The organism is Actinoplanes sp. NPDC051537 (assembly GCF_055586105.1).
Window position 1 is genome coordinate 567,360 of sequence record NZ_JBVJIU010000003.1, and the last position, 46,192, is coordinate 613,551.

General features: G+C 71.2%; 37 protein-coding genes. 26 read left to right on the plus strand and 11 right to left on the minus strand.

What is annotated here, in order from left to right:
- The 3 genes from ACZ6TB_RS09525 to ACZ6TB_RS09535 all read left to right on the plus strand — a co-directional run.
- Positions 1–181, plus strand: a 181-nt coding sequence (locus ACZ6TB_RS09525; protein ID WP_465552447.1) for a hypothetical protein, incomplete at its 5' end; no start/stop codon positions are given.
- A gap of 308 nt (positions 182–489) precedes the next feature.
- Positions 490–1,287, plus strand: a complete 798-nt coding sequence (locus ACZ6TB_RS09530) for an SAM-dependent methyltransferase (protein ID WP_465552449.1) — start codon at positions 490–492, stop codon at positions 1,285–1,287.
- 13 nt (positions 1,288–1,300) lie between these two features.
- Entirely contained in the window at positions 1,301–2,332 is a 1,032-nt protein-coding gene (locus ACZ6TB_RS09535) for an alpha/beta hydrolase (protein WP_465552451.1), read from the plus strand.
- Between the two features lie 7 nt (positions 2,333–2,339).
- On the opposite strand, the gene ACZ6TB_RS09540 is transcribed toward ACZ6TB_RS09535, so the two are convergent.
- Positions 2,340–4,427, minus strand: a complete 2,088-nt coding sequence (locus ACZ6TB_RS09540; protein WP_465552453.1) for a glycoside hydrolase family 99 protein — start codon at positions 4,425–4,427, stop codon at positions 2,340–2,342.
- An 86-nt stretch (positions 4,428–4,513) separates the two neighbouring features.
- Positions 4,514–5,467: an AraC family transcriptional regulator gene (locus ACZ6TB_RS09545; protein WP_465552455.1), complete on the minus strand. Its 954-nt coding sequence runs from the start codon at positions 5,465–5,467 to the stop codon at positions 4,514–4,516.
- Positions 5,468–5,506: 39 nt separating this feature from the next.
- On the opposite strand from ACZ6TB_RS09545, the gene ACZ6TB_RS09550 reads away from it, so the two are divergent.
- The 8 genes from ACZ6TB_RS09550 (at position 5,507) to ACZ6TB_RS09585 (ending at position 17,987) form a co-directional block, all read left to right on the plus strand.
- Positions 5,507–5,989, plus strand: coding sequence for a VOC family protein (locus ACZ6TB_RS09550; protein WP_465552457.1), 483 nt, complete (start codon positions 5,507–5,509; stop codon positions 5,987–5,989).
- 18 nt (positions 5,990–6,007) lie between these two features.
- Positions 6,008–7,042, plus strand: a complete 1,035-nt coding sequence (locus tag ACZ6TB_RS09555; RefSeq protein WP_465552459.1) for a Gfo/Idh/MocA family protein — start codon at positions 6,008–6,010, stop codon at positions 7,040–7,042.
- A 55-nt stretch (positions 7,043–7,097) separates the two neighbouring features.
- The gene (locus tag ACZ6TB_RS09560; RefSeq protein ID WP_465552461.1) at positions 7,098–11,933 is read left to right on the plus strand and encodes an HD domain-containing protein; all 4,836 of its coding nucleotides are present in this window, start codon (positions 7,098–7,100) and stop codon (positions 11,931–11,933) included.
- Positions 11,926–12,249 (plus strand): hypothetical protein, encoded by a 324-nt coding sequence (locus tag ACZ6TB_RS09565; protein ID WP_465552463.1) that lies wholly within the window; start codon positions 11,926–11,928, stop codon positions 12,247–12,249. The genes ACZ6TB_RS09560 and ACZ6TB_RS09565 overlap by 8 nt, the downstream gene beginning before the upstream one ends.
- Before the next feature lie 30 nt (positions 12,250–12,279).
- Complete coding sequence (locus tag ACZ6TB_RS09570) at positions 12,280–13,698, plus strand: pyridoxal phosphate-dependent decarboxylase family protein (protein WP_465552465.1); 1,419 nt, start codon at positions 12,280–12,282, stop codon at positions 13,696–13,698.
- Positions 13,699–13,772: 74 nt separating this feature from the next.
- A complete protein-coding gene (locus ACZ6TB_RS09575) occupies positions 13,773–15,941 on the plus strand; it encodes a GH92 family glycosyl hydrolase (protein WP_465552553.1) in 2,169 nt (722 codons plus the stop codon).
- A gap of 23 nt (positions 15,942–15,964) precedes the next feature.
- Positions 15,965–17,230, plus strand: coding sequence for a glycosyltransferase (locus ACZ6TB_RS09580; protein ID WP_465552467.1), 1,266 nt, complete (start codon positions 15,965–15,967; stop codon positions 17,228–17,230).
- Between the two features lie 31 nt (positions 17,231–17,261).
- Complete coding sequence (locus tag ACZ6TB_RS09585; RefSeq protein WP_465552469.1) at positions 17,262–17,987, plus strand: class I SAM-dependent methyltransferase; 726 nt, start codon at positions 17,262–17,264, stop codon at positions 17,985–17,987.
- 257 nt (positions 17,988–18,244) lie between these two features.
- On the opposite strand, the gene ACZ6TB_RS09590 is transcribed toward ACZ6TB_RS09585, so the two are convergent.
- Complete coding sequence (locus tag ACZ6TB_RS09590; RefSeq protein WP_465552471.1) at positions 18,245–21,109, minus strand: glycoside hydrolase family 3 protein; 2,865 nt, start codon at positions 21,107–21,109, stop codon at positions 18,245–18,247.
- A 525-nt stretch (positions 21,110–21,634) separates the two neighbouring features.
- Positions 21,635–22,219 (minus strand): mycothiol transferase, encoded by a 585-nt coding sequence (locus ACZ6TB_RS09595; RefSeq protein ID WP_465552473.1) that lies wholly within the window; start codon positions 22,217–22,219, stop codon positions 21,635–21,637.
- Positions 22,220–22,357: 138 nt separating this feature from the next.
- Here ACZ6TB_RS09595 and ACZ6TB_RS09600 point away from each other — a divergent pair, with 138 nt between their 5' ends.
- Both ACZ6TB_RS09600 and ACZ6TB_RS09605 read left to right on the plus strand, forming a co-directional pair.
- On the plus strand, positions 22,358–22,969 hold the full coding sequence (locus ACZ6TB_RS09600; protein WP_465552475.1) for a DedA family protein: 612 nt from the start codon (positions 22,358–22,360) through the stop codon (positions 22,967–22,969).
- Positions 22,966–23,604, plus strand: coding sequence for a VOC family protein (locus ACZ6TB_RS09605; RefSeq protein ID WP_465552477.1), 639 nt, complete (start codon positions 22,966–22,968; stop codon positions 23,602–23,604). Before ACZ6TB_RS09600 ends, ACZ6TB_RS09605 begins: the two co-directional genes overlap by 4 nt.
- Here the strand turns inward: ACZ6TB_RS09605 and nhaA are convergent.
- On the minus strand, positions 23,601–25,490 hold the full coding sequence (nhaA, locus tag ACZ6TB_RS09610) for a Na+/H+ antiporter NhaA (RefSeq protein WP_465552479.1): 1,890 nt from the start codon (positions 25,488–25,490) through the stop codon (positions 23,601–23,603). The genes ACZ6TB_RS09605 and nhaA overlap by 4 nt on opposite strands.
- Before the next feature lie 239 nt (positions 25,491–25,729).
- Here nhaA and ACZ6TB_RS09615 point away from each other — a divergent pair, with 239 nt between their 5' ends.
- Positions 25,730–26,176 (plus strand): hypothetical protein, encoded by a 447-nt coding sequence (locus ACZ6TB_RS09615; protein WP_465552481.1) that lies wholly within the window; start codon positions 25,730–25,732, stop codon positions 26,174–26,176.
- On the opposite strand, the gene ACZ6TB_RS09620 is transcribed toward ACZ6TB_RS09615, so the two are convergent.
- The 3 genes from ACZ6TB_RS09620 to ACZ6TB_RS09630 are packed head-to-tail and all read right to left on the minus strand — an operon-like array spanning position 26,173 to position 29,732.
- Complete coding sequence (locus ACZ6TB_RS09620) at positions 26,173–27,078, minus strand: SMP-30/gluconolactonase/LRE family protein (protein ID WP_465552483.1); 906 nt, start codon at positions 27,076–27,078, stop codon at positions 26,173–26,175. The two genes, ACZ6TB_RS09615 and ACZ6TB_RS09620, sit on opposite strands and share 4 nt — an antisense overlap.
- A gap of 54 nt (positions 27,079–27,132) precedes the next feature.
- Positions 27,133–28,758, minus strand: a complete 1,626-nt coding sequence (locus ACZ6TB_RS09625; RefSeq protein WP_465552485.1) for an ABC transporter permease — start codon at positions 28,756–28,758, stop codon at positions 27,133–27,135.
- Positions 28,755–29,732 carry an ABC transporter ATP-binding protein gene (locus ACZ6TB_RS09630; RefSeq protein ID WP_465552487.1) on the minus strand — a complete coding sequence of 326 codons (978 nt, stop codon included), beginning with the start codon at positions 29,730–29,732 and terminating at the stop codon, positions 28,755–28,757. The genes ACZ6TB_RS09625 and ACZ6TB_RS09630 overlap by 4 nt, the downstream gene beginning before the upstream one ends.
- Before the next feature lie 159 nt (positions 29,733–29,891).
- On the opposite strand from ACZ6TB_RS09630, the gene ACZ6TB_RS09635 reads away from it, so the two are divergent.
- The 4 genes from ACZ6TB_RS09635 (at position 29,892) to ACZ6TB_RS09650 (ending at position 33,919) form a co-directional block, all read left to right on the plus strand.
- Positions 29,892–30,344 (plus strand): hypothetical protein, encoded by a 453-nt coding sequence (locus ACZ6TB_RS09635; RefSeq protein ID WP_465552489.1) that lies wholly within the window; start codon positions 29,892–29,894, stop codon positions 30,342–30,344.
- Complete coding sequence (locus ACZ6TB_RS09640; RefSeq protein ID WP_465552491.1) at positions 30,341–30,787, plus strand: hypothetical protein; 447 nt, start codon at positions 30,341–30,343, stop codon at positions 30,785–30,787. The genes ACZ6TB_RS09635 and ACZ6TB_RS09640 overlap by 4 nt, the downstream gene beginning before the upstream one ends.
- Positions 30,788–31,075: 288 nt before the next feature.
- A complete protein-coding gene (locus ACZ6TB_RS09645; protein ID WP_465552492.1) occupies positions 31,076–31,759 on the plus strand; it encodes a DUF998 domain-containing protein in 684 nt (227 codons plus the stop codon).
- A gap of 972 nt (positions 31,760–32,731) precedes the next feature.
- Positions 32,732–33,919, plus strand: coding sequence for a serpin family protein (locus ACZ6TB_RS09650; protein WP_465552494.1), 1,188 nt, complete (start codon positions 32,732–32,734; stop codon positions 33,917–33,919).
- A 7-nt stretch (positions 33,920–33,926) separates the two neighbouring features.
- Here the strand turns inward: ACZ6TB_RS09650 and ACZ6TB_RS09655 are convergent, their stop codons facing one another.
- Entirely contained in the window at positions 33,927–35,717 is a 1,791-nt protein-coding gene (locus ACZ6TB_RS09655; protein WP_465552496.1) for a carbohydrate-binding module family 20 domain-containing protein, read from the minus strand.
- On the minus strand, positions 35,698–38,055 hold the full coding sequence (locus ACZ6TB_RS09660; protein WP_465552498.1) for an alpha-amylase family glycosyl hydrolase: 2,358 nt from the start codon (positions 38,053–38,055) through the stop codon (positions 35,698–35,700). The genes ACZ6TB_RS09655 and ACZ6TB_RS09660 overlap by 20 nt, the downstream gene beginning before the upstream one ends.
- Before the next feature lie 264 nt (positions 38,056–38,319).
- On the opposite strand from ACZ6TB_RS09660, the gene ACZ6TB_RS09665 reads away from it, so the two are divergent.
- From ACZ6TB_RS09665 to ACZ6TB_RS09675, 3 genes are read left to right on the plus strand one after another with little or no spacing between them, the layout of a single operon-like run.
- Positions 38,320–38,706, plus strand: coding sequence for a DUF2089 family protein (locus ACZ6TB_RS09665; RefSeq protein WP_465552500.1), 387 nt, complete (start codon positions 38,320–38,322; stop codon positions 38,704–38,706).
- Complete coding sequence (locus ACZ6TB_RS09670) at positions 38,706–38,963, plus strand: hypothetical protein (RefSeq protein WP_465552502.1); 258 nt, start codon at positions 38,706–38,708, stop codon at positions 38,961–38,963. Before ACZ6TB_RS09665 ends, ACZ6TB_RS09670 begins: the two co-directional genes overlap by 1 nt.
- Before the next feature lie 17 nt (positions 38,964–38,980).
- Complete coding sequence (locus tag ACZ6TB_RS09675) at positions 38,981–39,409, plus strand: SHOCT-like domain-containing protein (RefSeq protein ID WP_465552503.1); 429 nt, start codon at positions 38,981–38,983, stop codon at positions 39,407–39,409.
- Positions 39,410–39,413: 4 nt separating this feature from the next.
- Here the strand turns inward: ACZ6TB_RS09675 and ACZ6TB_RS09680 are convergent, their stop codons facing one another.
- Positions 39,414–40,427: a hypothetical protein gene (locus ACZ6TB_RS09680; protein WP_465552505.1), complete on the minus strand. Its 1,014-nt coding sequence runs from the start codon at positions 40,425–40,427 to the stop codon at positions 39,414–39,416.
- 132 nt (positions 40,428–40,559) lie between these two features.
- Between ACZ6TB_RS09680 and ACZ6TB_RS09685 the strand changes: the two genes are divergently transcribed.
- From ACZ6TB_RS09685 to ACZ6TB_RS09705, 5 genes are all read left to right on the plus strand, one after another.
- Positions 40,560–41,459: a glycoside hydrolase family 16 protein gene (locus tag ACZ6TB_RS09685; protein ID WP_465552507.1), complete on the plus strand. Its 900-nt coding sequence runs from the start codon at positions 40,560–40,562 to the stop codon at positions 41,457–41,459.
- Positions 41,460–41,556: 97 nt separating this feature from the next.
- Positions 41,557–42,069, plus strand: coding sequence for a hypothetical protein (locus ACZ6TB_RS09690; protein WP_465552509.1), 513 nt, complete (start codon positions 41,557–41,559; stop codon positions 42,067–42,069).
- A gap of 48 nt (positions 42,070–42,117) precedes the next feature.
- Positions 42,118–43,149 (plus strand): lysylphosphatidylglycerol synthase transmembrane domain-containing protein, encoded by a 1,032-nt coding sequence (locus tag ACZ6TB_RS09695; RefSeq protein ID WP_465552511.1) that lies wholly within the window; start codon positions 42,118–42,120, stop codon positions 43,147–43,149.
- A gap of 167 nt (positions 43,150–43,316) precedes the next feature.
- The gene (locus ACZ6TB_RS09700) at positions 43,317–43,628 is read left to right on the plus strand and encodes a trypco2 family protein (protein ID WP_465552513.1); all 312 of its coding nucleotides are present in this window, start codon (positions 43,317–43,319) and stop codon (positions 43,626–43,628) included.
- 2 nt (positions 43,629–43,630) lie between these two features.
- The coding region (locus ACZ6TB_RS09705; RefSeq protein WP_465552515.1) for a trypsin-like peptidase domain-containing protein at positions 43,631–46,192 on the plus strand (2,562 nt) is incomplete at its 3' end.

The window sequence follows — 46,192 nt, forward strand, 5'->3', positions numbered from 1 at the left end:
GCGCCCACCGGCGCCGCGCCCACCGGCGCCGCGCCCACCGGCGCCGCGCTCGCCCGCGCCCACCCGCGCCGCGCTCGCCCGCGCCGCGCTCGCCCGCGCCGCGCTCGCCCGCGCCGCGCTCGCCCGCGCCGCGCTCGCAGCGCCGGCCCCGGTACGCCCGCCGCCGCCACGGCGGCGATGACGGGGCCGACCGGAACCAGAGCCACGTCGGTGAGGCGGGACGGCGGCGTGTTCCCAAACTAGCCTCCGGACGTCCCCGCGCGCTGCCTACCAAAGTCGATGAACGCGCCTACCTAGGTCGGCGGAACGCCCGCGCCGGTGCCGGCACGGGATGCGGGACCCCGCGAGAACGCGCGGTGTCCAGACTGGCCTCGCCGTGGCGATCGTCGCGGAGGCCGCACTCCGCGTGGGTCTGGCGGTGGGCGGGCGCGGCCGGGGGAGAAGCGGCGGGGTGACGCAATCTTGAGGGGGACCGCTAGGGTGTGCGGCGTGTCCCCCTCCGAGTTGAACACGGACGTTCCTCATTCCGCCCGCATCTATGACTACCTGCTGGGCGGCAAGGACAACTTCGCGGCCGATCGTGACGCTGCGGCCTTCATCACGGTCGACTGGCCGCACCTGGCGATCTCGATGCGGGCCAACCGCAACTACATGGCGCGCCAGGCTCGGTTCATCGCCGAGGAGCTCGGCATCCGGCAGTTCCTCGACATCGGCGCCGGGCTGCCGACCTCGCCCAACCTGCACGAGGTCGTGCAGCGCGTGGCGCCCGAGTCCCGGGTGATGTATGTCGACAACGACCCGATCGTGCTCGTGCACGCCCGCGCGCTGCTGACCAGCTCGGCCGAGGGGCACACCACCTACCTCGACGCCGACCTGCACAACCCGGACGCGATCGTCGCCTCGCCCGAGTTCCAGCAGGCGTTCGACCTGACCCGGCCGGTCGCGCTGAGCCTCATCGCGATCCTCCAGTTCATCGTCGACGACGCCGAGGCGCACCGGATCATCGACACGCTGATGGCCGCCCTGCCGTCCGGCAGCGTCCTCGCCCTCTCCACGGTCACCGCCGACAGCGCGCCGGACGAGGTCAACAAGGGCGTCGCCGCCTACGTGGCCCGCGGCATCAACGAGAAGGCCCGCGACCGGGCCGAGGTCGAGGAGCTGTTCCGCGGCCTCGACCTGATCGACCCGGGAGTGCGGCTGGTCAACCACTGGCGGCCCGACGACGCGGCCCGCGCGGTCCCGGACGAGCATGTGCACATGTATGGCGGCGTGGCCAAAAAACCGTGATTGACTCCAAGGCATGCTGCCTTGGAGTCACGAGCTCACCGGAGAGCTGCACCAGGAGACGATCGAATCGGAGCTGCTGCGCGGAAACCCGCTCGGCGACCCGCACGTCCGCCCGCTGTGGGTCTACACCCCGCCCGGCTACGACCGGAGTCAGGAGCGCTACCCCTCGATCTACGTGATCCAGGGGTACAGCGGGCACGTCGGCATGTGGGCCAACCGGACCCCGTTCCGCCAGCCGTTCATTGAGACCGCCGACGCCGTGTTCGCGAGCGGCGAGGCCCCCGGCTGCGTGCTGGTCTACGTCGACGCGTGGACGGCCTACGGCGGCTCCCAGTTCGTCGACTCGGCCGGCACGGGCGCGTATCACTCGTACCTCTGCGATGAGGTCGTCCCCTGGGTCGACGCGCGCTTCCGCACCATCGCCGCCCCGGAGTCGCGGGCCATCTCCGGCAAGTCGTCCGGCGGCTTCGGCGCGATGATCACCCCGATGTTGCGGCCGGACCTGTTCGGCGCGCTCGCCACGCACGCCGGCGACGCCCTCTACGAGTACTGCTACCTCAACGAGTTCGCCAAGGCCACCCGGGCCCTGCGCGACTACGACCACGACATCGGCAAGTGGTGGAGCGAGTTCCGCGGCCGCACGTCGTTCACCAAGGAGCACGACATGGCGCTCCTGCTGATCCTGGGCTGTACGGCCGCGTTCAGCCCGGCCGAGGACGGCACCCCGCAGCTGCCGTTCGACTCGCGCAGCGGCCAGATCATCCCCGAGCTGTGGGACAGGTGGCTGGCCTGGGATCCGATCCGGATGATCGACAAGTACGCGGACGCGATGCGCTCGCAACGGGCCATCTGGATCGACGCCGGCACCAAGGACGAGTGGTTCCTCGACCTGGGCGCCGAAGCGTTCCGGGCCGGCCTCGAGCGGATCGGCGTGTCCGGCGACCGCATCCACTTCGAGCTCTTCCCGGCCGGCCACGGCGGCATCGACTACCGCTATCCGCAGGCGGTCTCGTGGCTGGCGCACCGGTTGGCACGCCAGCCGTGAGGGCCACCTAGCTCGAGTAGATCTCGAAGGCCGAGAGCTGGCCGGCGGGCCAGCCGGAGTTCCCGGTGACGGTGACGCGGAGATAACGGGCCTGGGCCGGCGTCCAGGTCACGGTCACCGCGTTGCCGGCGCCGGGGTCGAACGTACGCGCGGAAGCCGCCGCCAGCGTCGAGAAGGCGGACCCGTTCGTGCTCCCCGAGATCGCCAGCGTCTGCGACCGCGCGCCCCACGCGGGCGGCAGTTTCAGCACGGCCCGCCCGACACTCGCCGCGGCGCCCAGATCGACCTGCAGCCACTGGGGGAAGGCGTTGTTCGCGCTCTCCCAGTAGCTGCCGGCATCACCGTCGACCGCATTCGCCGGGGCATAATTCTGGATATATCCGCTGGAAGACGCATTTTTCCCGCGGGCCAGATCGCCGGACGGGGGCGGGGGCGGGGGAGTCGTCCCGTCCGCAAAGGCCTGCAACTGGGCGATCTGCGCCGCCGGCCACGCGGTATTCCCGGCGACACTTAGCCTGATATTTCGGACATTGGCCCCGGGCAGCGCGATCGTGACCTGATTGCCGGACGAGGGATCGAAGACGTAACCGGCCGAGCCGGCGAGCGTGGCTCCGGTCGTACCGTCGAGGATGGTGATGGTCTGGGTTCGCCGTTCCCAGCCCGGCGGCAGCCGCAGGACCAGCGACTTCACGGCGAACGCGGCGCCCAGGTCGACCTGGAACCACTGCGGGAACCCGGCGCTCGACTCCCAGTAACTGCTCGCGTTCCCGTCGACCGCGTTCGACGCCGGGAAACCCCCGTTCGCGCTGCTCGCGCTCGCCGCCTTGCCGGCGGCCAGATCCCCGGTGGCCGGCGGCGGCTGGGTGCCGAGTTGCGGCGGAGTCGGCCGTACGGACGTCAGCGCGATCTGCCCCTTGAGCATCTTCCCGGCGTCCGTCGTGATCCGCAGGTAGTAGTCGGCGTCGCAGCGGGTGCCGTCCTCGTCGAGCGCCCGGATGCCGGTGCCCGCCGGAACCGAGGCCTGCGTCTCGGCCGTCTTCGCGATCTGGTTGCCCTCGTTGAACTCGTCGAACATCGACACGTACAGGCCCTGGGCGCCGAGCCGCACCATGTTGTAGACGCTGCGCCAGTAGAAGTCGCCGTGCCGCCGGGCCCCGGCCGAGAGATCGCCGGGCAGCACGCACGGCTGGTAGTCGATGCCGCGGGCGTTGCAGTCGGCCTGGTCGGCGGTGTTGACGTTGGTGTAGAACCAGTCCAGCCCGTCGAGGTCCCCGGTGCGGCCGACCATCCACGGCGAGATCATGTTGAGCGCGTGGTAGACGTCGAGGTACCCGGCGCGGCTGTCGTTCTTGCCCTCCCGCCAGTACGTGGGCACGCCGCCGATCACGTAGCAGCCCTGCCCCTTGAACCAGTTGATGACGTCGAGGCAGGCGGCCGGCGTGAAGTTGTGGTTGTCGTCGTTGAAGCCGAAGCCCCAGATGCAGACGACCGGCTTGCCGTTCTGCCGGGCGTAGGAGGACGACGCCGTGTGCGCGGCCATCTTCGACGACCAATCGGTCTTGATCTCGTTCTGCATCGACGACCAGCCGCTGACGTCGTACATGATGTAGAACTTCCGGCCGGTCGCCTCGGCGGCGGTGCGCACCTTCTGCGCCATCGCGTCCCGGGTCGGGCCCTCGTCGCCCATCGGGTTGAAGCGCTGCAGGGCGGCGGTGTCGATCCCGTACGTGCGCATCCAGCCGAAGTGGGTGTCGACGGTCTGCTGGTCGTAGGAGGAGAACAACGTCGCGACCGCGCCGCTGCCGAGGTTGGGGTACGCCGTGGGGTAGGCGTGCGTGTAGTCGCGCATGTCCGGCCAGGACACGATCGTGGTGTTGCCCGGGGACGGGGGCTGGAACCGGTCGCGGCTCCAGTGCCACCAGCCGCCGATCGGGGCGCCGTCGCCGGCGCAGGCGAACCAGCCCTGGTAGCCGACGCTGACCTTGCCGACGACGTCGCCGGGGGCGGAGGCGGCGCCGGCGCGCCCGGCGGTCAGCAGCGTGGCGGCGGGAGTGAGGGCGGCCGCCGACAGCAGCGCCCGTCTGGTGAGAGGCATGGGGGACTCCACTCGATCCGGGGGAGACGGGGAACGGATCGACGGTCATCGTGACAGCCCGCGTCACATGATTGCAATAGTTGGACTTATTGCTGAAATAACCGGTGTGATCGTCGGTAGGCCCCGGGCGCGACCCCGGCCTCCCGCCGGAACGCCGCCGCGAAGGCCACATCGGAGCGGTAACCGACCCGGGCCGCGACCGCCGCGACCGTCGCCCGCTCGTCGCGCAGCAGGGTTTTGGCCCGCTGCATGCGCAGCGCCAGCAGGTAGCGCATGGCCGGCTCGCCGACGTGACGGGTGAACCGGGCGGCGAAGGCGGCCCGCGACAGCCCGGCCGTCGCGGCGAGGCCGCCCAGGGTCCAGTCCCGGCCGAGGTCGGCGTGCAGGGCGGCGAGGGCGGCCGCCACGTACGGGTCGCGCAGGCCGGTCAGCCAGCCCGGCTCGGCGAAGACCCGGCCGTGGTGGCGCAGCGCCCGGATGATCAGGGCGTCGGAAAGGCGGGCCATGACCAGGTCGCTGCCGGGGCCGCCGTCGAAGGCCTCGGCCGCCAGCGCCTGGAGCAGCGACGCGAGCCAGGGCGGCGGCTGCCCGTCCACGCCGGGCAGGTGCAGGACGCGGGGCAGGCCGCGCAGGGCGGGGTGGTCGGGCTCGCCGATCACGAAGGCGCCGCACACGATCACGGCGTCGGCCGCCGGGCCGCCGGCATGCAGGCGGGTGCCGGGCGTACGCATGGCCAGCTCGAAACCCGAGGTCGGTGACCCGCCTCGCGCGCCCGGCGAGCGCAGCACGTGCGCGTCGCCCCGCGGGAAGATCACCAGATCGCCCGCCGCGAGCGGAAGCACGGTGCCGTCGTCGAGGGCGAGCTCGCAGGCGCCGCGCGCGACGTGGTGCACGCCGCGCAGGCCCGGCCGGTCGAAGCCGACCCGGAACGGCGCGCCGAGCTCGAGCCAGCGGTAGCCGGCGCTCTCCAGGCGCAACTCCCGCAGGATCGCGCTGAGCAGATCCGGCGAGACGGACGGTGTGGTTCGCGGGACGCCCACGCATGGATTGTCGCCACCATCGTTCCTAGCGTCGACCCCATGGAAACCACGGGTATTGACGGGCTCGACCGGATCGCGCAGGTCAAGCTGCCGGTGACCGACCTCGCGAAAAGTGTCTCCTGGTATTGCCGCCTGCTCGGCCTGCGGCTGTGGACCGAGATCGTCGAGGACGGCGTGCTGCGCGGCGCCGGCCTGATCGACCCGGGCGGCCGCTTCAACATCGCGCTGCGCGACCGCAGCGTGTGCGCGGGCCGCCCGGCGCTGGACGGCTTCGACGTCCTCGCCTTCCTGCCCGCCTCCCGGGCGGTGCTCGACGAGGTGATCGCGCGCTGCGACCGGCTCGGCTTCGCGCACGGCGCCATCGAGGACACCCCGGCCGGCCCCCGGCTGGACGTCCCCGACCCGGACGGCACGGTCCTGCGCTTCTATCACTTCACCGCGCCGATCGGCGAGTTCGCCGGCATCGAGATCCGCGACGGCGAGTACGTCGGCGTCTATCGCGAGCCGCGGTTGCGCGTCTGACGGCACCTATACTGAGGCGTGACGTCGTTCGCGCTGGTCGGGTTCGGGTTTCGGGCGGCCGCGTTCTGGCGCGTCGCCCAGGGCCTGCCCGATGTGGAGTGCGTCGGGGCCGTCGTCCGGTCGCCTCGCGAGCTGCCCGTTCCGGCGTTCGGTTCGCTCGACGAGGTGCGGGCCGACTTCGTGGTGACGGCGGTGCCGCGGGACGCCAACCCGGCGGCGATCACGGCGGCGGTGCAAACGGGGCTGCCCGTGCTGGCCGAGACGCCACCCGCACCGGATCTCGCGGGGCTGCGCGCGCTGTGGGCCACGGCCGGCGACCGGGTGCAGGTCGCCGAGCAATACCTGCTCATGCCGTCGCACGCGGCGAGGCTCGCGGCCGTTCGCGGCGGCCTCATCGGCACGCCCACGCAGGTGCAGGTCTCCTCGACGCAGCAGTACCACGCCGTCTCGCTCATCCGGGGCTTTCTCGGCGCCGGGTTCGGACCGGCGACGGTTCGGGCGAGCCGGACCACCGCCCCGCTCCTGAATCCCCTGGACCGCGGCGGCTGGACCGGTGACCCGGTGCCGCGGCCGGCCACGACGACCATCGCCACGATCGACTTCGGGGACGGGAGGAGCGGCCTCTACGACTTCACCGGCAACCAGACGCGGAATTTGCTGCGCTTCCGGCGGATCCTGGTCCGCGGCACCCACGGCGAGCTGCGCGATGACGAGATCGTGCACCCGGCCGGTCCGGAGGCGATCGCGGTCTCGGCGATCCGGCGGCGGCAGAGCGGGCACGACCTCGACCTCAACGGCTTCGACACCGAGACGATCACGCTGGGCGGCGACGTCCTCTACCGCAACCCGTTCCCGGGCCGGCGCTGGAACGACGACGAGATCGCCACGGCGGCGATCCTCAGCGGGATGGCGGCCTGGGTCCGCGGCGACGGGCCGCCGCCCTACCCGCTGGCCGAGGCGGCGCAGGACCAGCTGATCGCCCTGGCCATCGAGCGGGCGGCCGACGAGGACCGCCCAGTGACCACCACCCGTGAGGTGTGGAGCCGCTTGTGACGCTGTGCGATCGATGTATAGCGTTACGCGCATCGTCTTTGTCGGGAAGGTGAAAGTGGGCGACCGCGCGGCGCTGCTCATCGGAGTTCCGTCCTACGACTGCCCGCTCTTCGACGGGTTGCCGCACGTGGTCGCCGCCGACATCGAGCGGATGAGCGAGGCCCTCGCGCCCTCCGGTTATGCGGTCACCCGCGACTGCGACGACGGAACGTTCAACCGCATCACCGGCGCGATGAAGAAGGCGTTCCGCGAGGCACCGCCCGGCGGGACGCTGCTCGTCTACTTCTCGGGTCACGGGGTCGTCGTCAACGGGCGCAGCTACCTGGTTCCGCGGGACGCCTACGCCGGGTCCTCCGGCGTCGACCCGGACAGCCTCATCCCGCTGGTGCCGCGCGGTGTCGACGAATGCGCGGCGCGGCTGGTGGTCCTGTTCGTGGACGCGTGCCGGAACGACCTCTCCGGTTCCGTCGGGTTGCCGGTCGGTGGTGAGCTTCCCTGTCCACCGGCCGGCGCCTTCGTCCTGGTCAACAGCTGTGGGCCCGGCGAGCGCAGCAGCTACGGCGACGACGGCAGCTACTTCACCCAGGCGCTGGCCGTCGCACTCGACCGCCGTTCGTCGGCGCGGACCCTGGACGAGGTCGTCGCGGCGGCCGCGAAGCGACTTGCCCGCCTCGGCGCGCTGAGCGACGATCTCCGCCAGACCCCGACCTACGCCATCTCGCGGAGCGGCCAGCCCGCGGAACGCCCGACCGCGGAGGTCGTCTGCGAGGGTGAGGTGGTCGGCGAGTCCTGGCGACAGGCGGCGGAGAGCACACCGCTGTGGTCGAGGACCTCGGCGGACGAGATGGTGGTCGCCTCCACCCGCGAGACGGTCGTCAGCGTCGTCGACGCGTGCGCGCGACACTGGCTCGACGCGCGCTCCCAGCTGAGCGCGAAGGCCGGGCTCACCGATCCGTGGTCGACGCCGGAGTTCGCGGTTCGGGTGCTCGCGACTCTGGACGATTTGCTCCCGTCGGACGTGGAACTCGCGCCGGCGGAGCTGGCGGCCGCGATCGCCGCCCCGTTCCTGCGCGAGGTCGCGCTGGACGCCGGGCTTGTGCTCGCCGCCGGCATTCGGCCCCAGGACTTCTCCCGCACGTACGGCGATCGCGCCCGCGGCGACCTCGAGATTACGCACGACATGCACGAGCACGTCTGGCGGCGTGCCGAGGGCCTCGCCCGCCGGGGCCGACTCGAGGCGCGCGACATTCTGGCGATGTGGCTCGTCCACCGGTGGCTGGCCGGGCGTTCCTCGGTCTGGAGCAGCACCGCGGTGACCGAGCTGGTCGAGCAGCTCGGCACCGCGGTCAGCGCCCGCTCCGGCCTCACTTTGCGCGAGCTGTGCGCGCACCTGCGCTTCCTGATGCGGTGCGTGGACGGAGACCAGGACGACCACGCGCTGACGGCCGGATTCAACCAGGCTTTGGAGCCGGGGTTGCGCACCGTGGCCGCCCTGTTGTGGCTGGCCGGCATCCTTGCCGCCGATTCACGGCGCATGCCCGGCGTGATCGTCGATCACATCGGGGTCACCGACGGCCTGTCCCTGCCCGCCCTGCACGAGGCGATCAGCGAGATGCACTGGGTTCGCGACGGCGAGGAGCTCGCGCTCCGGTCGGTGTGCGACCACCCGGCGATCTACACGGCGTTCGGTGGCATCGTGCGTCGCGCGGCCGACGCGCGCCGGGCGCTGGCCGGCGTCGACCTGCGCGCCGACCTGGCCGGGCGGCTGCCGGCCGCCGTCACCGACGCCCAGCTGCGGCCGGAGAAGGTGGACGGCGTCCCGGCGTTCGACACGCCAGTGTTGACCTTTCGCCTGTCCGACGAGAAGGTCCGCGAGCTGCTCATGGGCCGCCCGCTCTACGGGGAGCCCGACCTCGCCATCCGCGAGCTGTATCAGAACGCCCTCGACGCCTGCCGCTACCGCCGGACCCGCCGTGCCTACCGGCGGCGGCTGAGCCGCGACGTCGTGCCGTGGACCGGCCGCATCACCATCCGGCAGGATGTCGAGAACGGGCGGCCGTTCATCGAGTGCGCCGACAACGGCGTCGGCATGACCGCGGAGATCCTGAAGAACACCTTCGCCAACGCGGGCGAACGCTTTCTCTACCGGCCCGCTTTCCGCGCCGAGTACGCGCGCTGGCAGGATCTCGACCCGCCCCTCGAGCTCATCCCCAACAGCCAGTTCGGCGTCGGTGTCTTCAGCTACTTCATGATCGCGGAGGAGATCGCGATCTGGACCTGGCCGACGAACGAGGACGATGTCCCCGCCTCGCAGGGCCACTGCGTGCGCATCGCCAGCAGCGGCAGCCTGTTCCAGATCACCCCAGCGGATCGGCCGGCCGGCGGCGGCACCGTCGTCCGCCTCTATCTGACGGGTGACGACTCGGTCTCGGCCCTGAAGACCATGCGCCGGCAGCTGCGGGTGGCCGAGTTCGATGTGACGGTGGCCGAGGCCAAGGGTTCGTCGGAGACGTGGGAGCCCGAGCAGCTGCGCTACCCGGGCGCGTCGGTGCCGCCGCTGCGGCACGGCGACGACTTCTGGTGGGTGAGCGGCGAGGGCGGTCTGGCGGCCGACGGGATCCGCACCAACGAGGAGCGATTCGGGTTCGTCGTGAACCTGCGCGGACGTCGCCGACCACGCTTCACCGTCGACCGCAACCGCCTGCGCAAATGGGACCACGACTGGATCGACGACCAGGTGGACGCGTCGCTTCCGGAGCTGGCCGACTGGCCGGGGCTTTCTTACAACTGGCTGTGGCGGCTCGCGGAGAACGCGCCGCCGATCGGCGAGAAGGTGTTCGCCTGGCTGGTGGCGCACGACCGCACGCTGCCGATCGAAGGGTCGTGGGCGCACGGCGCGTCCGCGCCGGCCCGGCGGATCGGGTGCCTGGCCATCGATCGCCACCTCTTCAGTGGCGAACTCAACGGCTGGGACAGCGGGTTCCGCTGGCTGATCACGTGGCGTAGCGCCGTCTGGCAGGGTCTGGCCCGTTTCGACGCGGGTGACCGGTTGCCCACGCCGCCGATGCTGGACGGGTATCCCGTGGTCAGCCCGACGGAATCGGCCGTGCTCGGGAAGTTGTACGAGGCGGGCTGGATGAGCCCGAGCAGGTTCGGCCGGCCGGCCGTGAACGACCTGCTCGACGCCGGGGCCGACGAGGAGGTGTCCCCGGCCGTGCGCTGGCGCCAGTTGCGCCGGTTCGCGATCGTCGGACTCGATCTCGCGGCGATGCGAGAGCTGCCGCCCGTGCGCCATCGATTCCATGACGACGACCCCCAGCCCGGTAAGGAACTGGAGAACCGCACTCTGCTGCCGGCGGTGGCCGCCTGGTCGCCGCCGGGTGGGCCGCCGAAGCGGGGCATCGGCTGCTGGCTCGCGCACGCGTCGATGCGGCTGCACATTCCGCTGGCCGAGGTGATCCGCCGGGCGGGCGCGATGGTGCCGCCCGGCTGGACCCCGCCGAGCCCGGAGGCGATCGCTCCGATGGCGCACGAGGTGTTCGAGGCGGCCGACGTGGAGATGCTCTCGAAGACCGGGTTCGCGAATCCACCCTGGATCGAGCCTGACGTTCCGCCGTCGCAGGTGATCCGGGTGAGTACGCGACAAGGGAAGTCGGTCCCCGAGGTTCTCGCCCGGTACGACCGCTTGGCGGGGCTGGGTTACGAGGTTCTCGGGCGGCAGATGTTCCCGGACAATCTGGAGCCGGTCGAAATCGGCGCCCTGATGTACGCCGACGATATGCGCACGCCGCTGAGCCCGATCCATCTGCTGCTCCTCGCGCATCGGCATGAGATGACCGTCGGCGGGGTGCGGGACGGTCTGGGCCGGCTGGCCGAAGCGGGTTTCCTCGAGCTGCCGGACCTGCGTGCCGGCACCGACTTCGCACCGACCGACGCCGAGGTCGACATCGTGAACCAATGGCTGTTCGCCTACGACGAGCGCATACCCGGCCGCCGCCTGGCGACGGGCTGGCTCGCCTTCCGCAGCCTCGCCTCCTACCTCTACTGGCGGACGCGGGGCATCGGCGACGACCGGCTCGAGGAGGCTCGCCGCCTGCTGGCGTTGACCGATCCGGGCCGCGCGGTGAGCATGCCCGAGATCTTTGACCTGGCCTTCATGACCAACGAGTCCATCGGCGTGGCGATCGACCTGTACCGGCGCCTCCTGCCGGAGACGGCCGACGTGACGAGCCTGCCTCCGGACGCCGTGGACTCCTCGTTCCGCATGAACAACTCGCACGAGTTCTGGGCCGTTGTCAACATGGACAGAGTCGTTCGCTTCGTCGAGGGCGACGTCGGGTGGGCGCTCACGCCCTGGGACATCGCCTGGTCGGCGGAGCTGGGCCGGCTGAGCATCCCCGAGGCGCTCGATCGCCTGGCGCCCTATCGGGCGCTGGGCGCGCCGGTTCCCGACCTCGCGCCGGACGTCCGTTCCGAGATCTCCTCCCATACCGTCGACAAGTACGACGTCGCGATGTTGCGGCGGGCCGACAAGGACGGGCTCGATGTCTCGCTCAAGGAGGTCACGCCGCTGTGTCTCGTGCAGACCGCGGGACGATTCGGTTGGACGCCAGCGGAGGCGTGGAAGCGGCTGAGCCGGTTCGAGTCGCTCGGACTCCGCGTCGAGCCGTCGGTAGAGGACTGCGACGACCGGCTCGTCGGCTGGCAGGATCTGCTCGTGGTGACCGTCCACCTGGACGGACAGGCGCCGGCGCACTGCGGGACGGTCGGCGGCGCTCGCCTGGGCGCGGCGGCAGCGGAGATCGATGAGACTGTCGAGCAGGTTCGTGCCCGTCTGGGCCGCTTCGCCGGTCTGTTCGGCTTCTCGTTGACAGGGGACGGCGATGACTGACCTGATCGAGTCTCACCGGTCGATCGACTACGCCGTCGTCACGTTCCCGAGCCAGGCCGCCCGGTTCAGCGTGACGCTCTCCGCCGATGGGCGCATCGTGCGGATCCATGGTGTCTGCCCCGGCTGTGGCGGCCGGACCACGGCCGAATGGACGACCGGGCGGGACACCGGCGACAAGGGCATCTTTCGCGGGCCGGCGGCACGTAAGGAACGTGCGCGGCTGGTCACCTGCGAGTGCGGACACGCGCACCCGCGGCGGCCGTCGTCGGCGCCGTTCGCCGGATGCGGCGCGAACTGGCTGATCGAGCTGCCCTGAAATGGCGGGTGCCGGTGGGATGCTGCGGGTATGGCCGATCCCTTGGACGACGCGGGCCTCGCTGCCGAGGCTCTCCACCAGATCAACGATGCGGCGGGCGCCTATCTGGGCTCGTTGACCAGCCGGCCGGTGCTCGATCACGGCGCGCTCGAGATGCTCGCCGGGCTGGGCGGGCCGTTGCCGCGGGACGGGACGGGGACGACGGAGACCGTCGCGCGGCTGGTGGAGATCGGGACGGCGGCGGCCACGGCCTCGTCCGGGCCGCGGTTCCACCACCTGGTGATCGGCGGGGTCACCCCGGCGGCGATGGCCGCCGACTGGCTCACCTCGCTGCTCGACCAGAACGCGTACGGGAAAGTGTCGTCGCCCTTCGCCATGGAGGCCGAGACCGTCGCCGTCCGGTGGCTGCGGGAGATGTTCGGTCTCCCCGAGGGCTACGGCGGCGTGCTGACCGCCAGCGCGACCTTCGCCAACTTCACCGGGCTCGGCTGCGCGACCCAGTGGTGGGGTGAGCGGCTCGGGGCCGACACCGTGCGCGACGGGCTCTCGGGGCTGCCGCGGATGCCGGTGTTCTCCGGCGGTTACGTGCACGCCAGCGCGCGCAAGGCCCTGCAGATGCTCGGGCACGGGCGCGACTCGGTGCGGGTGCTCGCGCGGGACGAGGTCGGGCGGGTCGATCTCGAGGCGATGCGGCGACAGCTCGGCGGAACAAAAAACGCCGTGATCATCGCGAACGCGGGGGAGGTCAACGCCGGCGACTTCGACCCGATCGCGGAACTGGCCGACCTGGCCGCCGAGCACGGCGCCTGGCTGCACGTGGACGGCGCGTTCGGGCTCTTCGCGGCCCTCTCCCCGCGCACCGAGCACCTCACGCGCGGGATCGAGCGCGCCGACTCGATCGCGGCCGATGCGCACAAGTGGCTCAATGTCCCGTACGAGAGCGGATTCGTCCTGGTGAAGGAACCGGCCCGCCTCGGCACGTCGTTCGGCATGCCCGGCGCGCCCTATCTGCCCGGCGACCCGGCGAGCGGCTTTGCCGTGCTGGGGCCCGAGTCATCCCGGCGGGCGCGAGCCTTGCCGATCTGGGCGACGCTTTCCGCGTACGGGCAAGAGGGTTATCGCCTCATGATCGAACGCCACCTCGACCTGGCCCAGCGGCTCGCGCGACAGATCGGGGAGACGCCCGAGCTGGAGCTGCTCGCCGACGTGCCGCTGTGCATCGTGTGTTTCCGGGCCCGCCCGCCGGGGGTCACCGATCTCGACGACTTCAACCGCCGCCTGGGCGCCGCGGTCATCGAGGACGGCCGGGTCTTCGCCGGCACCACGGTCTACGGCGGGAAGGTCGCCCTGCGCCCGGCCATCGTGAACTGGCGGACCACCGAGACCGACATCGACCTGTTCGCGCAGGTGATCCGCGAGCTGGTGGAAAAACTTCATGATCAACAATGAGTTCACCTGTTCGAAACCGTCCCCTCCTTCCCAGTAGATAGAGTGCCGCCATCCTCGACGACATAGACCCGTTCATCGGCACCGCCGCGACCGACCTGCCCCGCGCGCAGGGCCTGGCCGCCACCTGGTGGTGGCCGAAACCGCAGGTGGGCAACACCCACCCCGGCGCCACCTCGCCGCTCGGCATGGTCAGCGCCTGCGCCTACTCCGGCGCCTACCCGACCGGCTACGGGCGGTACGCCAAGAACACCGAGGGCGTGCCCGAGGAGATGTTCGACCGGCTCGAGGCCTCCGGGTTCACCCACTTCCAGCAGTCCGGCACCGGCGCGATCCGCAAGTACTACAACTACGTGCGGGTCACCCCGATGGTGCAGCCGCTCGACGCGCTGGGGGAGTCCTGGGCGCTGCACGACGAGGTCGCCGAGGCCGGCTACTACGCGGCCACCCTGGACACCGGCGTGCGCTGCGAGATCACCGTGGGCAGCAAGGTCGCCGTGCACCGCTACACGTTCCCCGAGCACCGCTCGGCCCGGGTCGTGGTCGACATGTCGCTCGGCGGGCTGGCCATCGACCTCGGGCGCACGGTCCCGCTGCGCGCCCAGGTCGAGAGCATGGGCCGCGGCCGGGCCCAGGGCACGGTCGTCATGGAGGGTGTGCCGCTGTCGGTCTCGGTCGAGGTCGACTCGCCCGGCTGGCGGCAGATGCTGTGGTACGACCGCCGGCTCATCGACGGCGGCACCCGGCTCGACTTCGACAGCATCCGGCACACCAACCTGCGCCCGTTCGGCATGCTGTTCGTCGGCTCGGCCCGCGCCGGTCAGGTCGTCGAGGTGCGGATGGGCTTCTCGCTGCGCGGCTGCGAGCAGGCCCGGGCCAACCTCGAGCGCGAGTGCGGCACCGAGGCGCCGGCCTTCAACGTGGTGCGCTCGCGCACCCGGGCCCGCTGGCGCGACCACGTCGGGCGGGTGCAGGTCGAGGGCGGCACGAAGGCCCGCCGGAAGGTCTTCGGCACCGCGCTCTACCACTCGCTGATCAAGCCGTGCTTCGCCGACGACGAGAGCCCGTTCTGGCCCGACGCCGGCCCGTACGCGTTCGACGTCTGCACGATGTGGGACATCTACAAGACCCAGCTGCCGCTGCTGGCCGCGATCGCCCCGGACCGGCACACCGACCTGCTCGAATCGCTGATCCGGGTCTGCGAGGAGGAGGGCAACTTCCCGATCGGCTACCGGATGGCCCGCGGCGCCGACCGGTTCTTCCGGCAGGCCAGCGCGCTCGCGCACACCGCGCTCGCCGACGCGCACGCGCTCGGCCGGCCGGGCATCGACTGGAGCTGGGCGCTCGTGCACATGGTCGACGACCTGCGGCGGATGTACGGCGAGGACTTCTTCGAGCACGGCGTGGTGCACCCGATCTCGCACACCCTCGATCTCGCGTACGCGCATCACTGCACCGCCCAGGTGGCCCGCTCGCTCAACGACCGCCGCCTCGCCGACGACCTCGAGCGGCGCGGCCGGCAGTGGGTCAACGCCTTCGACCCGGCCACCGGCCTGCTGCGCGACTCCGAGTTCTACGAGGGCGGCAAGTGGAACTACTCGTTCCGCCTGGTGCACGACATGGCCGCCCGGATCGCGCTGGCCGGGGGCGACGCCGCGTTCATCGGCATCCTCGACCGGTTCTTCGGCTACGGCGCCGACCCGGTCAAGCAGCCCGGACGCTGCCCGCAGCCGGCCGAGATGGCCGCCGGGTACGCGCTCAACCGCTTCGAGGGCCTCAACAACGAGCCGGACATGGAGGCGCCCTGGGCGTATCACTACGCCGGGCGCCCCGACCGTACGGCCGAGGTCGTGCACTCCGCGCTGACCTGGCAGTTCGGCACCGGCCCCGGCGGCCTGCCGGGCAACGACGACTCGGGCGGCCTCAGCTCCTGGTACGTGTGGGCGTCGCTCGGCCTCTTCCCGGTGGCCGGCCAGAACCGGTTCCTGATCAACGCCCCGGCGTTCGCCCGCGCCGTGCTCCAGGCCGGCGACGGCGAGTTCGTCATCGAGACCAGCGGCTTCACCGAGTCGCCGATCGGCGTGGACGGCCTCGACCGCGAACCGCCACCGCAGTACGTGCAGTCCGCGACCCTGAACGGGGAGCCGCTGCACGTCGCCCACCTGTCCGCCGCCGATCTGCACCGTGGCGGCCGGCTGCACCTCACGCTCGGCGCCGAGCCGAGCAGTTGGGGAACCCTGTCCTGACCCTCCACCCCCGAGGAACCACCATGAACCACCCCAGCCGCCGCCTCATCATCGTGGTCCGGGCCGACCCGGTGATCTGCGGCCACTCCGGCGAGGCCCGCAACCTCGCCGAGGTCGCGCTGACCCGGGGCTTCGACGACGTCCGGCTGCTGACCTGGCCGGTGCCGGCGCTGGAGGCCGCCGGGCTGCCGCTCAAGCCGCTGGACCGGCTGCTTCCGTACAGTCCCGGGATCACCGTGGAGCGTCCCGAGGCGGTCGGCGACTACCGGGTGCCGGACGGGCGCCATCAGGCCGGGCTCACCGGCCGGCTGGTCGAGCTGCTCGCCGAGCCGGTGCCGACCGTGTGCCTGTCGATGTACCTGGTGCCGCACACGGCCGTGGTCGTGGACGCGGTCAACGCGGCCCGGGCGGCCGGCTTCGACCCGCAGGTGCGGACCGTGGCCAAGGCCGTGGGGTCGGACGTCACCAACGTGATCCGCTCGTGTCTGCGTGAGGGACGGTTCGGCGCTGCCACGGTCCTGTTCACCACGTTTCTCGCCAACGACGATCTGGTGGCCGTTTCCGATTACACGCGGGACGAGATCATCGCCTCGGCGGCCGAGGTCGATGCGCATTGCGGGACGTCTTTCGCCGCGCAGTGCCGGTCTCGGGTGCGGGTCAGCTACCCGCCGATCGACGCGTCGGCCTTTCTCGACAAATCGGAGATGTCGGTCGAGGCGGCGCTCGCGCGCCGGGGTCTCACGCGCGACGGCTACATCCTGTTCCTCTCCCGGGTGGCGCGGGCCAAGGGCATCTACGACCTGATCATCGCGTACGGCCAGATGCGGTGCCGGGACGACGTCAAGCTCGTGGTCGCGGGCACCGGGCCGGCCCTCGAGCACGTGCGGGCCATGGCCAAGGAGGACGATCGCATCATCTTCCTGACCGACGTGGACGACGAGGAGAAGCCGCTGCTCATGGCCGGGTGTGCGGCCTACGCGCTGCCGACCAAGCCGGAGCCGGACTTCGTCGAGACGTTCGGCATCGCGCTGGCCGAGAAGATGCTGGCCGGCGGCGGCCCGATCGTCACCACGCTGACCGGCGGCACGGGCGAGGCGGTGGGCGAGGCCGCGGTGATCGTCGAGCCCGGCGACATCAACGCGCTGGCCGAGGCGCTCGACCGGGTGGTGCTCGACATGAGCACCGCGCAACGGGCAGATTATGAGCTGCGGGCGCGCGAGAAGGCGATGTCCTTCGACCGGGCGGCCGTCTTCGACGGACTTTTCCCCCAGGAGGCCGGCGTTCACTGAGATCCGGGAACACCCCCGATACCGTACGTGGGTGCGGCTGGCCCGGCTGCGCGCGTTCGCCCTGGTGAGCGCCGTCTGCCTGGTCGGCTGCCTGCTCGCGGTGGTGTCGCCGTGGTTCCTGCTCTTCGCGGCGCCCCTCGCGATCTTCGGCTACATCACGCTGATCCTCGGCCTGACCGTCTACCGCCTGAGCTCCCGCGGCGGTTCCTTCCAGCGGAAGATCCACTCGCTGATCGCCCATTCCGTGGCGGTGCCGCCCGGCGGACACGTCCTGGACATCGGCTGCGGCAGCGGCAGCCTCACGGTGAACGTCGCCCGGGCGCACCCGACCGCCACGGTCCTGGGCGTCGACTCGTGGGGTGACAACTGGGAGTACTCGAAGGACGAATGCCTGCGCAACGCCCGCGTCGAGGGCGTTCTTGACCGTGTCACGTTCCAGCAGCAGAACGGTTCGAGGCTGGACGTGGCGGATGATGCTTTCGACGCCGTGGTGAGCTGCCTGACTTTCCACGAAATATCGGATAATTCCGACAAGTCAGACGGCGTGGTCGAGGCGTTGCGCGTTCTCCGCCCCGGCGGCAGCTTCGTCTTCGTGGACCTCTTCGGCGATCCGGCTTTCTACCCTTTGCCGAGCCGGATTCGCGAGATCGCCGGCGTGGAGCCGCGCCCGCTGGCCGACCTGATGCCGTTGCCGTACCCGCTCAAGCATCCCAAGGTGCTCGGCCACGCAATGATTCTGTCCGGCACGAAGCCCTGAGGCCGGAACTCCGCGCGGCGCCCGTTGCGGGGCGGTGAGCGGTCCGGCGGCGCGCGGGCGTCAATTCCGCGCGGCGCCCGTTGCGGGGCGGTGAGCGGTCCGGCGGCGCGCGGGCGTTTGGCCGGAATTCCGCGCGGCGCCGCTACCGGTCGCGGCGCCGTGCGGAATGGGGTCCCGGTCCGGCCGACCGGGGCGCCATGGCTCATCCCGTGCGAAGTGAGCCCGATTTCCAGGCTAGGAGCCTCAACTTAAACGTGTCAATCGACCACGATTGATTTCGTCAGGCGTGGGTCGCGGGACGAGCCGCCCACCGTGATCGTCCGGGCGCCGGTGCCGGGTAGCCAGCGGGCGGCCGTCGACGACCAGGACGAGAGCTGCTGCCGGTCGACGTGCAGGGACACCCTGGCCGAGTGGCCGGGGCCGAGGGTGATCCGGTCGAAGCCGACCAGCTTGCGGACGGCCTGCTGGATCGACGCCGGCAGGCCGGGGGAGGGGCCGAGGTAGACCTGCGGCACCTCGGCGCCGGTCCGGGCGCCGGTGTTGCGGACGGTGAAGCTCACGTCGAGCCCGCCGTCCCGGGCCGGGCGCGCCGAGAGGCCGGTGTAGCCGAAGCTGGTGTACGACAGGCCGTACCCGAACGGGAACAGCGGCGCGGCGGCCTGCCGGTCGTACCAGCGATAATCCTGGTAGATGCCGTTGTCGGCCATCCCGGTGAGCGTCCGGTACGACGCGGTGGCCCCGGCCACGAAGACGCTGGGCCGCACCACGCCGGGATACTTCGGGCAGTTCCCGGTCGGCGACGTGTCGGTGCAGCCGGGGTCGTACATCGGCGTCCGCGCGGCGGTCGCCGGGAACGTGACCGGCAGCCGGCCGGCCGGGTTGATCCGGCCGAGCAGCACGTCGGCGGTGGCGGCGCCGCCCTCCTGGCCGGGGTACCACATCTCGAGGACCCCGGCGACGGACGAGACCCACGGCATCAGCACCGGGTCGCCGGTGTTGAGCACGACCACCGTGTTCGGGTTGGCGGCGGCCACGGCGGCGATGAGATCGTTCTGGTAGCCGGGCAGGAGCAGCCCGGCGGCCTGGTCGGAGCCGCCTCGATCGGATCCCTCGGTGCCCTCGTCGTACGCGAAAAGCACCACCTTGCTCGCCGGCCGCGCCGCCGAGACCGCGTTGGCAATGGATCGCGCCGCGTTGTCCGGCGGCACCCAGCGCAGCTGGACCTGACCGGCCTGCGCGCCCACCACGACGCGCAGGTCGAGATGCAGCTTCTGGCCCGCGGTCAGCGTCGTCGAATAGGTGGCCTGCTGGAGGGCCGGGTTGGCGAGATCGTGCGAGCGGGCCGACTCGCCGAGCGAGGCGTACGAGGAGTTCGGGGCGGCCGGATAGGCGTTGACGTTGATCCGCCGATCGGCCGTGGTCAGGCCGTCGACGAAGAGCTGCGAGCTCGCCTGGTTCCTGACGAAGACCTTGAGCTGCCAGGCGCCGTCCGCCGGTGCGGTCAGCGTCCCCGACCAGCGCCAGCCGGTGCTCGGCGGCAGCGTCGTGTCGACCGTCGCGTCGAGCTGGTGGGTGCCGCCGGCGACCAGGACCGGCTGGCTGCCGCTCGGCACCGGGTCGGTCGTGATCTGCTGGCGGAGGAGGCCCGGCTTGCCGGCGAAGGTCGCGTCCTCGTCGGTCAGCGTCCAGTTCGGGTAGGCCTCGGCCGGGTCCGGCGCGGTGAGCGCGCCCGAGGGCGTGATCGTCCCGTCCACGTCGTAGCCCGGCACGTACGAAATCTGGTTATTTGTCGCCTTTAACGCGTCGTAGGGTGACGCGGAGCCGTCGTAGGGGATGACGTGCGCGCTTCCGCCGCCGCCGTAGTAGGACGCCACCGCGGACGGCCCCATCACCACGAGCCGATCCGATGTGGACAACGGCAGCACGCGGCGGTCGTTCTTCAGCAGCGTCGCGCTCTGTGCGGCCAGATCGCGGGCGGTCGCGGCATCCCGGGCTTTCAGCGACGAGAGCGACGGCCGCGGCGGCACCCAGGGCGCGGGCGTGCCGGTGAAGTGCGAGCCGTACTGGGTTCCCTCGAGAAGCCCGGCCTCGTTCATGGTCGCCAAGATGTGGAACAGGGCCGTGTCGAGGGCCTGCCGCCACTGCGCCGCCGAGATCGCCGGGTAGGCCGGGAAGTCGGCCGTGGCCGCCACCGCCGGCGTGCCGTTCGTGACCGCGTCGGCGAGCGCCGCGTCGGTGAGGTTGCGGGCGCTCGGCTGCTCGATGTCGGTGCCGTTGACCAGGTCGGTCATCTTGTGCACGGCGCCCCAGTCGGACTGCACGAACCCGGTGAACGCCAGCTGCTGGCGCAGGATCTTGATGAGGGTGGTGTCGTTGCCGCAGCCATAAACATCATTGATCCGGTTGTACGAGCACATCACCGACCCGGCGCCGGCCCGGATCCCGGCCTCGAACGCCAGCAGCTCGGTCTCGTGCAGCGTCTGGTCGTCGATCGTGACGCTGGTGGCGTTGCGCCCGTTCTCGAAGTCGTTCTCGACGTAGTGCTTGAGCTCGGCGATCAACCCTTCGCCCTGGGCGCCGCGCACCTCCGCCGCGGCCAGCGCCCCGGCCAGGTACGGATCTTCGCCCAGCGTCTCGAAGTTGCGGCCCCCGGTGGGGAAGCCGACCGCATTGACCATCGGCCCGAGCCACACGTCCTGCCCGGTCGCCCGCGCGGCGGCGCCCATCGTGCGGCCGTACGCGAGCGCGTCGCCGGTGTCGAACGAGGCGGCCAGCCCCGCGGGCGCCGGCAGCGCGGTCTCGACGTGCCCGAGGCGTACCCCCGCGGGCCCGTCGGTCATCCGCAGCGGCGGCACGCCGAGCCGGGCCACGCCCGGAATCCAGCCGGCCTGGCCGACGCAGCCTTCCGGAAGCGTGGTCGCGCAGGTCGCATCGGGCGACCCGTGCACCATGCCCGACTTCTCGGCGATCGTCATCTGCCCGATGAGCGCCACGATCTCGGCGTCGCCGAGCGTGCCGTGCCCCCAGCCGTTCCGGAAGGCGGGCGCGGCCGCGGCGCCGAGCGCCGGAACCAGCAGAAGGGCGGCGGCGGCCACCGCGGCCCGGGATAAGGACGTACGCATGCCAGAACTCCCTGCGTGTCGACGATGGACGGCGCACGGGAATCAAGGAATGAGTGCGGAGAAGGACACCCGCCGTCTCGGCCGGAGAGACGGCAGCGTTTGTTGTACCAAGAAACTTATTCCTACGTGGACACTCAGCGCAAGGGTCCGATCACGAGCGGTTCAATTCATAGAGACCGCCAACCGGCTGAACACCGCGGCCGGGCGTCGTGGCCCTTCGTCGCTAGTTGCCCGGCCGGGTGCGCCGCGCGCGGGACTCGCTCGCACAGGTAGGCGATCTCGATGGCCAGCTCCTCGAAGTAGCGGAAGCCGGAACCGGGCGCGAAGCGTTCCTCGTCCCATTTCTTGATCTGCCGCAGGTAGGTGCGGACGGCCTCGTTCTCCCACGTGCGCAGCAGGGCGCAGGCGCATCTCGCGGCGTTTCGAGCCCAGGTAGGTCAAGGCGGCGAGGACTACGGCGGAGAGCTTCGTTGCCAGATCGACGGACCAGTGCATGTGGCCTCCATCGTCGCGGGCCGAGCCGGCTCAGCGCACGCCGGGGAGGCGGTAGCTGCCCGAGGCGGGACGCCAGCCGGCCGGGGGATCCTCGCCGGTGCGGCCGTCGACCGCCTCGCGCAGCAGGTCGGCGTGGCCGGTGTGGCGGCCGTACTCCTCGAGCAGGTCGCACAGCAGGCGGCGCAGGTTGGCGTGGCGGCCGTCGCCGGAGCCGGCGTGGATCGGCTGGTCGAGGCCGCCGGCGGCGATCGCGGAGGCCAGGCGGGAGCGGGAACGCTCGACGGCGCCGTCGTACAGCTCGTAGAGCGAGTCGGGATCGGTGCGCGCGGCCGAGGTGAACTCCCAGTCGTCATCGTCGCGCGGCATGGCCGACCACTCGGCGCCGAGCGGCTCGCCGCGCAGCTTGGTGGTCGAGTAGTAGTCCTCGATCAGGGCCAGGTGTTTGAGCAGGCCGCCGAGGGTCAGCGTGGAGACGCCGAGGCGGGCGCCGAGCCCGGCGGCGCCGAGCGCGTCGGCCTTGAAGCGGAACGTCGTGCGCATCCGGTCGAGCGAGCCGATCAGCTGCTCGGCCTCGGTGCCGGCCAGCGGCGGCTCCCACGGGAAGTCCTCGGTCATGCGGGCCACCCTAGACCTGGCCACCGACATTTTCCGGACGCATATAAGGGACGGCCCGCAGTGACGCCCGTCCCTTATGCGTGGCTTCGCGGGCGGGGCCGTCATACGGTGTAGCGAACGGCCGACGGGAGGTAGCCGATGCACGCGTTGCTCGGCGCGGTCGACCGCTTCGGCTACTTCGGCATCGGGTTCATCGTCTTCATCGAGAGCTTCGGCATCCCGGCGCCGGGCGAGACCGCGATCATCGCCGGAGCCGCGTACGCCGGCCGTGGTCACCTCAACATCTTCGCCGTCGCGGTCACCGCGTTCGTGGCCGCCGTCATCGGCGACAGCCTCGGCTACCTGATCGGCCGCCGCGGCGGGCGCCCGCTCGTGCACCGCTTCGGCCGCTACGTCCGGCTCACCCCGGCCCGGCTCGGCAAGGTCGAGGACTTCATGGGCCGCCAGGGCCCCAAGATCGTAGTGGTGGCCCGGTTCGTCGAGGGCCTGCGCCAGCTCAACGGGGTCGTGGCCGGGCTGACCGGGATGCCGTTCGCGAAGTTCGTGGTCTGGAACATCCTGGGCGCCGCGCTCTGGGTCGGCTGCTGGTCCACGGCCGGCTACTTCGCCGGCGATCACCTCGACCAGATCACCGCCACGATCGGCCGCTATCTGTCGGTCGCCGTCGGCATCGGGGTGCTGCTCATCATCGCGTACGTGTGGAGACGCCGCCGGCGCCGGCGGCAGGAAACGGAGATGGCCGCCGAATGACACCCTTGACCCGTCCCGAGGCCTCGGAAGCCGTTGCCGACATCGGCTGGCGTTTCGTCCTCGGCACCCTGCGCACGTCGATCCCGGTGTCGTCGATGGCCGAGGCGGCCGAGATCGCCGCGAAGGCCGTCGCCGCCTGCGGCGAGGACGCCGACGACCAGCTGCGCGCCGACCTGCGACCGCAGCGTGTGGTCCTGACCCTGCGCTCGCGGGCGGACGGCGGCGTCACGGCGCGCACCACCGCCCTGGCCCACCGGATCGCCGAGGCCACGCCGACGAACCTTCCCGAGTCGATCCAGCAGGTCGAGTTCGCCATCGACGCGCGCGACATCGCCGCCGTCCGCCCGTTCTGGAAGGCCGTGCTGGCCTACGCCGACGGCCCCGGCGACCTGCTCGTCGACCCGAACGGCACGGCCCCGCTGGTCTGGTTCCAGCAGATGGACGAGCCCCGCCCGCAGCGCAACCGGATCCACATCGACATCGCGGTGCCGCACGACGAGGCGCCGGCCCGCCTGAAAGCCGCCCTCGCCGCCGGCGGCCGCCTCGTGTCCGACGACCACGCGCCGGCCTGGTGGGTGCTGGCCGACCCCGAGGGCAACGAAGCCTGCATCACGAACTGGCTGGGAAGAGACTAACGACGCCGCTCGGCGATCCTCGCGCGGACGCGGGCGAGGCGGATCGCCTCCTTGAGCGTGTGCACGTCGTACGCGCCGTAGTGGCGCTGCCCGTTGATGAAGAACGTGGGCGTGCCGGAGACGCCGCTGAGATCGGCCGACTCGAGGTCGCCGGTGATCCGGTCGGCGGTCGCGCGCCGCATCATGTCGTCGTGGAACCGCTCCTCGTCGAGGGCGATCTGCCGGGCGTACCCGAGCAGGTCGGTGATGCGCAAGTTGTCCTGATGCGCAAGCAAGAGATCGTGCATCTCCCAGAATTTGCCCTGAAGTCCGGCCGCCTCGGCGGCCTCGGCCGCCAGTTGCGCCTGCGGATGCACGTCGGTGAGGGGCAGGTTCCGCCAGACGAAGCGCAGGTCGACGTCGGCGAACAGCTCGCGCACCACCGGCTCGGCCTGACCGCAGTACGGGCATTGGAAGTCGCCGTACTCGACGACGGTGACCGACGCCTCGACCGGCCCGCGGGTGTGGTCGCGCTCGTCGTCGACCTCCGGGATCAGGTCGATCAGCTGCTCGGCGTCGCCCAGCAGCGCGACCGCCCGCTTCGGCTTGGGCAGCATGAAGGTGATCCGGAACTCGGTCCAGGTCAGCACCGACGCGGCGACCGCGGCGCATAGAATGCCCAGCTTCGCCTCGGCCAGCGCCGGGCCCTCGAACGCGAGCGCCGCGATGAGGAACGAGACCGTGAAGCCGATGCCGGCGATCGTGCCGGTGCCCAGCACCGACGCCCAGCCCACGCCCGGCCGGACCCGGCCCCGGGAGAGCCAGGTGACCAGGGCCGAGGTGCCGGTGATCGCGATCGGCTTGCCCAGCACGTACGCGACGAAGACGCCGATCGTGATCGGGGAGGTGACCGCCCGGCGCAGGAAGTGCGCGTCGATCGCGATGCCCGCATTGGCCAGGCCGAACAGCGGCACGATCAGGTAGCTGCTCCAGCCCTGGTAGGTGCGCTGGAGCCGGTCGTTCCAGGAGAACGACCGCACCACGCCGAGGCTCGCGAACCGGGCCAGCTCCGGCGTCGGCTGCTCGCGGAACGAGCGGAACAGGTCGCTGGCCTGCTCGAGGTCGCCGCGGACCGGGGAGTACGCGGCGGCGGCCAGGCCCAGGGCGAGGCCGGAGACGACCGGGTCGACGCCGCTGGCCAGCATCGCGCCCCAGATCGCGATGCCGAGCGGCACGTACGCGTACCCGCTGCGCACCTGGAGCCGGACCAGCAGGAACGTGCCCAGGTAGAGCACGATTGCGATGATCAGCGGCATCACCTCGATCTTCTCGGTGTAGGCGAACGCGATGATCAGCAGCGCCACCAGGTCGTCCACCACCGAGACCGTGACCAGGAACAACCGCGCCTGCTCGGGCACCCGCCGGCCGACCAGCGCGAGCAGCCCGAGCGCCAGCGCGGTGTCGGTGGACATCGCCACGCCCCAGCCGCGGCTGCCCGGCCCGCCGTGGTTGATCGCCAGGAAGATGCCGATCGGGATCAGCATGCCGACGATCCCGGCCGCCGCCGGCAGGATGAACCGGCGCCGGTCGCGGAGGTCGCCGAGGTCGAACTCGCGCCGCGCCTCCAGGCCCACCACCAGGAAGAACAACGTCATGAGGCCGCTGTTGACCCACTCCCGCAGGGTGAGCGAGATGCCCATCGAGCCGAGGTCGATGGACAGGTCGGTGTGCCAGAACCTCTCGTAGGAGCCGTCCGCCACGTTGGCCCAGATCATCGCCACGACGATGGCGAAGACCAGCACCCCGGCGCTGCCCGCCTCGGTTCGCAGGATGCGCCGGACGGTCACCACCCGGTTGGTCCAGGCGGTGCTGCCGCTCATCTCCGCGGTGGCCTGCGATTCGCTCACGGGATCACCCAAGCATGTCGCGGCCCGTCGATCCACGGTCTGTGACGCGAGTCGGCCCGTTCGGCCGATGGCCGCGTGGATTCCCAGGTCGCTCCTCTGTTTCGGGCCTGTTTCGGCCGGCCAGTCCTCGACCGCACGAGGCCTTGACCGCCGAGCCGATAGTTGTCGCGCCGGGCCGGGTGGACTGTCAGGGTCGGCACACGATAGCTTGGGAGCGCTCCCACCATAGGAGGTTCTCAATGCGTCGTGCGTTGTTCGCTCTCGCGTTCGTCCTGCCGCTGGCGGCGTGCGGCACCGACCGCACCGGCCTGCCCGCGGCGGCCGGCACCGCGGCGAGCGTCGCCCCGGACACCAAGGCCGCCTGCGAGGCGGTCGGCGAGGCGTACACGAAGCACATCGGTCCGTTCGCCGAGTCCGTCACCAAGTTCGCGGCGGGTGGCGCCGCGACCGATCGCAAGGCGGCCCAGCAGAAGCTCGGCGAGTTCGCCGCCTCGATCCGGACGGCGACCGAGAAGAGCGCGGACCCGCAGATCGTGGCCGACGGCAAGACGACCGCCGACACCCTGAAGGCCAAGTCCTCCGACGCCGCGGTCTTCGCCGCGATCAAGACCCAGCAGGACGCCGGCACGCTGCTCGGGCCGACGCTCAAGCAGTGGCTGTCGCCGATCAACCACCACTGTTCCTAGGCTTCGGAATCACCGCTCCTGGGCTTCGGAATCACCGCGATGGCCGGCTCGTGCAGGCTGCCGAGCCAGACCCGGCCGTCGTGCTCGCGGACGCCGGTGACCATGTGGAAGCCGTTCGCCTCCGCGCTGAGGTCGTGCACGAGCCGGCCGTCCGCGGCGTAGGCCTGCACGCGAACGGTCCGCTTGGGTGCCGGCTGCATGCCCTGCGGGATCCGGGTGACCCCCCGGCGCACCCAGAGCGGCCCCTGCTGGATCCGCTCGACCAGCGGATCCCGGGGGCTGGCGATCGACACCCAGATGAGGCCGTCGCTGCCCCGCGAGATGTTGTCGGGGTAGCCCGGCAGGTCCTCGACCAGGTAGTCCCGCCGTCCGTCCCCGAGCCAGTGCCGCACGACCGTCCGCGTGGCCGTCTCGGCGACGGCCACGAAGTCGTCGGCGAGCGCCACCCCGTTGGCGAACGCCAGCCCGTCCTCGAGCACGGTGATCTCCCCGCCCGGGTCGCGCCGCAGCAGCCGCCCGGTCCGCGTGACCTCGACGACCTCGGCCCGCCACTCGTCGATGGGATGCACGGTCGAGGAGTCCGAGTAGTAGATCGTCCCGTCCGCCGCGACGGCCGCGTTGTTGCAGAAGCGCATGCCGCCGGCGAGCTCCTCGATGGCGCCGGTCGCGGGGTCGACGGCGAGCAGCCCCCGGCGGGCGTCGCAGACGAGAAGCCTTCCGTCCGGCATCAGCTCGATCCCGAGCGGCCGCCCCCCGGTGCCGGCGACGGTGGTGGCCGCACCGCTGTCGGGGTCGATCCGATGAATGACACCGTCCTCGGTGCCGGTGTAGATCTCGCCGCCCGCCCCGACCACAACATCCTCGGCGCCGTACCCGGGCACCTTGATCACGCGCATATCCATGCCCGACTATCCACCCGCGGACCGCGTCACATCAACCGGGCAATGGCCCGAGGCTCAGGCCGGCAACCGGAGGTCTCGGCGTTCCAGCCGCCGGACTCCGGCCGTGGCGAGCAGCGCGGCCGACAGGCAGAGGCCGATGATCGGGCCGGAGCTCGTGCCTTCGGCCGGCGCGTTGGGGACGTGGGTGAAGGGCGAGAGATCCAGCAGCAGGGCCGGCAGTCCGAGGGAGGGACCGAACATCGGTCCGACCGCGATCGCGAACACGACCAAGGCCCAGGACAGGCCGACCGACCAGCGCGGCAGCCACACGACCAGCACGACGACCGCGGCGCCGAGCACGCCGATGGCGGGAAGCTGGACGAACGTGGCGCCGACCAGGTCGCGAAGGAGTGACGCCGTGCCGCCGAGCATCCGCCCGCCGGCGGCGCCCATGGCCACCGCGAAGACCAGCATGAGGAGCGTGGCGCCGGCCAGCGAGTTGACGGCATGGGCGCCCAGCCAGCGACGCCGGGAAACGGCGGTGCTGAGCACCGGCTCGAGCGTCCCCCGCGTCTCGTCGTGATGCAGGCGGAGCAGGAGCGTCACCACGTAGATCGCCACCGCCATCCCGGCGATCTGCAGCATCGACGCCCAGTAGGCGCCGAGCAGGCCGGCGTCGCCGCCGAAGGCGTCGTACCACTTCGTCGCCGCACCCTCGAGGCCCTTGATCTGGTCGCTGAGCGTCCCGAAGACCAGACCGAAGCCGAACATCCCGATCACCCAACCCAGCAGCGCCGTACGCTGCTGCCGCCACACGAGACCGGCCGGGCTCAGCAGAGCCGGGCTCGCGTGGGCGGCGCCCTTGCGTTCCGGCCACAGCCCCCGGCCCACGTCCCGCCGGCCGACCAGGACGATGGCCAGCCCGAAGAGGATCGCCGTCAGCAGGGCCGCCGGAGCCAGCGGCCACCACCGGTCGTCCGCGAACGGCCGCATCTGCTGACCCCAGCCGATCGGGGAGAGCCAGGCGGGCCAGGCGCTGGTGACCCGCAGGGCGGCGGAATCGACGGTCCCGAGCACGTTGCCCATCGCCGCGAGCGCGAACGCGAGGCTCAGACCGGCGGCGGAAAGACCGATCGCTCCCCGCGTGGTCGACGACAGCTGGGCGGTCACGGCGGCGACGCCGGTGAAGGCGACGCCCACTACGGCGATCGACGCGCCCGCGACGAGAGATCCGGCCGCGGCCTGCCCCGCGATCAGCATGCCGAGCGTAAGCATGGCGGCCAGCACCACGTTCGCCGCCAGCGTGACGAGCACGGCCGCGGCCGGCGAGGCGTAACGGCCGACGACGCCGGCACGCAGCATCTCCTCGCGACCGAGCTCCTCGGATTGCCGGGTGTGCCGGACGACGGCGAGCACGCTCATCATGGCGGCGAGCACGGCCAGGGTGAGGGCGTCCCGGTGCAGGGTGTAGCCCCCGATCGTGGGGCCGGTCACCAGCCCGAGCACCCGCATCCCCGGGTTCTCGACGACGATCCGGGTGTCCGGCTGGAGAAGCTCGGGGTGCTCGGTGTACTGGCTCTCGAACAGGGCGGTGGTCGCCGCCAGGAACCCGGAGGTGCCGAGAATCCACGCGGGCAGCGTGAGCCGGTCCCGCCGCAGCGCGAGCCGGGACAGCCGCATCGTGCCGGCGAAGCCGTTCATGACGTGGTCGCCAATTCGTCGCCCCCGCCCGGGGCCGGCGTCCCGGGATCCTGACCGTACTGCCGCCTGAACAGCTCCTCGAGCGTGGGCGGCGAGGTGATCATCGACCGCACCCGGAGGCCGACTAGATGCTCGAGCACCTCGTTGAGCCGATCCGGGTCGACGGTGAACTCGGCGTGGCCGTCGCGCACGCGGGCGTCGTGCACACCCGGCCACCGCGTCACCGGCGCCGGCGACGCGACGGTGTCGACCGCGATCGACGTGCGCGTGAGATGGCGTAGCTCGTCGAACGTCCCGCTCTCGGCGGCCCGGCCGGCCCGGATGATCGTGACCCGGTCGCAGAGCGCCTCCACCTCGGACAGGATGTGGCTGGAGAGCAGAACGCTGCGGCCCGCGGAACGCGATTCCCGCACCACGTCCTGGAAGACGGTCTCCATCAGCGGGTCGAGGCCGGACGTGGGCTCGTCGAGCAGGTAGAGCTCGACGTCCGAGGAGAACGCGGCGACCAGGGCCACCTTCTGCCGGTTGCCCTTGGAGTAGGCGCGGATCTTCTTCGTCGGGTCGAGCCGGAAACGCTCGAGCAGCTCCCGCCGCCGCGCCTGGTCGAGGCCGCCGCGCAGGTCGCCGAGCAGGTCGATCACCTCGCCGCCGGTGAGGTTGGGCCAGAGGTTCACCTCACCGGGCACGTACGCCAGGCGCCGGTGCAGCGCCACCGCGTCGCGCCACGGATCGGCTCCCAGCACCGCGACGTGGCCGGCGTCGGCGCGGAGCAGCCCCAGCAGCACACGAATGGTGGTGGTCTTCCCGGCGCCGTTCGGCCCGAGGAAGCCGTGCACCTCGCCGGTCCGCACCTCGAGATCGAGGCGGTCCAGAGCGCGGATCTCGGGGCCGAAGCTCTTGACGAGACCGGTGATCGTCACAGCTGTCGTCACGGCTACCACTTCCTCGACATCGCTCCCGCTCTTCCTCGACATCGCTCGAGTCGAGTTCAGCACGATGGCGGCGTGGGGGAGAGGGACCGGACGTCCCCGGCCGGGTGACCTAGGACCCGTGTTCCGGCCGCGGCCGGGTTCATGGGAGATCTCCAAGAATTCGGCATTACGGTACGCGGGTCACCGGATCGGAGGCACTCCATGAACGTCAAGCGCAGCGGACTCGCCCTGGCAGCGGCGATGATGATGCTGGTCATCGGCACGGCCTCGCCCGCATCCGCGGCCGCCGCGGCCGGACCGGTGGCGGCCGGGCTGACCATCACGCCGGCGGTCACCGTCGTGGGTGGTCAGGTGACGGTGGTCGCGACGGCGACCAACACGGGCCCGGCGCCGGTCATGGCCTCGCTGGGCCTGGACAACTACAACTACGCCAACCAGGTCTTCACCGGTTTGCACGGCACCCCCGGGTGCACGCCCCGAAACCTGCACCGCCTGATCTACTGCGGGATCCAGTCGCTGGCGCCCGGTGCGACCGCGGCCATCACGCTGAACCTGTCGGCATCGGCGCCGGGCACCGATCAATTCCGCGCCTACGCCCGGATCACGTACACCACCGACGACACGTTCGCGTACGGAACGCTGACCGTCCGATGAGCAGGCGTTCGGCTCTGCTGCGGGCGACCCTGATCCTGGCGGTCACGTTCGCCGTTCTCGCCGGGATCCGAAGTCCGGCGTCGGCGGCGACGGGCTCGTTCACCGGCGCGCTCACCACGTCGGCGACCACGGTCGCGGCCGGTACGCCGTTCACGGCGACGCAGACCGCGACCAACCTGACCTCATCCCCGGTCTATCCCGTCACGGTCGGGATCCGGCGGCTCGGCTTCACGGTGACCGGCTCCGTTCCGCCCCGCACCGGTTTCTGCCGCGTCGCGGGCTCGGCCACGTGCAGTTTCCTCCTCCTCGGGCCGGCCGAGACCCAGTCGTACACGTTGCGGCTGGTGGCGAACACGCCCGGCACCTACCGTCTGCAGGGCTGGGCCAGCTCGCCCTCGGTACCCGGCGGTTCGCTCACCACCGTGACCATCACGGTCGTCTGACCGCCCCGGCCGTCCGGGCGGCGGGAGTCACACCCGGGTGGCCGCGAGCGCGGCGAGGGCGTCCCGGCCGAACGGCGCCGCGAGCAGGTCCGCCACCGGAGCTGAAGGCGTCGGCAATTGCCGAGCCCCTGAGATCAGCTCCTGCGATCGACTGCGCGGGGACGGCGACGGGGCCGTCGTCCGCGGACAAGGGACGTTCGGCCCGCGCCGGGCGGGCGCCGGTGTGCCTACGGTCGAGGCGTGGATGCTCTCACCGTCAGATCCCGGCTCGCCGGACTTTGCCTGACCTTGGCGGGCATCGGCGTTCTGATGGGCAGCATCACGGCCGAGGCCCTGTTCGACGGGCCCTACACGACCCACGCCGACACGCTCAGCCATCTCGGCGCCTCGGAGCCGCCGGGCAGCGTCGTCACCCAGCCGTCGGCAACCGTCTTCGACGTCACCATGCTCGTCACCGGGGCGCTCATTATGGCCGGCGCCTGGCTCATCTACCGGGCGGGCGGACCGAGAGCGGCCGCCGTCTGCACCGCGCTGCTCGGCGTCGGTGTGTCGGGTGTGGGCGTCTTCCCGCTCACCCACCCCGGCCCGCACACGGCGTTCGCGATGACGGCGTTCTTCTCCGGTGGCATCGCCGCCATCCTCGCCGCGCGCGCGACCGTGCAGCCGTATCGTGCACTGTGGACCGTGCTCGGGGCGATCTCGCTGGTGGCCATCGCGCTCGGCATCCTCCTCATCGACTGGGCACCGGTGGCCCGGCTGGGTGAGGGCGGCATCGAGCGCTGGAACGCCTATCCGATCGTTCTCTGGCTGGTCGCCTATGGCAGCTACCTGATCGCGGGCGTCCCGCACAGCCCGGGCGAGGGCGGGCCGAACGCTTCCGGCCGCGGGCGAGGAGCGAGGTCATCGACGAATGCGGCTTCGGATGGACCTGTTCGCCGAGGACCTGGACGTGAGCGTCGGGTTCTACCGTGATCTGCTCGGCTTCCGGGTGCAGGGCACACCGCGGACTACTCGAAGCTCGCGCCGAGAGTCTCCACGGCGACAAGGGCGCTCGACGATCTCGGCGAACTGCCGGCGCTCCACGAACGCTGCCGGCGGCTGGGTGTGGTCGGCGCGCCGCTCGAGTTGCGGCCGTGGGGCCCGCACGATTTCCGGACTCGGCTTCGTGATACGCCGCGACCGGCGAAGGCCTATTTGCCATTTCCAGACCAGCGGATCGTGGCCGAGAAGGTATCTGATCGATACCGTTTGGCATGATCGATTACTGACGTGAGTGGGCCGGGCCGCGGGATAGTTGGCCATGCGGCAGATGCGGTTGTTCACGGTGGCAGAATTGGCCGCGATGCGCGATCGGAGTGCGTCGCGTCGCTATTCTCCCGCGACGGATGAGTTTCGTCGGGAGCATGAGCGTCGTCGGTTGTGGGGATCGGCTCGGAAGCACGCGGAGCGGCCGCGGCGTGCCTGGAGCGCGGGCGGATCCTCGGTGGGCGGTCGGCCGGAGACGCTCGGCGCTTGTCGCGGGAACGGTCGGACGTGATCGGTATTGTGCGATCCGCGCGGACCGGTGTTTGTCGCTGGGATTTCGGGGGAGCATCTTCGGAATTCAAGAGACCGGCTGCGGCAAGCGACAACCTCGGCGCCGCGGGCTCCTCCGAATCGGGTTTCCGGTTGCGGGGAAATGCGCCTTGTCGGCGAAACCCGGGCGGGGCGGGACGATAATCCGCAAATCGCGGATGGCGAGCTCGAATTGCGGATCGGGAGTCGGTGGCGGCGATTGGCGAGGATCGGCGGCCACGGGGTGGCGGGCGAAGGTCCGGGCGGTGGTTGCCGGGCATGGCGGGCTGCCCTCGATCGTGCGGGCGACAGGGAAGCCGTGCGGGCAACTGGGAACCGGACGCGAGAACCGGGAGTCCAAGCTTCGTGCGTACGCCCAAGAGTCTCGTGGTGCTTGTGATCGGTGCCCTCATGCTGGCCGCCTGCGGGAAGGCCGTGCCCGGCGACGCGGCGCGGATCGACGCGGAGCTTGTAAGTCGGCTTGAGGCCGGTGATGCGGAGGCGGTGGCGACGGCGGTCGACGCGTTCGGGTTTGATCTGTTCAAGCAGGTTGCGGTGGGGGACCGCAACACGATCATGTCGCCGCTGTCGGTTTCCGTGCTGCTTGCCTTGGTTCTGGCCGGCGCCGATGGGGACACGGCTACGCGGATGGCCGCCGTGCTGCATCTCGATCAGCGCCGGGACGTTCGCGTCGGGGCGATGTTGCGGGCGCTCGCCGACACGGGGGACGTGAAGCTGTCCGTTGCCGATGCGCTGTGGGCCGGCGTGCCGCTCCAGGACGAATATCGGGACTTTGTGCGCAAGACGTTCGGCGCCACCGTGGAGAAGGCAGACCTCGGCGACGAACGCACGGCACGGAAGATCGATGACTGGGCGTCGGAGAACACCGAGGGGCGCATCGACCGCATCGCGGGAGATCTCGGGCTGCCCGACCCGCAGATGGCGCTCGTGCTGCTCAACGCCGTCTACTTCCTCGGCAGGTGGACGACGCAGTTCGACGAGGGCTTCACCCGGCCCGACCCGTTCACGACGCCGACCGGCAGCGTGACCGTGCCGACCATGCACATGAGCAACGCGACCTTCGGGTACGCCGAACGCGACGGCTACCGGATGCTGCGCCTGCCGTACGGGGAGAAGGGCCGGTACGGGATGGAGATCCTCCTGCCGGACGCGGACAACACGCTGGCCGGCCTGCTGAAGCACCTCGACGCCGGCGAGTGGCGGGCGGCGACGAAAGCCCTCGGCGACGACGAGATGGACGAGGTCGCGCTGCCCCGCTTCGAGCTGCGCTGGTCGTCGCCGCTGCTCGAGCCGCTCGAGAAGATGGGCCTGCCCACCACCGGCTTCTCCAGCATGTCGGCGTCGGACCCGCGGCTGGCCGCGGTCGTGCACAAGACCTACATCAAGGTCGACGAGAAGGGCACCGAGGCGGCCGCGGTCACCGGCGGCGCGATGGCCATGTCGGCCCGGGTCGGCGGCACGTCGTTCGTCGTCGACCGGCCGTTCGCGTTCACCATCTCCGACTCGCGGACCGGCGCGATCCTCTTCCTGGGAGCCGTCGCCGATCCGCGGTCGTAGAAACAGATCAGTGCCAGGTGTCGGTGACCGACTGGGTGCAGGCGGAACCGGTGATCAGGGTCCGGTTCGAGCCCGACTCCCAGGTCACCGCGGAACCGTTCTTCTTGACGTACTTGTACTCGATCGTCGTGTTCTTCGGCAGCGCCACCGAACCGGTCCACACCGGATAGGACGCCGACGAGAGGGCCAGGCCGCCGCTGGTGTTCCAGTTGCTCAGCGCGGCCGTGTTGCCGAGGACGAAGACGTTCTCGCCCCAGACCGTGGTCGCGTTCACCCCGAACGACACCGTCACCGACGTGCACGAGCCCGGTGACGACGTGCCGGTGGTGCGCGCGTTCACGTGCAGCGCCAGCATCGAGTTCGCCGGGAGCGACGCCGTGAACGTGCCCGACGAGCTCACCGTGTAGGTCGCGCCGGTGCAGGTCCCGCCCGAGTAGTCGCCGTTCGCGACATCGCAATAGGTGCCGGCGGGCAGGCTGGTCGAGAAGGTCCGGCTCAGCGTGCCTCCATCACGATTGAAGGCGGCGTACGCGGTGGAGCCGCGCCCGAAGGCGATCTGGCTCCCGCCGTTCGACCACCAGTTGGTCAGCGCCGTCCCGTACGCGGCGTTGTGGAACCCCACCATGTTCGCCGTGCTCCGCCACCGGTGCTCGCACGCCCAGCCGGACGAGCAGTTGACCGCCGACGTGGTGCCGTTCGACGAGGCCGGCGGCCCGGCGTCGGCGTTGCTGAAGGTGAAGCTCGACATCACCGAGGGCGTGCCGTACGGATAGGCGAGCATGAACGCCTCGGCCAGGGCATACGAAACACCGTCCTTGTACGTCAGCTTCGCCCGCCCGTTGCGCTGGGTGTCGTGGTTGTCGATGAAGGCGACCGCGTCCCCGCTGCCGACCAGCATCTGGCCCGGCAGGTTCTGCAGCCCGGACAGGCTCGCGTTGCGGAAAGCATTGCCGACCACGTCGCCGTAGCGGAATTCGGTGACGTCGCCGACGCCGGTGTACTCGGTCGGGCTGATCTCGCCGGCGCCGCCCTCGATCGTCTCCTGGAAGATGTACGGCGAGCCGCCGAGCTGCCCGTAGATGGCCTGGAGGTCGGCCACCGGCACGTGCTTGGCCGCGTCGACCCGGAACCCGTCGACGCCGAGCGAGATCAGGTCGTTGAGGTAGCCGGCGATCTTTCCGCGTACGTAGGAGGACTCCGTCGCCAGATCGGAGAGATCGACCAGCTCGCAGTTCTGCACCTCCCAGCGGTCGGCCCAGTTGACGATGTCGTCGTTGCCGTTGCGCCCGCAGTGATGGAAGTCGTTGCTGCCGTAAGCGACCGCCGGGTACGAGTAGTGGCTGTACGTCGAGCCCGCGCTGCCGGTGCCGGTGGACCCGCCGCCGGCCATGTGGTTGATCACCGCGTCGACGTAGATCTTCACGCCCGCGGTGTGGCAGGCCTTGACCATGTTCGCGAACGCCGTCCGGTCGCCGCGCCGGGTGACCAGCTGGTAGCTGACCGGCTGGTAGTCCTGCCACCACGGGTAGCCGGAGCCGGGCAGCACGACGTGCTCCTGCGGCGGCGACACCTGCACGCCGCCGAAGCCCTTGGGCCCGAGCACGTTGGTGCACTCGGCGGCAACCGACGCCCACGGCCACTCGAAGAGGTGCACGATGACGTCGCGCGCACCCGGGTTCGCGTCGGCCTTGGCGTCGGCCTGGTGCGGCCGGCCGATCGCGACCGTGATCAGCGCGGTGAGCAGGATCAGGACGCCGGGGATCGCCCAGCGGCGAGGGTTAGCGGAGATAAGGCCCATCGGCCCCTACCTTTCCGGGAGCGGGGTTGCCTGGCAGGGCGAGCACGTACACCCGCAAGTCGCCCTTGGTGGTGACGGACGCGGTCAGCGCGCCGTTGGTGACGGTCTTGACGTCTCCGGATACGGCGTCGGTGTACGTGCCGTTCGGAACTCCGGTGAAGGTGGCACTGTTCGACACCGTCACCAGCGCGAAGCTGTCGACCGAGCCGGCGGTGTAGCGCCGCTTGTAGGCGATGTCGCCGCTGACGCCGTCGGTCGAGTACTGGCCCATCTGCAGGGCCGGAACGGCCCGCCGGATCTGGTTGAGCCGCTGGAGGTGCTTGACCAGCGGCTGGGCCAGCGTGGTGGCGACCGCACCGCTCGCGGCGCCGACCACGCCGTAGTCCGTCGCCGTCACCGATCCCCCGACGTGGTCGCCGTAGTAGGCGCGGCCGGTGGTGGCGAGCGGGCAGGACGGGCCACAGTCGATCTGCTTGCCGGCCTGGAACTCGATCTCCGAGCCGTAGTAGAGCGTGGGGATGCCGCGGAACGTCCACATCAGCGACATGTTCTCGGCCCAGGCGTCGGTGCCGCCGGTGTAGCGGAACGACGACTTGTTCGGCCCGTAGTCGTGCGAGTCGACGTAGACCGCGTTGTAGGTGGCGTCGTTGACCGAGTCGTCGGAGTCCTTCCCGTTGCGGAACGCGTTGCCGGCGTCCGAGAAGTTCATGTGCATCCGCATGTCGATGATGTTCATGCCGGAGAACTGACTGCGATCCGGTACGTGGTACGCGTTGCCGGCCAGGAACGCGTTGGCGCTGGTGGGCTGGTTGCCGGTGCCGAGCTGCTCCTCGTAGTCGTACTGCTCCCGCGCGGCGGTGGTGTCGTCATCCGCGTACGACCGCCGCTCCTTCCAGGTGTAGAACTGCGCCGAGTGGTTGACCGACCCGCGGTTCCACTTGTCGTTGACGAACGCGCCGACCTCGCCGAAGACGTAGAAGTCCGAGGCCTTGGCCGCGCCGTACTTCTGGACCAGGTGCTGCTGCATCGCCGGCAGGAAGCGGCGGTTCCAGGTGACCCGGGGGATGTGCACGGCGGTGTCGATGCGGAAGCCGTCGACACCCATGTCGATGTACCGGTTGTAGGCGTCGATCAGGTACTTCTGGACGACCGGGTTCTCCGTGTCGAGATCGGCCAGGTCGTCGGCGAGCCAGCACGATCGCGAGTCCTCGCCCTCCCAGTTGCCGATCCAGCACTGGTGGTAGAGCGACGCGGGGAACATCCCGCTGGTCGGCGACGGCCACTGGCAGTTGTGGTTGGCATATCCCTGGGGGCTGTACGTGCCGTTGGGCGTACCCCAGTTCCGGCAGGTGTTCCCGGCCGGCTCCGCCGTGCTCCACAGATCGCCGTTGTAGGGGCGGCCGGCGCTGTTCTCGACCATCGGGTCGTACTTCTGGCCGTCCACCTTGGTGCTGTAGAGCCAGTCCCACTGGCCGTCCTTCGCGCCCCACACCGTGGGCACGAACAGGCCGTTGGCGCCCCACCGGGAGCTGTGGTTGTAGACGACGTCCTGGTAGATCTTCAGGCCCTTGCCGTGGGCCTTGTCGATCAGGTCCTGGTAGGTCGAGCCGGGCGTCTCGAGCCGGGTGTCGACCCGGTAGAAGTCCCAGCCGTGGTACCCGTGGTAGTCGTAGTCGGACCGGTTCAGCACCACCGGCGTGATCCAGATGGCCGAGAAGCCGAGCCCCTTGATGTAGTCGAGCTTGTCGATGAGCCCCGCGAAGTCGCCCCGGAACATCGGGTCGTGGTTGGCCGCGTTGCCGGACGAGACGTCCTGGCTGCCGCCGCGGTCGTTCGCCGTGTCCCCGTCGTAGAACCGGGCGGTGAGCACGAAGTAGATGCTCTCCTTGCGGGGGTCGCCGCCGAGCATCTCGCCGCTGGTGGCCGGCATCGGGGGCGCGGTGGTGGGAGAGGCCGTCGGCGTCGCGCCGCAGGGGTCGGCCGCGCTCACCACGCCGCCGGTGATGGTGACGATGCCGGCGCCGACCCGGTAGTTGGCCCCGTTGTTGTTGTCCCAGGTGCCCGAGCCGTTGGTGAACGTCGTCTGCATGCCGGTCGCGGCGCCGAGGTCGATGTCCTTGCGATACCAGCCGACGCAGGACGCGGCGGCCATGGCCACCCCCGGGACGGTGGTCCACGAGCCGCCGTTCGGCGCGTAGTGGATGTTGACGGTCGCCCACGCGGCCGGCGGCTTGTAGTAGACGGTCACGGTGTTCGCCGCCGCGGCGTCGGCCGGCGCGACCAGCAGGGGGATGGCGGCGAGCGCCGCGAGGACGGCGGTGAGCCACTTTCGGGGCACGGGGGTTCCTCCAACGACCTCGGGGGCGTTGCGATCGCAGGACGGATTGCGGGGCAAAGCCGGTGACACGGACGTAATGCCGCGTTCATATTTGGTCGTGACGCTAGCAACGACTTGCATCGATTGGAAGAGCTTCCATGAATGTTGCAAAGAAGTTTCTCGATGTTTGCGCCACTTCATGATCGGCTTGAAAAATTTAATCGGCCAGGCTTGTTGCCTTAAGAAAGTTGAGATAGAACTTAAGAACGCGATGGGAGGAGCCGGATGGACTGGCAGGAGCTGACGGACCTGACGAACGGGCAGCCGTTCACGGTCGAGCGGGTCCGGCTCGGCAACGGGGTGGCGATCGAGGGGCAGTTCGAGCCGCCGCAGCTGGCGCAGCTCGGGCTCGGCGATCAGGTCTTCGTGGCCGCGTTCGTCCGCGCGCACGGCTCGATCAAGGAGATGGAGCGGCTCTTCGGGGTGAGCTACCCGACGATCAAGGCGCGGCTGAACCGGATCGCCGGGCAGTTCGCCTTCGCGGAGGATCTCGGCGGCGCGGAGGCTGATGTCGCCGGGCCGGCGCCGGCGGGCGCCGACGTCATCGACCGTCTCCAGCGGGGGGAGCTCAGCGTCCAGGAGGCGCTGGCCGAGCTGAAGAACGCACGGTGATGCCGCAGTTGGTCACCGTGTGCCACCGCCGGCGCGACGGGGGCCGGCGGCGGCTTTGGATTCCGGTGCTTCCGGTGCTGCTGGTGCTGTCACCGGTGCTGGTGCTCGCCGTGGCCGGCGGGCTGGTCGCCTGCGTCGTCTACCGGGTCGATCCGGTGGGGGCGCTGGCCGGCGCGGGGCGGGTGCTGTGGGCGTTGCCGGGCGCCCGGTTCTCCATCGAGGACGGCCGGACGGCCGTGCACATCAGGGTTCATTGAGTCGAGAAGGAGCGGTCATGGACGAGCAGCGCCGCCAGATCCTGGAGATGCTGGCCGAAGGAAAGATCACCGCGGACGAGGCCGAGCGGCTCATCGACGCGCTCGAGCGGGAACGGCCCGAGCCCCCGCCGCCGGATGTGGTCCCGGCCAAGGGCCGGCCGCGGTTCCTGCGCGTGGTGGTGAACGCCGAGGATCCGGGCAGCGACGGCCCGAGCAAGATCAACGTGCGGGTCCCGCTGCAGCTGCTGCGGGCCGGGGTGCGGCTCACCAGCCTGATCCCGCCGCAGGCGCTCACCAAGGTGAACGCCGAGCTCGGCAAGTCGGGGGTGCCGATCGATCTCGCGCGGCTCAAGCCGGAGGACCTCGAGGAGCTCATCGAGCAGCTCGACGAGGTCACCATCGACGTCGACGACCCCGGCGCCAAGGTGCAGGTCTTCTGCGAGTGACGCCTCAGGCCGCGGCCCCGGCGTCCAGCGGCTGGGCGGCCGGGGCCGGGTCGTCGCGGCGGATCTTGCGGACCGCCAGCCCCAGGATTGCGGCGGCGCCGAGCAGGTAGATCGTGCGGCTCACGGCGTCGATCACGGGCGGCTTCGAGTACTCCATGGCGAACGCGTGCCAGCCGGAGGTCGCGAGCGCGCCCGCGGCCAGGGCGAGGCGGTGCCACCGGCCCCAGCCGTCCCGGCGGGACCAGCGGGCCACGAGGACGGCCAGGACGACCAGGCAGGCCAGTGCGATCGTGATCGAGGCCGGCCACGACGGGAGGGCGCTGGCGCCGGCGAGCAGGCCCCAGCCGATGCCGGCGACCACGGTGGCGGCGAGGACCAGCCAGGCGGAGGGCGCCCGGGCCGCCACCGGGCGGCGGCCACCGTGCGGCAGCAGGAACGCGACGATCACCAGGAGCACCGTGATCGCGGCGCTGCCGGCGATCTGGGCCGGCGAGGCCGAGAAGGGGGCGTCGGCGTCCTCGGCCTTGGTGATCGCGAACGACATCCCGCAGCCGAGCACGAACAGCACCGAGATCACGATCAGGCCGGTCCGGCCGAGCCAGGGCGTGGTGCGGCGGTTCCGTGTCGACTCCTCGACGATCTCGATCGGGGCGGCGATGCTCCAGAACATGTGGCCGCCCAGCACGAACACCGTCCACAGGCTGCCGATGCCGAGCGCCGCGATGTAGCCGGGGTCGAGCAGGTGCAGGTCCTGGGCGAGGTAGTCGGGGTTGAACAGCGACTGCGTGACCAGGCCCTCCTCGAGGACGCCGAACGCGAGCCCGAGCACGATGATCGTCGGCCAGCCCCGGCCGGTCCGGCGGGTCACCTCGCGGATGAGGAGGGCGCCGCTGCCGTAGAACAGCGCGAACGGCACGATCAGGAAGATCAGGACGATGGGCAGCGTGGTTCCCGAGAAGTACTCGCCGAGAAGTGGGCTGAGGAAGAACAGGGCGAAGACGGGGGCACGGCGCCGCATGGGTGAGGTTCCTTTCACATACAGCTATTCTCGGCCGTCACCCTAGAACGAAACCGTCGCCCTCGCTGTCCCTTGTGTTCGCCTTTGTCTATTCAAGGGGAACGGCCGCGTACGGCGGCTATGTTCGGCTGGGTGATCTTGACGGCGCTCTTCACGGCGGCCCTTGTCTCCTCGGGACCCGCCGCGTCCGCGGCTCACTGCGGCTATCTCTTCGACGATTTCCACTACGTGTCGTCGTCCGATCCGGCCCTGACCCGGCACGGCTGGACGCCGCGCACCCATTCGGGCGGGCCGGGCGTGCCCGGCGCGACCTGGTCGGCGAGCGGCATCACCTTCCCGTCGTCCGGCCCGTCGTCCGGCGGCGACCGGGTCCTGCAGCTCACCGCATCGACCGACGGCACCGCCGGCGGCACCAGGCAGGCGGCGCTCTCCTCGACGCGGAAGCGGTTCCTCGGCGGCACCTACGCCGGCCGCATCCGGTTCACCGACGCGCCGGCCGCCGGCAACGACGGCGACCACGTCAACCAGACGTTCTTCACGATCAGCCCGTTGAACGGGGACCTCGACCCGACCTACTCGGAGCTGGACATCGCGGAGTACCTGCCGAACGGCGGCTGGGGCAAGGCGGGGCCGATCAACCACCAGACCAGCTGGTACACGTACCGGAACAAGCCCTGGTACGCCGACAACGTGCACTCCGAGGAGCGGCGGAGCTACGACGGCTGGCACACGCTGGTCGCCCAGGTCGCGAACGGGCACATGATCTACTTCGTCGACGGCGTGCGGGTCGGCGACCACTCCGGGAAGTTCTACCCGCGCCAGACGATGACGATCAACTGGAACCTGTGGTTCATCGACACCGTCGCGCACACGGGCGGGCTCTCGACGTACCTCCAGCAGGTGGATTATGTCCTGTTCGCGGAGAACCAGGTGCTCTCGCCGGCGCAGGTGTCCGCGACGGCCGCCTCATATCGGGCATCGCACCGCGCCTTCAGCGACACGGTCGGCATGACCGGCCGCTGCCGAACCTGATCATCAAGAAATAGCCGGGGGACCGGGGCGGACGCGCCTCGCCCCCGGCTATTGTGTCGCGGCCGTGTCGCGGCAGAAGATCAACGAGGGAGGATGCGTGGGCGCTTCGGGGTGGGACTACTACATGCCCTACCAGGACGACCGATACGTCGCCTTCGTGACCCTTCGTCAGCTGGTCTTCGAGGCCGGCGAGTTCTTCTGGGCGGTCAGCGGCAAGAACGCGGCCGACGACCCCTCGCGCCCGGCCACCGAGGACGAGCTGTGGGCCGAGGAGGTGGTACGCCTCCAGGGCACCCACTCGGTCCTCGACATGTACCGGGTGCTGGCCGACGACGAAACCCCGAACTACGGCTATCTCCCGTACGCGTACGAGACGTTCGAGGAGTACATGGCGCTCGTGAAGGAGCACGGCAACCCCGACTACGGCGTGATCGTGCCGGTGACCGAGGCCGAGGCGTACCAGGCGGCCGGCAACACGAAGCTCACCCGCGACCACGTCGAGGCGATCGTGCCGCTGGCTCGCTTTCCCGGCATCGGGCGCGTGGCCGTGCTGCACGACGAGGACGGCCAGCCCGCCGAGCTGTATTTCTGGGGTTTCTCCGGCGACTGATGTCACACGGGGTAGCCCGCGGTTGACCATGTTTGCCAGGATCGCGGCGTGGCACCTACCCGCTCCGCGCTGCGGCCCTCGCCGGCCGCTCAGCCGGCGCGCCGTGGCTGGTGGCGGCGGCTGCGCCTGCCGCTGCTGTTCGGCGTCGGCGTGGTGCTGGCCGCGGTCGGCCTGTGGGGGCGGCTGCCCGACCCGCGGGAGTTCGTCCGGGCGCTGATCGGCGCGGACTACTGGTGGGTCACGGCCGCGATCGCGCTGCAGGGTGTCTCGCTGGGGGCCTTCGCGTGGCAGCAGCGGGCGTTGGTGGGGGCTTTGGGCGTACGGCTGACGGCTCGCCGGGCCGCGGCGGTGACGCTGGCCCGCACCGCCATCTCCATCTCGATGCCGGCCGGCGCCGCCGTCTCGGCCGGCTACGCGGTCCGCGAGTACCAGCGCGCCGGCGTCGCCAAGGAGCTCGCCGCCGCCTCGATGATCGTCTCCGGCCTGACCTCGATCGGCGGCCTCACGGTCCTCTACGTGACCGGCGGCCTGGCCGTGCTCGGCACCGACCCGGCCCTGCTGCTGAGCCCTCGCCCGCTGGCCGTGGTCGCCGGCCTGGCCCTGCTGACCGCCGCCGCGGTGCTGCTCGGCCGCCGCATGCCCACGTTCCGCACGTCGCTGCTCCAGCGCGACGGCCGGGTGATCCGCTGGGTCCGCGCGACGCTCGCCTCGGCCCACGAGGCCTGGCAGGCGGGCGCCGCCCTGCGCGCCCGCGACTGGACCGCGGCCGTGCTGTTCTTCGCCGTGAACTGGCTGACCGACCTGCTCTGCCTGGCCGCCACCTGCCGCGCGGTGGGCCTGCCGATCGGCGTCGTCACGCTGGCCGGCATCTACCTCGGCGTCCAGATCGTCCGCCAGGTCCCGCTGACCCCGGGCGGCGTCGGCGTGGTCGACACGGCGCTGGTCGCGGGCCTGACCGCGGCCGGCGCGACGGCCGTGACCGCCGCGGCCGCCGTCCTCATCTATCGGCTGATCTCCTGCTGGCTGCTGCTGCCGGCGGGCGGCGCGGCGGCCCTGGTTCTCCGCCGCCCCGCGCGCTGACGGTCAGTGTCGGCCACCGGACAGTCCCGGTCGTCGCCGTGGCCCATGATTGGCGCCGTCTGATTGGCGCCGTCTGATTGGCGCCGTCTGATTGGCGCCGTCTGATCGGCGCCGTCCGATCGGCGCCGTCCGATCGGTGCCTCCGGGCGAACGAAAGGGCCACGCGCATGGATGACCGCCTCGAGCTGTCGACGCTGATCCGCGGCCTGCGCGAGGAGCTCGCGCAGGCGTGGGAGGAGGGTCAGGGCTCGGCGATCAGCTTCGAGGCCGGCGCCGCCGAGATCGAGGTGACCGTGCAGGCGCAGAAGAGCGCCGACGCCAAGGCCGGGGTCAAGTTCTGGGTCGTCGACGCCGGGGCCGGCGCGACGCTCTCCCGCGGCACCACACAGCGCATCAAGCTCAGCCTGACTCCCCGCGACCGCAAGGATCCCGCCCGCCCTCTCCAGATCGCCGGTGAGGCGGTCGAGAACGAGGACTGAGCGTGGCCGGCCTCGACTACGGGCGGGTCGCCCAGATCCGGTGCGATCGCGGCCCGGACCGGCCGGCGCGGCGCGGATCCGGCTACCGGGTCACCGCGTCCGCCGTTCTCACGGCGGCGCACGTGCTGGAGTCCGCGGTCTCCGTGACGGTGCGCTTCGCGGCGGGCGAGGACGGCGAATGGACGGCGACGGCGCGGAGGTGGGAGGTACTCGGCCACGACGTCGCGCTCGTCCACCTCGACAGTCCGCCCGGTGACACGCCGCCGCCCACGTACGGCAGCCTCGGCGACCGTCCGGCCGTCCTGAGCGCGACGGCGGTCGGCTACCCGCGCCACCAGCTCCGGAGGCCCGTGCTCCCGGTGCCGGACGCCGGGCATCCGTTCCGGGACAGCGCGCAGGTGCCGGGCGAGGTGGCGACGCTGACCGGGCGGCGTAGCGGGACCCTGACCTTCCTGATCGATGCGGGATACGTCCCGCCGCCCGGCGGCGGGCCGGGCCGGTCGCCGTGGGAGGGGATGTCCGGGGCGCCGGTGTTCGTCAACGACGCGCTGGTCGGAGTGATCATCGAGGACGCGGATCCCCAGCATCCGGGCCGGCTGGTCGCGAGCCGTGTCGCGCTCCTGCCCGGCGAGATGACCGGGCCTCTCGCCGACGCGTCGATGGCGGCTCACCTGCACGGCGTGCTGCTCGACCATCGGCGGGCGGCGCTCGAGGAATTGCCGGTCGGCGGTGTCCGGGGCCGGGGCGCCGAGCTCGATGAGATGATCCGATTCTGCGCCGGCGAGGGTGGCTACTTCGTCTGGCACGCGGACGCCTGGTCGGGCAAGACGGCGCTGATGACAGCGTTCGCGGCGGAGCCACCGGGCGGTGTCGACGTGGTCTCGTTCTTCGTCAACAACCGCAACGCGGCCCGCCGCGACTCCCGGAGCTATCTGGCGTCGGTGACCCGCCAGCTCGAGGCGCTGCTCGCCGAGCCCGGGAACGCCGGTGTCGCCGACGAGGAGGGACGGTACCTGCGACTCCTGGACGACGCGACCGCCCGGCGACGGCGCCTCGTGCTCCTGGTGGACGGCCTGGACGAGGACGCGGCCCTGAACGGGCAGCCCGGCCTGCGGTCGATCACGTCGCTACTGCCCCGGTCGGTGCCGGGCCTGCATGTGATCGTTGCGACCCGCCCCTATCCGAAGGTGCTGCGGGCGATCGCGGACGACACCCATCCCTTCCGGACCACGGCGCCCCGTGTTCTGCCCGTCTCGCGCTGGGCCACCGACATCAGGAACGCGGCGATCGCGGAGATCGACGAGGTGACCACCGGCGAAGGGCTCGGTCGCGACGTCGTCGGGTTCCTGGCCGCCGCCGGCGGCGGGCTCGCCGTCACCGATCTCGCCTCGCTGACCGGCCGCGCCCCCGGCGCCGTCACCGCCGTGCTGCAGGGACCGCTGCGGCGCAGCACCCGCCGGGATCGTTCCGGTGGCGCCGAGAGTGACCCGGTCTACCTGCTGTCGCACGACACCCTGCCCGGGCTGATCCGCGACAACGAGCACCTCGGCGAACTGCTCGCCCGGGAGTACCTGCGCCGCCTGCGCGCCTGGGCGGAGGGCCACGGAAGCCGCGGCTGGGGCGAGGACACACCGCCGTTCCTGGTCGCCGGCTACCCGGCGCTCCTCCAGGCCGTCGGCGACGTGGATCGGCTGGTCGGGCTCGCGCTCGACGCCGGCCGCCACGACTGGCTGCTGCGGCAGCTCGGGAGCGACGACCAGCGGTACGGCGAGATCCGGGCCGCCGAGGCCCTCAACCGGAGCCGCACGCCCGTCGATCTGGCCGTCGCCATGCGGCTCGCGGTGCGGCGGACCGAGGTCGAGCGGCGCAATGCGAACCTGCCGCTCGACCTGTGGCCGATCTGGGTGGTCAACGGCCAGTCCGCGAAGGCGGTCCGGCTGGCGCGGGCGATCACCGATCCCTGGCAGCGGGCGGAGGCGCTCGCCGTGATCGCGGAGGCGCAGATCGCGGCGGGGGAGACGGCCGCCGCCGGTGCTCTCGGCCAGGCCGCCGCGGCCGTCGAGCACGCGCCGACGACGACGCTGACCACCACGACCCACGAGACCGGCAAGCCGGCCGGGGCCGAGACGGTCACGACGACCACCGGCACCAGCCACCGCGCCCGGGCCCTGATCGCCGTCGCTCGCGCGCAGGCCGCAGCCGGGCTGACGGAGGAGGCGACAGCGACCTTCCGCCGGGCGCGGGCGGCGGCCGAGACCGACACCATCACCGAGGAGAACAAGACCGTCCTCGGCCCGGACGGCGTCCTTCGGTGGAGCAGCAACCCCAGCGGCGGCGGCACACGCGCGGAGGCGATCGTGTCCGTCGCCCGGGCACAGCTCTCCGCCGGGTTCGCGGACGAGGCGCGCACGACGCTGGAGCGCGTCCTCGTGTCGGGGGACGGCAGGTACCTCGGGGGGGGCGGGGGGGGGGGGGGGGGGGGGGGGGGGGGGAGGGGGGAGGGAGGGGGGGGGAGGGGGGCGTTCCGGGGGAAGAAAACACCTCCTGTCTTGGGGGTCCTCCAA

Excerpts from the sequence above, each read along its gene's own strand:
- ACZ6TB_RS09540 (WP_465552453.1), bottom strand. The coding sequence starts at position 4,427 with ATGCCTCTCACCAGACGGGCGCTGCTGTCGGCGGCCGCCCTCACTCCC.
- ACZ6TB_RS09590 (WP_465552471.1), bottom strand. The coding sequence starts at position 21,109 with ATGCGTACGTCCTTATCCCGGGCCGCGGTGGCCGCCGCCGCCCTTCTG.
- ACZ6TB_RS09635 (WP_465552489.1), top strand. The coding sequence starts at position 29,892 with ATGAACGTCAAGCGCAGCGGACTCGCCCTGGCAGCGGCGATGATGATG.
- ACZ6TB_RS09550 (WP_465552457.1), top strand. The coding sequence starts at position 5,507 with ATGGAAACCACGGGTATTGACGGGCTCGACCGGATCGCGCAGGTCAAG.
- ACZ6TB_RS09565 (WP_465552463.1), top strand. The coding sequence starts at position 11,926 with ATGACTGACCTGATCGAGTCTCACCGGTCGATCGACTACGCCGTCGTC.
- ACZ6TB_RS09625 (WP_465552485.1), bottom strand. The coding sequence starts at position 28,758 with ATGAACGGCTTCGCCGGCACGATGCGGCTGTCCCGGCTCGCGCTGCGG.
- ACZ6TB_RS09675 (WP_465552503.1), top strand. The coding sequence starts at position 38,981 with ATGGACGAGCAGCGCCGCCAGATCCTGGAGATGCTGGCCGAAGGAAAG.
- ACZ6TB_RS09595 (WP_465552473.1), bottom strand. The coding sequence starts at position 22,219 with ATGACCGAGGACTTCCCGTGGGAGCCGCCGCTGGCCGGCACCGAGGCC.
- ACZ6TB_RS09570 (WP_465552465.1), top strand. The coding sequence starts at position 12,280 with ATGGCCGATCCCTTGGACGACGCGGGCCTCGCTGCCGAGGCTCTCCAC.
- ACZ6TB_RS09620 (WP_465552483.1), bottom strand. The coding sequence starts at position 27,078 with ATGGATATGCGCGTGATCAAGGTGCCCGGGTACGGCGCCGAGGATGTT.
- ACZ6TB_RS09670 (WP_465552502.1), top strand. The coding sequence starts at position 38,706 with ATGCCGCAGTTGGTCACCGTGTGCCACCGCCGGCGCGACGGGGGCCGG.
- ACZ6TB_RS09640 (WP_465552491.1), top strand. The coding sequence starts at position 30,341 with ATGAGCAGGCGTTCGGCTCTGCTGCGGGCGACCCTGATCCTGGCGGTC.
- ACZ6TB_RS09535 (WP_465552451.1), top strand. The coding sequence starts at position 1,301 with ATGCTGCCTTGGAGTCACGAGCTCACCGGAGAGCTGCACCAGGAGACG.
- ACZ6TB_RS09600 (WP_465552475.1), top strand. The coding sequence starts at position 22,358 with ATGCACGCGTTGCTCGGCGCGGTCGACCGCTTCGGCTACTTCGGCATC.
- ACZ6TB_RS09665 (WP_465552500.1), top strand. The coding sequence starts at position 38,320 with ATGGACTGGCAGGAGCTGACGGACCTGACGAACGGGCAGCCGTTCACG.
- ACZ6TB_RS09580 (WP_465552467.1), top strand. The coding sequence starts at position 15,965 with ATGAACCACCCCAGCCGCCGCCTCATCATCGTGGTCCGGGCCGACCCG.
- ACZ6TB_RS09700 (WP_465552513.1), top strand. The coding sequence starts at position 43,317 with ATGGATGACCGCCTCGAGCTGTCGACGCTGATCCGCGGCCTGCGCGAG.
- ACZ6TB_RS09630 (WP_465552487.1), bottom strand. The coding sequence starts at position 29,732 with ATGTCGAGGAAGAGCGGGAGCGATGTCGAGGAAGTGGTAGCCGTGACG.
- ACZ6TB_RS09680 (WP_465552505.1), bottom strand. The coding sequence starts at position 40,427 with ATGCGGCGCCGTGCCCCCGTCTTCGCCCTGTTCTTCCTCAGCCCACTT.
- ACZ6TB_RS09655 (WP_465552496.1), bottom strand. The coding sequence starts at position 35,717 with ATGGGCCTTATCTCCGCTAACCCTCGCCGCTGGGCGATCCCCGGCGTC.
- ACZ6TB_RS09605 (WP_465552477.1), top strand. The coding sequence starts at position 22,966 with ATGACACCCTTGACCCGTCCCGAGGCCTCGGAAGCCGTTGCCGACATC.
- ACZ6TB_RS09615 (WP_465552481.1), top strand. The coding sequence starts at position 25,730 with ATGCGTCGTGCGTTGTTCGCTCTCGCGTTCGTCCTGCCGCTGGCGGCG.